Origin of the sequence: Microvirga flocculans ATCC BAA-817, assembly GCF_000518665.1 — a bacterium.
Lineage (GTDB): Bacteria > Pseudomonadota > Alphaproteobacteria > Rhizobiales > Beijerinckiaceae > Microvirga > Microvirga flocculans.
On sequence record NZ_JAEA01000016.1, the window covers coordinates 1 to 56,202 of the forward strand.

Consider the following 56,202-nt stretch of genomic DNA (forward strand, 5'->3'; position numbering starts at 1 on the left):
CGGGTGGGCGGGCTGACCCTTGGCCCGCCCTTCTCGGTCCAGGCGAAATGCAGCAGCGGGCGCTCCGCGCCGGGCTCGATGCGCCAGCGCACCTCGACCTGCCCGCCGAAGGTGGACAGGGCGCCGTGCTTGGCGGCGTTGGTGGTCAGCTCGTGGATGGCCATGCCGATCGGCACCGCCGCCTCGGAGGGCAGCTCCACATGCGGGCCGTCGATGACGATGCGGTTGCGGGCCTCGTCCTCGTAGGGCCCGAGTTCGGTCTGGATGAGATCGGACAGGGCGGCCTTCTGCCAGAGGTCCTCGGTGAGCAGGTTGTGGGTGCGGGCGAGCGAGACGATGCGGCCGACGAAGCCCTGGTAGAACTCGTCGATGCTCGAGGCGGTGCGGGCGGTCGAGCCGACGATGGCCTGGACGGTGGCCAGGGTGTTCTTGACCCGGTGATGCAGCTCCCGGATCAGAAGCTGCTGGCGCTCATCCGCCTGCCTGCGGTCTGTGATGTCCTGATAGACGCCCGTGATGCCGCTCAAGGCTCCGTCGTCCGAATAGGTGAGCTGGCCCTGGGAAGCCACCCATATCCAGGCATCGTTGTCGAAACGCCTGAGGCGATACTCGATGCTGTACGGTTCCCGGTGCTCGATGGCCTGCTTCATCGCAGCCTCCATCCGTGCCAGATCGGCCGGATGCATCCGCTGTTGGATGTCCGCTGATGGAATGAGGCATCCTTCCGGAAGACCGAAGATCTCGGCGGCCCGGTCCGAGAGCGTGAGCTGATGGCTTGCCGCGTCCCAGCTCCAATCGCCCATATTGGCGGCCTGGAGAGCCATGCGGAGCCGCTCCTCGCTCTTCCTGAGCGCGTCTTCCGTCTCCTTGAGGTCCTGGATGTCGACGCTGGTGCCGACCCATCCCTTGAACTCCCCGCTCGGGGAATGAATGGGAGCGCCCTGGATCAAGTGCCAGCGATAGACTCCCTCGTGCGACCTGTAGCGCGCTTCCGTGGTGTATGCCGTGTGCTGGGTGACCACTGGCACCAGCTCCTCGTTCATGCGGGCCATGTCGTCCGGATGGATGGCCCGCATCCAGCTATGGCCCAACGCCTCTTCGGGGGGCAGTCCAGAATAGGTGACCCATCGCTCGTTCGTATAGGTGAGTTCCGTCTTGGGATTGAGGATCCAGACAAGCGCCGGGAGCGATTCCGCGATCAGGCGGAAGCGGGCATCGGTTTCGCGCAGCTCGTTCTCGGCCCGGGCCTTCTCGACGGCGGTCCAGGTCCGCTCCGCTACGTCCTCCACCAGGGACAACTCGTCCCCGAACCAGACCCGGGGAGCTGCCGAATGCAGATAGAGAATGGCGGTGAGCTTCTGGTTCTTGAGGAGCGGGACGGCAAGAGCCGAGCGGGCGTTGATGGTGCGGTAGGCCGCCTGGACCGCAGAATCGTCCGCCCGCGGGTCATTCCAGATGTCCTCCACGAAGATGGGATGTCCCTGCTTGAGTTCCTCCATCATGGAGGGAAGGAAGTCGTAAAGGCGGTAGGCGCGTCCCTCGTTGCTGAGAGCCCCCATGGACCATTCCCGCTCGACGAGGATGATGCCCCGCTCCTCGTCGATCTCTCCATAGCCGGCGCTGTCCACCTTCATGTAGCGGCCCAGGACCTGCGCCGTCGTTTCCATGATGGCGTCCGGATCGTCGAGGCTGCGCAACTGGTCGTTCAGATCGAGCAGGAATTCCTGCCGGCGCTGAGCCGAGTGCAGTTCCTCCTTCGCCTTTTCGCGCGCCGCCACATCCTGGGCAATGCCCATCAGGCGAACGGGCCTGTCGTCCTCGTAGATGGCTCCGCCCCGCAGCAGGACGCGCCCGATGCGACCGTCCTGCCGGATGATGCGGCATTCGACGTTGAAGTCGGTTTTCGTCTTGAGGGCGAAGACCATGGCTTGGTTCATCCGCTCGACGTCGGCCGGATGAACGAGTTTCTGGAAGTCTTCGTAAGTCATGGGCGCATCGGGCGGGAGGCCGAAATTGGCCTTGAACGCCGCCGTGCCCGTGATCTCGTCGGTCTTCAGGTCGCGTTCCCAGGAACCGAGGCGGCTGAGATCGAGCGCCATCCGCAGCTTGCCGTTGCTGAGGCGCAGTGCGTCCTCCGTCTCGCGCAGGCGGCGCTCCAGATCCGCAAGGCGCTTCCTGTTGCCCTCCTTGGAGGAAGCCGCATCGGCACTGGATTCCGGGGAACTCCTTTCAATCATCGACGCGCGCTCTTGATCCCTATGTCCCGTTGCCGCTTCAAGCACAAAGGCAGGATACGGTACAACGGGACATAGGGCTTGGCGTCAAGTCTGAAAGCCCCCGCTGCATTTCAGGGCGAAGGTATAGGCGAGAGCGACCTCTTCGAGACGGTCGAAGCGGCCAGCCGCGCCCGCATGCCCGGCTTCCATGTTGAGCTTGAAGAGAACGGGGCCGCCTCCCGTCATGGTGGCCCTCAGCCTCGCCACCCACTTGGCCGGTTCCCAATAGGTCACGCGAGGGTCGGTGAGACCGGCCAGCGCCAGGATCGCCGGATAGGCTTGGGCCTTCACATTGTCGTAGGGCGAGTAGGACAGGATGGTGCGGAAGGCGGCCTCGTCCGCATCCGGGTTGCCCCATTCCGGCCATTCCGGCGGGGTCAGGGGCAGTTCGCTGTCGAGCATGGTGTTGAGCACGTCGACGAATGGCACCTCGGCGATGATTCCGCCAAACAGGTCCGGTGCCATGTTGGCCACCGCACCCATGAGCATGCCGCCGGCGCTGCCGCCATGAGCGACGATGCGTCCACGGGCCGTATAGCCCTCCTGGATGAGAGCCTCGCCGCAGGCGATGAAATCCTTGAAGGTATTCACCTTCTTTTCGCGCTTGCCGTCCATGTACCAGCGCCAGCCCTTTTCCGTGCCGCCGCGGATATGGGCGATGGCATAGACGAAGCCTCGGTCGACGAGGGAGAGAATCCCCGTCCGGAAGCTCGCGGGTATTGAAATGCCATAGGAGCCGTAGCCGTAGAGCAGGCAGGGCGCGGAGCCGTCGATGGCGGTCTCGCGGCGGTGGACGAGAGAGATCGGAACCAGCTCTCCGTCCGGAGCCGTCGCAAACAGCCGGCGGGTCACGTAGTCAGCCGGGTTGTGCCCGCTCGGAACCTCCTGCCGCTTGCGCAAGGTGCGTACTCCGGTGCGCAGGTTGTAATCGACCACCTCGCTCGGCGTGGTCATCGACGAATACTGATAGCGGATGACATCGGTGTCGAACTCGTAGCCTGCCGAGAAGCCGAGGGAGTAGGCCTCTTCGTCGAAGGCCACCACGGCCTCGCGGCCCGTGGCGAAATCCCTGACCACGAGGCGCGGGTTCGCGTTCTCGCGCTCGAGGCGGACGAGGGAGCGGGCGAGCGCCATATGGGAAAGGATCATCGTGCCGGGGCGGTAGGGCACCAGATCGCGCCAATGAGCCCGGCCCGGCGTCGCGACCGGTGCGGTCACGATCTTGAAGTCCTCCGAGCCGTCGGCGTTGGTCAGGATGACGAGGTCGTCTCCATGATGCTCAACATCGTATTTGAGCTGCGGCGTGCGCGGCTCGACGAGGCGCGGTGAGGCGGAAGCGTCCGAACGGTCGAGCAGCCAGATCTCGGACGTCTCGTGGTCGCTGGCCTCGACGAGCACGAAGGCCTTCGACTGGGTGAGGCCGAGCTTCACGAAGAAGCCGGGATCCTTTTCCTCGTAGACGATCTCGTCCTCTTGGGCGTCCGTGCCGAGGCGATGCCGTCTGACGCGGACCGGACGATGGTTCTCATCGAGCTCCACATAGTAAAAGCCTGAAGAATCGGCGAGCCACACGGCCTCGCCGGAAGTATGGGCGACCGTATCGGGCAGGTCGTTGCCGCTTTCGAGATCCCGCACCCGGATCGTGAAGTATTCCGATCCCTTGATGTCCGCGCCCCAGGCCAGGAGGCGGTGGTCGGGCGCGTGATCCGCGCCGCCGAGATCGAAGAAGGGGTGGCCTTCCGCCTCCTTGTCGCCGTCCAGCATGATCGTTTCGTCGCCTCCCTCCCGGGGCTGGCGGCAGATCAGAGGATGCTGTCCGCCTTCGCGGTAGCGAGTGAAGTAAGCGAAGGGACCGTCCGGCTGCGGAACGGTGGAATCGTCCTCCTTGATGCGGCCGCGCATCTCGGCGACGAGCTTCGCCTGGAAGTCTTCCGTTTCGGCAAAGGCGGCCGACGCATAAGTATTCTCCTGCTCCAGATAGGCGCGGATCTCGGGGTCGAGAACGGAAGGGTCCTTTAGGACATCCTTCCAGTTATCCGCCTTCAGCCATGCATAATCGTCCTCGATCCGAACCCCATGGACATGGAAGACATGCGGCTTCCTCGGGGCTGTCGGGGCGGGGGGCAGGGGACGGAAGGGGATCTGCTCTGTTTTCATGAAAGTATCCGGTGGAGTCGTGCCAGGGGGGATTATGCATAGATAGCCTTGCTTTCCCACGGTAGCAGCGCGGCGAGTGGCAGTGGAAACGCGCCCCATGTGCAGAGCGGCTGCCTTTTTAGTTACTTCTTCGGGCCTCGGGCCTGAAACTTATGTGATAGCGATTCTAACCTATGGGAAGGGGTGTCAACTTCTAAACGTAGGTTTATTGCACAATGAAAGTTGATACGTAGTTTTCCAAAGTTTTCCTTTTGAACATCTTGCAAAGCGCCACGATTTGACATACTTGGACGAATGCGCACGATTTCTGTGCAAGTACGGTGCGGTTCAAGGAAGAGGCAAGAATTGCTTCAGAGAAGAAAGCTCGGATGTAGGTCGAAATGCATTTTTGAGCTATTCTAAGAGCCGGAAAGGAAGAAAATCAAAATGAGCGACAACATCGCTGCTTCGAACTACATTGAGCTGGCTGCGGACATCGTCTCCGCCTATGTCAGCAATAATTCCGTTCCTTCGGCCGATCTTCCGACCCTTATCAACGAGGTTCACTCGGCTCTTCTTCGTGTCGGGGGCGGCACGGTGGAGGCTCCCATCGAGGCTCCCAAGCCCGCCATTCCGGTGAAGAAGTCCGTGACGCCGGACTACATCGTCTGCCTCGAGGACGGCAAGAAGTTCAAGTCGCTGAAGCGCCATCTGCGCACGCAGTACAACATGACGCCCGAGCAGTACCGCGAGAAGTGGGGATTGCCCGTCGATTATCCGATGGTGGCTCCCAACTACGCCAAGGCCCGCTCCGAGCTTGCCAAGGAAATGGGTCTAGGCCAGCAGCGCCGCAAGCGCCGTTCCTCGCGCAGCGCCGGCTAAGCACCCTTCCGGACGTTGAAATTGGCCGCCCGAAAGGGCGGCTTTTTTCATGGGCTTGGCCGGCCCTCTTAGACGCGTCGTTTTCCGGAGGCCGATGAACCAAAGGCAGGCTCCCGCGGCTTCCGCTTTGGGCCCCGATCCCATGGTCCGTCCGGATAGACTTCCCGTTATCGATCAGGGGCGGACCGGGCGAGACCTTCGCCGCCGAGACAAAAGCTGAGCGGGGAGGGGGACCTTCATCCAGGATCGCGGATGCGTTTGCGGCAGCATCGCAGGCATTGGAGTCGAAGCCGGACTTGAGCGTGAAAAGGGCCGGAATCATTGCGGCCTTTGTGCGGACGCGGCCGTGCGGTGGGGACTTATCCTCACTGTTATCAACAGATTTGAATCGCGTTGACAACTAGGAATATGCCCCCACTATCGAGGATGGAAGGGGCAACCCTTCCTTACTTTATTTATGGGAACAAAACATGAACATTAAGGACGGCGATGCGGTTCATCAAAGTATTGCCGCTGCGGGCATTTCAGCCCGGAAAGAGAGAAAATCGAAGAAAGGTCAGGGCCGTAGCAAAGAGCGGTCGGGCCATGCCTCCGAGGGTCTGGCGAGCGATTCCCTGACCCGGGAGGCGAAACGGCTTCTCGGGCTGCTGGAACAGCCGGAAACCTGGGCCTTTCTCGACATGACGGATTCGTCAAGCGTGCTTATCCACAGGCGGCGGTCCGGGATATCGGTCGGTGCGGGGCGCTTCCCCCGGACGGTGGCGGAAGACCTCGTGCGCCGGGACCTGGCATGCTGGCAACGGACATCCTCACGGACGCTCCTGCTTCTGACGAAAGCCGGACAGGCCCATCTGCGCCGCAGGGCGGCTCCCGAGCAGGAACTCGCCTTTCTCTGCCAGCATCGCGAGACGGCTGTCGCCGAGGTGAAGACGACGGCAGGGCCTGCCCGCGTGCGGGTGGATGCGGAGGAAAGCCCGCTCGACTGGCTGCGCCGCCGCAAGGACCGCAACGGCGAGGCCATGATCGACGAGGCCTCCTACCAGGCCGGGGAACGGCTCAGGACCGATATCATGCTGGCGGGGCTTCTCCCGGGCGTCACGGCGCGCTGGGACGGCATGCCGAAGAGCGCAGGACCTTCCTCGCCGGGCGAAGCGACGGAGCGCATGGTGGCTGCCCGGCAGCGCCTCCGTCACGCCTTTGATGCCATCGGGGGCGATTTCAGCGATTTGCTCCTCGATATCTGCGGTTTCATCAAAGGGCTGGAGCAGATCGAGAGGGAACGGCAATGGCCGGCGCGCTCGGCCAAGATCGTTGTGCGGCTCGCCCTCGCGCGGCTCGCGGAACATTACGGCATCGAGACGGCGGCGCGTGGCCCGGCCGCGTCACGCGGCATCAGGATGTGGCGGGCCGTGGTAATCGAGGGCGGGAGGATTTAGAGCTTTTCAGCCTCCCGAACGAGACGGTTCCGCGTGAGCGGGATCGTCTCTCTCTCTCTCTTTGCCATGTCGCATTCTTGAACGGCGAGCCGGATCCTCTTCGCCGAACAATGCCCTAGGATGAAGCAAGGGCCATCTGCGCGTCGCGGCGGATGCGCTCGACCATGGATCTGACGCCGTTCGACCGTTGCGGCGTCAGGTGCTCCGACAGGCCGAGTTCCTTGAACAGCGCCTGGGCATCGGTGGAGAGGGCCTCGGAGGCCGTCTTGCCGCTGTAGAGAGAGATCAGGAGCGCCACGAGGCCGCGCACGATATGGGCGTCGCTGTCGCCGCGAAGATGGAGCACAGGTTTGCCGCCGACAGTCTCCAGGTGGGTCTGGAGCCAGACCTGGCTCGCGCAGCCCTGGACCTTGTTCGCGTCGTTATATGCGCTCTCCGGCAGCGGCTCCATGAGCCGGCCGAGTTCGATGAGGTAGCGGTAACGCTCCTCCCACTCGTCGAGCAGTTCGAAGTTGGAAATGATCTCGTCGATCGTCGGCAGCATGGAAAACCTGTGATGTCTGCCGGTCATATAGCCATCGCCGCGCCGTTTGGCGACGGGAGTGACGACAATTACGTGCGCGGCTTGGGCGCACTCGCACGGTCCTCGGGCCGCAAGGTGTCCGAGGGCGGGGGAGAACCCGCGATGGGAAGGCCCGATGTGGTCAGGATCTTGTCCACCACGGCCTGCTTGGCGCCGTCGGGCAGGGCCTTCCAGACGGTTTCGAGATGACCCGGTTCGCCTGCGGCGGGAGCGGCGTGCTCCACCGGCGGTTCGCCCTTCTTCTTGGTGAAGAACGCTTCGATGGCGGCCGTCCCTTCGCCCGGCTGGCGGACCGGCGAGTAATAGAAGATGACGCCGACGATGAGGATGAAACGCAGGATCGAGAACATGGGTGGCGGCCGGTGCCTGACGACGGAGAGCGATGCAGCACCATAACGTACCGTGCCTGGGCCGCGTAGGGCGCGCTCAGGGAATCTGGAAACAGGATGAACAAATCCTTGCCGGCTCGCGCCGGCTGTAAACAATTGATACATAACAATAATTCTCGTCTGATCGGGGCAGTTCCCAAGTCCTTCGCCATGGCTCGCGCGCCATCCCGCCCCATATCGGACATTCGGGCTGGGCGATTAGGTTTCGCTTAAGCCGCCTCTGTCAGGCTTCGCCGTCAGAAAGACATGAAGTGGTGTTTCTGCCGCCATGTCTCGATGATTGCGCGGTTTTGAAACGACATCATTCTTCGAAGACGGAAACAACGCCCTTGCGTGAAGCCTTTGTCGACCAGCCCGATGACGATTTCGATCTGCCTGCCGTCGTGCGGCGGAAGGCTCCGTCGCGTGCGCCGCAGAAACGCGCCGCCAGGCCGCCGCGAAAGCCGAGCTTTCCCGAGCGGGTCGCGACCTTCATTGCCGGCCATCCGCGCCAAATCCTCGCCGCCCTGTTCCTGACGGGATGCGGAGGCGCCATCGCCTGGAACGCCCTGGCGCTCCAAAACAGCCGCCATCCTGCTCCGCTCTTCAACACGAGGGAGGTCGTGCTCGCTCCGGAGCCGGTGCCGGAGATCGAGGCGGAGCAGCCCTTGCCTCCCTTGCGTCCCGGAGCGCAGCCTCATGACCAGCACGCGGCGGTGCCCGTTCCTGCCGAACCCATCGCGCATGCCCCTGCGGAGACGGGAGGCACGTCTGCGGTCTCCACACCCAAGTCTCCGGCGCGCAGCCCGATTGCCGAGATGATCCGCAATGGCGGCCAGCCCGTTCCGGCCGCCGCGCCTCCCGCTCGCACCCAGCAAGCGGCCCTCGCAGCTCCTCCCGCCGCGCGGACGGCCTCGCGCGATCCCATCGCGGACATGATCCGCATGGGAGGTCCGGTGCCTGTCCCTCCCGCCAATGTGGGCAGCTCCGATGCGGGCGGGATCGTGCTGTCCGGCCAGCGTGCGCTCGCGCGGCTGGGCTACAGCGTGAAGCTGGATGGTCTCATGGGCTCCGGCACGCGGCAGGCCATCGAGCGCTTCGAGCAGGATCGCCGCCTGCCCGTGACGGGTGAGTTCAATGCCCGCACCGTCCGCGAGCTTTCCGCGGCCTCGGGCATCGCGGTTCAGTAGTGGCCCGGCTTCGCTCCGACTTCTGGGTTTCCGCTTATCTTCGCCGCTGCTCGGTGGAAGGCATCGAAGCCGTCTTGCGCAAGCGCGGCGCCGCCGAAGCCGGTGCGATCTTCGTCAAGCTCGATCGCCTCGACGGGACCGCAAGCCTCTATGGTCCCGCGCCGCAGCTCTTTCTCGACGACAGCGGGGAGCGCCTGTTTGCACCGATCCTACAAGATGTGATGCCCCTCGACGTGGAAGAGCGCATGACGCGCGAACTGCGTTTCGATCCCGATCTCTGGCTTGTCGAAGTGGACGACAGGCAGGGACGCCATTTCCTCGACCTGGCGTCAGCGGAATAGCCTTTCAGCGTTGCAAGCAGAGGCCGCGGTGCACCTTTCGCGTTCGCTCTTCCGAGAGTGACGCGAGCATCCGAGGTAACACTGCCGGAGTGTCGGGGCGCGCCGGACCGGACCGCCGATCCGAATTCGCAAAGGATTTCATGCCCAACCCTAACAGAGGATGACCGTCCGGAGGCTGAGACTCAAGTCTTTGCGCATCTTTGGCGGGGTTGTGCGGCACAGGATTTGGTAATTACCTAAGGGAACATAAGCGCAGCCGTGAATGTTGTTTTCATGTCAGATGCAGCGCTTTTCGGTGAGGCGCAGCCGGACGGAAACCAGCTGTTAACCATACATCTCTTTTTGTGAGTGAGTCGTCGAGGCAGGAAGTGGCACGTTAGAGGAGGGCAAGATGCAAGACGTCTGGACAAGATCGCCCTGTGTGGTGATCGCATTCCCGGATAGCAGCGAGCGGCCACAGCGTCCGCATCTGTCAGCCAGCGAGCCCAGGGGCGAGATCCTTCTGTTCACGGGCGTCCGCTATGAGAGGCCCGCGCCCAATCCCGGTCCGTCCCGTCCCTTCGCTTCCAGCGGCCCCGGCCGTCGCCGTTCCTGAGCATCGTCCGCCACGACGTCGAGACGCCGCGCGGCGTCGATCATCCGCGCGCCAGGTCGCGCACCATCAGCACCGCATCAGGCCCGTAGCTCGAGAGCTTCGTCTCCAGTCCCGGAAGGGTCGCCACGCGAAAACCTGCCTTCTCCCAGAATGCCTGCGAATTATTGACGGCGACGAGCGACACGTTGCCTAAGCCTGCTTCGCGCGCATGGGCGATCAGCCTGTCCGCGGCCTGCAGCGCATAGCCTTTGCCGCGGGCGGCCGGCATCAGGGCGACGTCATGGATGTAATAGGTCGTGGCATCGGCCGGGATGGCGCCCAGTCGTTCATTCAGCGGCGGCGGTGCGCCGAAGCGCCAAGGATGGGTCAGCGCATAGCCGATGGGCCCCCCGTCTTCGACGAGCATGAAGCAGCCTTGCGGATAGAGCCGCTGGCGTTCCGCGAGAACCTCGTAATCCTCCGGGTGGCCGACGTGAATCGTATCCGCCATCGCTTGGACCTGGGGCAGGTCCTGGGGTGTCATCGGACGCCAGGGCATGTGTCTTCAGGAATCCTGTTCGGTTGTGCAGGAGACGGCTTTCGCGGCGTCCTCGGCCTGGGAGCGCAGGCTCGGGGTGGGAGCGACCACGCGCACGATCACGAAGCCGCGCTGTTCGGGTGAAACGATCCTCACGTCGCGGGACGGATCGTTCTCGTCCTCTGCCGCGCGCGCCTCGTCGAGTTGGCGCGGAGTCATGGCGACGATGTCGAGTTCGCCGCGCACGGCGGCCCGGTCGGTGACGGCGAAGAACACGCCGCCCGATTCCCGGTGGAACGAGAAGGAGAGGGGCAGCGATCCCGTCCGCGCCGCGACGCGCATGGGACCGTTGTCGAGATCGAAGGCGCAGGCCGCGACGGCGACGGCGGGGTCGGGCCTCGGCAGCCAGGTGCTTTGGCCGCCCGGAGCGCTGACGATCTGCGCCTTATCGGCGGTCAGGGTCGGCTGAACCTTCGCGAAGGCGTCGTTCTCCGCCAGGTAGGGGCTCGCGAGGATCGCCGCGATATGGACGCCGACAGCCGCGACGAGGCCGCAGAGGGTGGCGATCAGGAAACGGCCGAACCCTCTCATGAGGCGCATCCGATGCGTTGAATGGTGGGAAAGTCGCTTTGATCGAGGTTCGCACCCGCCGCTCCCGGAGGATCGTACAGACGCAGGACCACCATGAACGAACCCGACGCGGGAAGCTGGAGCCAGTTGCCTGGCTGAAGGTCGCGGGACAGGGCAATCGTGAAGCGGTTCTGCGTGTCCCTCAGCACCTCGTCCGAGGTGAAGCCTTGGCGGCCGAGCTGGGTCGTGGGCAAGCGGCCGTCCCTGTCGTAGAGGGTCAGGGTCCAGACGCGGGCGATGGGCGCAACAGTGCCGATCCGATAGGAGCAGGCGGAATCGAGAGGCCTTCCGTCGCTGTCGATGCGGGCGCTGAAGTCCAGGCCCTCTCCGGTGGCGAGCGGCACGTCCCCCCTGCGGGCGAGGATCGCCCGCATGTAGGGATCCGCTTCCGGCGAACCGAGTTTCGGCCAAGACTGCCAGGGGCCGAGACGCAGGCTGCCGAAAGGCGGGTCGCCGTTGATCGTCCAATAGACCGAGCCCAGCCCGAGCCCCAGCGCGAGGAGGAGCGCGTACACGATCAACAGGGCGGAGGGGACACGTCGGATGGACACGGGCGATGACGGACTCGATGGCGCGCGCATCGAAACCGCCGCAGGGCCGTTCGTCAATAGAGCCTCTGTCCGCATGCGTCAGGGCATCGCCACTTGGCGGGGGACATCCGCCGCGGCCGAGCCGCGCTGCGCTTCGGACGTCTTATGCGTCGTCGCCGCACGGTCGATCGATTGGAACAGGGAGCCGATCCCGCCCAGGACCTCGTAGGACCGGCGCGAGAGCGTGCCTCCCATGAAGCCTTGCGCAGGAGACTGGGCCTGCTCCGTTTCCGGACGGGCGGCGGCAACCGGGCGGGCGGCATTGCTCGTGTCGAGGCCTGGGATGGGGCGGATCTCCAGGTTCTGGTGGGCCACGGTCATGACCTCTTTCCAGGTCATGGCGGGAAGAGTGCCGCCGGTCATGTCGTTCATCGGGCTCGAATGGTCGTTGCCGTACCAGACAGCGGCGGAGAGATTCCCGGAATAGCCCACGAACCAGGCATCCTTGTACCCGTTGGTGGTGCCTGTCTTGCCCGCGGTCTTGATGCCGTCCAGGGCCGAGCGCTTGCCGGTTCCTTCCTCGACGACCTTGTTGAGCATGAAGTTCATGTCGTTGACCACGCGCGTGTCGAGCACCTGCTTGGGCGCCGTGTCCCGGTCGTGGCGGTAGATCGTCTCGCCTGCGGAATTGCGCACTTCCCAGGCGGCGTAGGGCTCGGCCCGCTTGCCGCCATTGGCGAAGACCGCATAGGAGGCCGCCATGTCGATGACCGTCACCTCCGCCGCGCCGATGGGCAGCGAGCTCGAATCCGTGAGCGGATGGGTGAGGCCCATGCGCTTGGCGGTGTCGACGATCACCGCCCTTCCGGCCTTGGCGTTGCCCTTGCCGATCTCGACGGACAACTGGACGGGGATGGAGTTTATCGAGCGGGCGAGGGCCGAGACCAGGGGCATGGCGCCGGAGAAGGAGCGGCCGTAATTCTGCGGGCACCAGTTGCCGAGGCAGATCGGGCGATCCACGACTGTCGAAGCCGGCCGCAGCTTCGGGTTGGTGGTCAGGGCCGCCGCATAGACGAAGGGCTTGAAGGAGGAGCCCGGTTGGCGCAACCCATCCGTCGCGCGGTTGAACTGGCTCTGGCCGTAGTCCCGTCCGCCGACGATGGCGCGCACGGCTCCGTCCACGTCCATGACCACGATGGCCCCCTGGCCGACCTTGTACTGGCGGCCGTGCTGGCGGAGCATGTTCTCGAGCGTCTGCTCCCCATGGCGCTGGAGCGCGGTGTCGAGGGGCGTCTTCACGATCAGGACCCGCTCGTTGCCGAATTTCTTCTGCGCCGCGAACTGCTTCACCTGCTCATAGGCCCAATCGAGGTAGAAGTCGGGGGTCGTCTCGCGCGCGCGGTTCACGGGCGTCGCCGGGTTGCGGCGGGCCGTCTGAATCTGTCCCTCCGTCAGGAAGCCCGCCTCCACCATGTTGCGCAAGACCTCGTTCGCACGGGCGCGCGCTGCGGGCAGGTTGATATGCGGGGCGTATTTCGTGGGGGCCTTGAACAGGCCGGCCAGCATGGCCGATTCCGCGAGGGTCAGGTCCTTGGCCGGCTTGCCGAAATAGTAATCCGCCGCCGCCACCACGCCATGGGCGCCGCCGCCCATATAGGCGCGGTCGAGGTAGAGCTTGAGAATCTCATCCTTCGTCAGGTGAAACTCGAGCCAGAGCGCGAGGAAGGCTTCCTTGATCTTGCGCTCGAGAGAGCGCTCGTTGGTCAGGAAGAGGTTCTTGGCGAGCTGCTGCGTAATGGAGGATCCGCCCTGGACCACCCCGCCGCCCTGGGCATTCACCACGAGTGCGCGGAAAGTGCCGATGGGGTCGATGCCCCAGTGGTCGTAGAACCGCCGGTCCTCCGTCGCCAGCGCGGCCTTGACCATAGAATCGGGGAAGTCCTCCAGCTTGTAGGAATCGTCCAGGTGAAGGCCGCGCCGTCCTACCTCCTGGCCGTAGCGGTCGAGGAAGGTCACGGCGAGATCCTGGGTCTTGAGCCAGTCGTCCTCCGTTTCCCGGAAGGCGGGGAGGGCGAGCGCCAGCATAACGACGCTGCCGGCGGCGCCGAGCGTCACGGCTTCGCTGGTCAGGTCCAGAACGACTCGCGGAGCGCCGCGAAAGCGCAGGTGCTTCAGCTTCTCAGAGTACCATTCCCACGCCCTGGCCAAGCCTCGGCCGCTCTGGAAGAGGGCCGAGTTCAGCCACGCATCGAATGCAAGGGCGGCACGCTTGATCCGAGTCGTGAGGGGAATGGGATTCTGCTGGCGCACGGCGGTCCTTCGGGGCAGCTCGGGGAGCCCGATCTGCCCTCTTTTATGCTCTGTGATTTCCCTTGCGGCAACGCTGAAGCGCGGCGAGGCTGTTATGCATAACTCGGAACCTTGTTTGTCGGTTCAAGGCGATTTACCTCTTCGGAGATAAAGATGCGGCGTGATGTGCGGTCGGGCACAGTCCTTCAAACCGCCTCAATGGGAAGACAAAGCCTCCACATGCCAAATGCCGCACCCCTGATCTGCCCTCAGCCGGAGGAAACCCCTTTCTGGCGTGTGAAGCCGCTCGAGGCCATGAGCGTTGAGGAATGGGAAAGCCTCTGCGACGGCTGCGGGCGCTGCTGCCTCGTCAAGCTGGAGGACGAGGACACGGCCGAGGTGATGTACACCGATGTCGGCTGCACCCTCCTGGACGCCCAGACCTGCCGCTGCCGCGACTACTCGAACCGCCAGTCCAAGGTCGCCGATTGCGTCCGCCTGACGCCTCAGGCCGTGCGCAGCCTTTCCTGGCTGCCGCCGACCTGCGCCTATCGCCTGCTTGCCGAGGGGCGGGACCTATCCTGGTGGCACCCGCTCGTTTCGGGCGATCCGGAGACGGTCCATGCCGCCGGGATATCGGTGCGCGACCGGGTGGCGGGACCCGAGGAGAATTTCAGCATTGCCGAACTCCTGGAGCGCATCACGGACTGGCCGCTGGAGGGCCCGGAGGAGTAACGCGCCTGCGCCCTGCTGCGTCGGTTTACGAGGTTCCCTGAAACCTGAAGGGCGGCGCTTCCTTGAACGCGCCCGTCGCATCGCCCGAATAGGTATTGGTCTGGTCCACGCCCAGGTCGAGCTTGCGCACTTTTCCCGTATCGGGCGAGAAGTCGATCTTGTTCAGGTCGACCCAGAACGTATTGGGTGTCAGCGCCGACTCGAAGAAATAGAGCTTGCGCTTGTGATCCATGACCGTTCGCCAGCGCGTCGATGAAATGTTGGGTTCCTCGGGCGTATTCAAGCCGAAGGGCACCGATGCGTTGCGGATGACGCTGAACACGCTGGCCACGGCTCGGTTGGGGCTCTGATCCTTCGGAATGGCATTGATGTAGAATGATGCGCGCGCGAACCGGTCCGCAGCCCGGTTCGTTCCGGGCAGCATCACCGTGCCGCCGATCTGCTTCCAATACGCGTTCAAGGCGAGCTGCTGCTCGAAGATGGGCGAGTTGGTCATGACCTGATAGTCGCGGCTGTGATGGATGACCTGCTTGCCGCCGATATACTCGATGATGGCGCTGTCGCCCGTGGCGTCCGAAAGAGAGAGGTGAAGCGTTGCAAGACGCGTATCGCCCGGGACCGTGTCGGTGACGACGATGAAGGGCTCGCGCGACAGGGCATCCACGGCTTCCTTGACAGTGGCGTAGTTGTCGAGAACGTACTGCGCCCACGCCGATATCGCCAGGGCGGGCTTGTCGCGGTCGAAGGACGGGTATTCGGATTCGACCAGCCACAGGAGATTGGCGACCAGACCGGCGTCATTGACGCCATCCGTCGTCGAAACGTCGTAGCCGGATGCGATGACGCTGCCGTATTTCGATGTCCAGCGGATCGAATTGGGGCCGGCTTCGCCGTTCCGCATCATGCCGCGCGGAAAGACCCAGAGATTGGTCCCGACGTCGGTTTTCCAATCCATCGAGCGGGCTGTGATGATGTTTCCATCGGGGCCGAGATAGACGGCCCGCGTGCAGGCCTCCGCCGATGATGCGGCGAGAAGAGGAATGAGACACAGCGCGATGAACGAACTTGCTACCGGTTTTGCTGCATGCTCCATGGCATTCTCCCAACCCGAAAAGAACGCCAAGGAGGATAGGAGCGCGACGGTCTATGGCAATGGCCGAGTTTCATTCATGCGCGCGGAAGCAATGTGTGCTTGAGCGAACGAGGCAAGCGATCGGGCTGGCGTCCATCTGTGACGTGCGGCTGGAACCTGGATCGTGCCCCGCGCCTTCGGCGGAACGCTTCCCGGAATCCGTCATTGACATTGCAGACCTTCGTCACTGCGCAACCCGCACGGGCTGCATTTTACGGCCCGGTTTCATGCGGATGACATCTTCTTCACTTCGCGCCAGATCGGCATTCCGAACGCCTTTTCGATGAAGTTTCCAGTCATTCCGGGGAACGGATGAAAGACTTTTCTGTTGTCGTGGCATGGAGGAAAGTCAAATGACATCGAATGTCATCTGCTTTATTCTCGGGACCGTGTTCCCGCTTGCCATGGTGGGGTGGCTGTTCATCCACTGAGGGATGTTTATCTTGTCCAATGCAAGTGCATGGGTGAACATATCGGCTTAGCCGTCTCCTTTTTCGTAGTCTCTGGTGTCAACTTTTCGTGGCTGCGGATGCACGCTTTCTCAATGCGGTCCGCAGGCGCTTGGGAAGCTCGATTCCCGTCAGGCGCCATGTGGTGCCGCTCAGTCGCAGGGTGATCTGAAGCCATTCGTCCTTGGGTCCGTCGACGGCGAGAGGGATCGTGATGGCGCGAAACCCCTGCGCTTCGGACGCAATGAAGATCCGCAGGGCTTTCTCCACGGATGTCGGATCGAACGTGAGAGCTGTGCCGGGACCGTTCCCGTCTCCATTGAGCTGGTTCAATTGTCCGTCATCAAGGAGATCGACCAAGGCCTGCGGTGTAATGAGTTCTTCGAGTACCGGGTTGAGGATGGCCGTTCCGGCCCGGGCGGCCGTCTGCTGATCGAGCCCGGCCAGATCCTGCGTTTTCAGATATTCACCGAGAATCTGCCGTGCGAGCGAGGCGCGAAGGGCGCTGAAATTCACGCGCTCGGTGATGCGCTCGATATTTCTCGCCTGGATTGCCTTGGAAAGGTCGTAGAGGGCCACGAACGGCGAGACCATGAAGATGGCCCAGGCCAGAAAGAGAAGGAAGCCGATGCGAAGGGTCCAGCGCATGTCCAGTCCTTGTCCTGCGAGGTCCAGTCATTCCGGCAGGCTGAGACTGCCGATAAGCGCACTTATTTGGGCCACGCCGGACAATAAAAAAGGGCGATCCGGGGATCGCCCTTTCCAGACTTGAGTTGCAGGCCGATCAGCCGCGAGCGCGGGCGCGGATCATGAAGGTATCGTAGGCGTATTCGGCCACTTGGAACCAGAGATATTCTTCGTTCCGGAAAGCCTTGACCGCGTCGATGACCTTCTTGAAGTCTGCGTTCTTAGCCGAGACTTCGTCATAGACTTCGTTCGTGGCCTTGAAGGCGGCTTCCAGTATCTCCTGCGAGAACGGACGCAGCTGCGTGCCGGCGCCGAGGAGGCGGCGGAGCGCGGCCGGGTTCCTGGCGTCGTACTTCGCCAGCATGTCGGCGTTGGCGTAGCCCGCGGCCGTCGTCAGGATAGCCTGATACGCCTTCGGGAGCTCTTTCCACTTTGCCTGGTTCACGAAGAGATGGATGGCCGGACCGCCTTCCCAGAAGCCGGGATAGTAGTAGTAAGGCGCGACTTTCGAGAAGCCGAGCTTCTCGTCGTCGTAGGGGCCGACCCACTCGGCGGCGTCGATGGTGCCGCGCTCCAGCGCCGGGTAGATGTCGCCGCCCGGGATCTGCTGCGGAACAGCACCGAGCTTCTGCATGACCATGCCGGCGATGCCGGCGATGCGCATCTTGAGGCCCTTCAGATCCTCGACGGTCTTTATTTCCTTACGGAACCAGCCGCCCATCTGAACGCCGGTGTTGCCGGCGGGCATGCCGTAGAGGTTGTGCTTGGCGTAGAACTCGTTCAGCAGGTCGTTGCCGCCGCCCTGATAGAGCCAGGCGTTCATCTGGCGGGCATTGAGGCCGAAGGGAGCCGCCGTGCCGAGGGCGAAGGTCGGGTCCTTGCCGAAATAGTAATAGGAGCAGGTGTGGCCCATCTCGATGGTGCCGTTGCCGACCGCATCGGCGATCTGGGGCGTGCCGACGATTTCACCGGCGGCGAAGGGCTGGATCTGGAACTTGCCGTCGGTCGCTTCCGAGACATACTTGGCAATGACTTCGGCGCCGCCGTAGATCGTATCGAGCGACTTGGGGAAGCCGGATTGCAGGCGCCACTTGAGCTCGGGCATCGACTGGGCGATGGCCGGGGCGGCCACGGCGGTCGAAGCAGCGCCGATTGCTGTGGCCTGCAAAAACTGACGACGTTTCATAAGACTAACTCCTCCCTCTGGGGTCGTGACTTCGTCACTTGCGTTCTATTGACACTAAATCGGGTTCCATCCGCAAGAACCCTCAGGCCGGTATCGACTAATGATCTATGCACCTCTTGAAAAGGTGCCCGGACTTGCTCAAGAAACAGGCACGTCGATAGTACAGACGACACCCGTGGGGTCGTAGATCAGCCGCACCTCTCCGTTGAGCTCGCGCGCCAGGCCCTCCTGGATCAGGCGCGAGCCGAACCCCTTGCGTGACGGGGCCGAAACGGGGGGGCCCCCACGCTCCTCCCAGCGCATGACCAAGCGGGAGCTCGTGGGGGCTTTCAAGGTCGACCAGGAGACATGAACCTCGCCGGCGGGCGCGCCGAGGGCGCCGTACTTGATGGCGTTGGTGCACAGCTCGTGCATGGCCATCGACAGGCTCAGGGCCATCGGAGGCGGCACGCGCAGGTCCTCGCCGTCGATGCGGATGCGGCTGCTGTCGTCGGACGGGTCCCGGTAGGGGGCGAAGGCCTGCGTGACAATCTCGCAGAGGCTTGCCCCTTCCCAGTTCTCCCGGGTGAGGATGTCGTGGCCCCGGGCCAGGGCGAAGAGCCGGGCCTCGAAAGTGGCATAGGCGGAGGGAAGGTCCTGGACGCGGGTTCTGGCGCCGCGAAAGCTCTGGGCCGCCAGGGACTGGACGGTGGCCAGGGTGTTCTTCACCCGGTGGTTCAGCTCGTTGAGAAGCAGCCGCAGGTGCTCTTCCGCCCGCTTGTGCTCGGTGATGTCGATCTGGATGCCGTCCCAGACGATGCTGCCGTTCTCGAGCCTGCGTGGGGTCACGATGATGCGGTGCCAGCGGGCTTCCCCCGTGCGGGCATGCCACATCTCGAACTCGGATTCGAACTCCTTGATGGCACGGTGCCCCTCCAGCTCCCGGGCCAGTATTTTCGGGCGATGCTCGGGAAGGACGAGGTTGTAGAGCAGGCCCGGATTGGCCTGCACCTCCTCGGCGGGGATGCCCGTGAGCCGCTCGCAGGTCTTGGAGACGTAGAGGACCTTGCGGTCCTGAAAGTCCGACGAGTGGTTCGTCTGGTAGAACATGCAGGCCGGAGCGTTGTTGGCGAGGGCGCTCAGGCGCGCCTCGCTGGCCCGCAGTTCCTCCTCGGCCCGGCGACGCTCCGTCCAGTCGCGGAAGCTGACGCCGAGGCCTCCGTTATAGGGAAAGACGTGAAACTCCAGGTAGCGCCCCTGACGGCCGACCGCTTCATCCTCGAAGGAAGCGGGAATGCCCGAGGTGAAGATTTCCTCGTAGTGCCGGCGCAGGGTGGTCTTTTCGGACCCGGGGAACATGTCCCAGATCACCTTGCCGAGCATGGTTTGCCGCGGCAGCCCGAAATAGGTTTCGGCGGCGCGGTTGATGTAACTGAAGCGCCAGTGCTCATCGAGGCAATAAAAAGCATCCCCGATGCCTTCCAGCAGCACCGCGATCTGAGCATCGACCTTGGCCTGGACTGCATTGTCTATGGTCTGCTGAAGCGCGCTGCCCCGCATCTCCGCAGAGCTGCCGGAGATCGAGGCGACGAGATCGCTCGTGAGTTTCTCCATGTCGGCGGCGGCCAAGGCGGGGCTGGGCGTGCTCATGACGGGGAAGATAAACACGATCCCACGTCATGGGCAACGTTTCAACATTTCTCCATTTGTCTTTGATTAGGGGCTCCGGCGAACGCCTTGCGTGACGAAGAGAGACGCTGCGCCCGAAGCAGCAGTCAGGATTCGGGTTGGATCGGATTTCGGTCTAGAGGAGGATTCTTGGGAATACTGAAGGTTTCAGCGGCACAAATGAGCGTAAAGAGAGCGATGACGCCCCCGATTTCGGCGAGGCCGACAAGCGCGGAAGACAGATCGCCGACATAGACGAATGCGCCCGAGACGAGCGCAACAACAGCAGCCCAAAAGACCATGGGCTTTCTCCCGGCAAAGCTTGATGCGGACTTAACGCCTTCTGGAAAGGAAGGTTCCTCAGGCGGCACAGAAGATTCCCGACCCTTGCGTTTCCTGCAAGAGGGGAGCCTCTATATTTGTATAGGTTTGTGAAAATTTTTTGAAAGCCGGCCATGCGCCCGCTGATCGATCGTCTCGTCCCGGCCCTGGAGGCGCCGGAACCCCTGATCCTGGAGGAGGCCCGTCACGCCTCGCTCCGGCCGTCGCTGCGGCGGGAGGAGGCGCACAGGCACTTCCTGGAGCGGATCCCGGCGCTGCACGCGATCGAGGGGATGCCGTCCGCCCATGCCCCGCCGTGGCCCGGAACGGTGCGGGTCGCCGCCTTCAATGCGCAGCGCCTCAGGAACCGTCCTGCCCTGCGCCATCTCATGGACGAGGTCGGCGCCACGATCACCCTGCTCAGCGAAGCCGATTGCGGGATGGCGCGGTCCGGCAACGTTCACACGATCCGCGAGCTCACTTCCGGCACGGAGGAGGGCTATCTCTATGGTGTGGAATTCGTGGAGCTCGATCATGGCAGCGAGGACGAGGCGCGGCGATGGGGCGGAGAGCACAACGGTTGCAGCCTGCACGGCAATGCCCTCGTGAGCGGCCTGTCCCTGGAGGACGCGCATCTGATCCCGCTGGAGGAGACCGGCTTCTGGTTTCGCGGCCTCGACGGTTTCCAAAGACGCATCGGCGGGCGCATGGCGCTGGCGGCGCGCGTGGCCGGAGCGCCGAAACCCCTGTGGGTGGTAAGCGTCCACCTCGAAAGCAAGACCGACCCTGCCGACCGGCAGGCGCAGATGAAAAGCCTGCTCCGGGCCCTTGCGGCGATTGCGCCGGATGAAGCCTGCATCATCGGCGGCGATCTCAACACCAAGGCCTTGCCGCGCGCGGAGGGCGAGCGCCGTCTCCTGCTCGACGCGCCCGAGCGATACGAGCCTCTTTTTGCCGATCTGAAGGACGCCGGTTTCGAGTGGCGCTTCGCCAATCTCGCGCTTCCGACGCAGACCCCGGGACCGACGGACAAGCATCGGCCGCCTTTCGGCAAGCTCGACTGGATCGTGGTGCGCGGCGTCACGGCCTGCAACCCGCAGATCGTTCATGCCGTCGACGAGCAGGGCAGGCCGATCTCGGATCACGAGATGATCGCAGCGGATATCGTTCTGTGAGGGCCGGAACTCGGCGGGCGTGAGTTCGAACTCACGCCCATGAGTTATGCGTTCGTTCTTGGAGCATGCTTGCGTGAAAGCCGAAATCGTCCTTCGCGCTCGATGTTCTAGACGATGAAGAAGTCCTTGTAGGTCATGGCGAGCTTTTTGGAGAGCGTCGCGATCTCGACCTGCTTGTATTTCGAGCCGGAGCCGTCGGCGTCGTAATAGAGCTTGCCCTTCTTGTCGTCGTAGATGACGTAGTCGTTCTTGTCCTTGGCCTTCGCGCCCTTGACGAAATAACTTTTCTTCAACAGGGCGGGCTTTGCTTCAGAGCCCGCTTTGCCGAGCTTGGTGAAGATCTTGTTCTCGAGCCAGATCGCGTCGTCTTTCACGTTGAAATCCGTGATCTTGTCGCCGTTCTTTTTCGTGTTCGGCTTCGTGTTGAAAACGAACGCGTCCTGGCCCTTGCCTCCCGTGAGCGTATCCTTGCCTAAATAGCCATAGATTCGATCCTTGCCGGAACCTCCCTTGAGCACGTCCGCGAACCGCGTGCCCCTGATGATTTCGACGGGCTCGTCGACGACATCGATTCTGAAGACTTTCTCGACGGCGATGCCGCCTTCGTCGACGATGCGTACAACGATGATATGAAAACCGGCCGTTTCGTAATCGAGCAGCTTGCCGTTGGCCACGACGATCTTGTTCCCGGATAGTGAAAAGCGTCCGCCAGCATTGTCGACGAGTTCCACGCGCATGCCGTCGCCCGGATTCGGATCGACCGTCGTCAGCTCGCCGACGACGGCGCCTTTCTGTGCGTTCTCACGCACGTCTTTCGGGTCGAGAAAGACATCGCCGGGCTGGAGAATGTGGACACCCTTGGCGTCGGTAGCCTTGCGGATGCCTTGGTCATAGAGCCGCTGACGCTCGGTAAGGGTAAAGGCATCACCGCTGAGAGTGACGCTTCCGTTCGCCGTGAGGCTGTGCGCCAAAAGCGCCGACGGCTTGTCGGCGAACGCGAGCGTTCCCGGACCCGAGAAGCTGATCATCTCGAACTCGGAAAAGAAATTGTTGCTGAAATCGTAGTTGCTCATCTTCAGGCGCAACTCGTCGAAGCCTGTGCCACCCCTCAGACCCACGATCTGCCCCAGGCGCACCGCATCGGTCATGATAACGTCGTTGCCGGAGGAGCCTTGAAGGATCTCGATTCCGGTCAGGACATCGGGCGCGGTAAGGTCGAGGGTTCCGCTCTCGACCATGCGCAGCGTGTCGATTCCCTCGCCGCCCTCCAGGGTATCGCCTGCGGCGAGGCCGCCATTCTGGACATTGAAGATATCGTTGCCTGCCGTCCCGCTGCCGCGTTCCCGGCCGTCGCCGAAGGCGGCAACGGACTTGTATAGCTGTTGATAAACGCCTTGGCTGGAACCATCCTGCGCTTCGGAAGTCCAGGTTACGACCCAGCTTCCGTCCTCAAGCCCGGCGGCTGCGGGATTGTATTGATTGAGATCCGTAAACGTATTGACCTTCTGCTCGCCGCCGACAGCCATGCCTTGCGCATTGTAGCGCTGCTGAACGATATCGCCGTTGACCTGATCCCCCTCCAGCGCGGCCCATGTCACGATCCAGCCGCCGTCCCGCAGAGAGGTCAGCTTCGGATTGCTATGGGATGTATTCAGGTTGCTGATCCTCTGCTCTTCCCCCGCCGGCACGCCATCGGCGTTAAAGCGCTGCTGGCTGATGCGGTCGTCGCGGAGCCTGTAGTCGTTGGTCACCCATGCGACGACCCAGCCGCCATCGTCGAGGGCCGTAACGTGCGAGTAGAACTGCGTGCTTTCCATATTCGCATTGACGCGCGTTTCGCTTCCCCTCGGGGTTCCGTCTGCATTATAGCGCTGCTGATAAATTCCATGTGCGCTGCCATCTTGTCCGTCGGAGGTCCAAGTCACGACCCAGCCGCCGTCTTTGAGGGCTGTGATCTTCTGGCGATCCTGTGCTTTCGTCGTATAGGTATTGACCTATTGCTCTTTGGAGAGCCGCACGATGGAGGCCATGGTGAAATTCCTTGCCTGCTGCCGGACCTAACGATCGGCGCCTGGACCGAGGTCGGTGAAAAGAGATAAGATTATTATCACGTTATAGTATATCTTGGACAAGTTTTTCCTTCTCCGGGCTCCAGGCTGTGCGCAGGAATTGGCTTCGGAGCGGCGCAGAAATAGCTTGGCACCGGGGAGAGGCTGGCCTTGGAGCGGTTTTGCAGCGGATAACCCTGCGGTTGAAAATCGATGCTTGACAGCGTGACGCTGTTGGGGTACAAAACATGAACAATGACGAAGTGTGAATGCAGACCCGCTTCATCGCTTCAGGCTAACCTCCACCGTCCAGAGCCCCCGCCTGGGCGGTTTTTTATTGGCTCTTCCCCATGCGCCAGAGAATCGAAATCTCCGACGAACAGAAGGAGCGGGCGTGGGAGCTCTATGCCCGCGACCCGAAGAAGCATCTGCTGGATATCCAGGCCTTTCTCGGCGTCAGTTCCAGCTCCTTCGCGCGGCTTCGCCAGCGCTGGGGCTGGCCGCCCCGTCATGCGGCCCTCGCCGAGAACGCCTTGAGCAAGGCCGCGAAGGACGAGGGCGGCGTCGATGGGCTTACGAAGGCCGCCGCCGCCTCGGTGAGCGATGCCGCGCGGGCCCTGGCCCAGGCGACCCGGGCGCAGATCGGCGCTCTCATGGACGAGCAGCGGACGGGGGGCGCCAAGGATCACGACAAGACGGCCCGGCGGCTCGCGTCCTATGCCAAGACGCTGGCAGCCGCCCGGGCGCTTCTGGAACAGGAAAGTTCAAGGCTCGATGACACCGAGCAATCCAACGACACACCGAGACGCAGTCTCCACGAGCTCCGCGAGGAGCTTGCTCGCCACCTTGACCGGATTGTCGCGGAGGAAGAGGCTCACGGACGCGACGGCCTGCTGGTCTGAGGCCGATTTCGAAACCGTTCTCCGCTTCTGGCCGATCCGCTGCCGGCCCGAGCAGCGTCTGCCCGGCCTCGCCCGGCGGCACGATCCCTGGACGATCTGGCTCATGCTCGGCGGGCGCGGGGCGGGCAAGACCCGCACCGGAGCGGAATGGATCCGCGGCATTGCCCTCGGCGATCCCGATTTCGGGGCAGGCGCCTCGCGGCGCATCGCCCTTGTCGGCGAAACCTTCGCCGATGCGCGCAACGTGATGGTGGAGGGGCCCGCGGGCATCCTCGCCATTCATGCGCGGCATGAACGCCCCGCCTGGTCGCCGTCCCTGCGCAAGCTCGAATGGCCGAACGGCGCCGTGGCGCACGTGTTCTCGGCGGAGGATCCCGATTCCTTGCGCGGCCCGCAATTCGAGGCCGCCTGGGCGGACGAGCTCGCCAAGTGGAGGCACGTGGAGGAAACCTGGGACATGCTGCAATTCGGCCTTCGCCTCGGGCTCCATCCGCGCCAGATGGTGACGACGACGCCGCGTCCGATCCCGATCCTCAAGCGCTTCCTGGCCGACCCTGCGGTCGCCGTCTCGCGGGTGAGAACCTCCGAGAACGCGGAGAACCTGGCCCCGGCCTTCCTCGACGCCGTCGTCCGCCGCTATGCGGGCACGCGGCTCGGGCGGCAGGAGCTCGACGGGGACATCGTCGAGGACCGTCCCGATGCGCTCTGGACCCGCGACGCCATCGAGGCGAACCGCGTGGAGGCCGCCCCGCCGCTCGCGCGCATCGTCGTCGCCGTCGATCCGCCGGCCTCGTCCTCGAAGCGGGCCGATGCCTGCGGGATCGTGGCGGCCGGCCTCGATGAGGGCGGCACGGGCTACGTGCTGGAAGACGCCACCGCCTCGGGCCTGAAGCCGCCGGAATGGGCGGCCAAGGCCGTCGCGCTTTACCGGCGCCTGCAGGCCGACGCGCTGATCGTCGAGACGAACCAGGGCGGCGAGATGGTGGGCGGCGTGATCCGCGAGGTCGACCCGTCCGTGCCCGTCGTCAGCGTGCGCGCCACGCGCGGCAAATATCTGCGCGCGGAGCCGGTCTCCGTTCTCTACGCGCAGAACCGCGTGCGCCATGTGGGGGCCTTGCCCGTGCTCGAGGACGAGCTTTGCGATTTCGGGCCGGGCGGCCTCTCCTCCGGCCGCTCCCCCGACCGCATGGACGCCCTCGTCTGGGCGCTCACCGACCTGATGCTGCGCGACCGGCGCGAGCCGCGGGTGCGGGCGCTCTAAGCTTATAGTGCTTAATAGTCCGATAGCTGTTTCAGGATTTTTACTTTGAAAGGTGTTGTAATGTTGCTGTCAGAGCCTAATCGTATTCCGCAAGTACTTGACCAAGGAACCGCTGCTGAGATCGCTGCTTATGCAGGTCCAATGGGAGAACTCGTATTTTCTAGTGATACTAAGAGGCTGTATTTTCAAGATGGAAGTACAGTGGGAGGCATCCCCCTAAGTTATGTAAGTGACGGTGCACAGCTATTTAGTTGTGCTATTAACGTCATGAATTACATTCCAAGCGAACTTCATGATGAGATCGTTGCTCGAACTTCTACGGTCGATCTAACTGAGTATCTTCAAAGCGCCGCGAATGCAGCATCAGGAAAGATCCTTTGTCTGCCTGCGGGGCGCTATACGATTAGCGATTCTATCAACTTAAGTTCGGGAACTTGTCTCATTGGCTATAACGCGGAGTTAGATGGATCGAGCATTCCCGTCGCTACCGCTCTCGGGCAACGTTCCGCTATTAAAATTGATGGGTCGCTGGGAGTTCCGATTGAAGTCATTGCTGATATTTCCCATGGTGCCTTAAGCATTTCGGTTGTAAGCACCGCTGGCCTGAAGGCGGGTGATCTGCTGCTTGTTTCTTCAGATCAACAGTACATTGATACTGTTTCTGATAGTAACTGTCGTCGTGGGCAAATTGTTCGTATCAAAGAAATCATAAGCCCTACGCAGATCATGTTAATTGAGCCAATGGAATTTGGTTTTTCGGCATCTTCCGGAGCAAAAATTATAAAGCTGGAACCTGCTAAGCAAGTAGGAATTTATGGTATATATATTAAATTAGGTGGAATTGGCAGCGGTCATAACGGAATCATAGCTAATTTCTGTGAAAATCTATGCGTAGATAGTGTAGTTGTAGTGGGTGGCGAGGATTGTTCTTTAGCTTTGACTGGAGTAGTGGATAGTACTATTAGGCGAATTAGTGTTTCCGACTCGACGTCGCCATATTTAACTAGTGGAATTGGGCAAACCGGCTATGGGGTGGGCCTGTTTACGGCTACAAGGAATATCGATGTAGCGGATATCTATGCACGAAACTGTCGCCATGCAATTGCAGGGGGCGGTACTTATCCTGTCCATAAAATTAATATTCAACGTGTTCATTCCGTTGCGTGCGGACTTGGTTCTGCAGCAATCGATTGTCACGAGCCTTGCTTTGATTGGGTCTTTAGAGACTGTCATGTAAGCGGTGGTGACGCAGGCTATGTCCTGAGGGGTGACAGGATTCATGTTTCAGGAGGCAGTATTCGGCGCGTGGCCGGACGAGGTGTAATTGTTCAAAACTTTCTGAATAGAAGTGATTCTCAGAAAGACATCGTAATTGATGGTTTGATGATTAACAGAACTGGTGGGGCAGCTATTATGGTTGGTTCAGCAGATGTTCCTGTCTCTGGAGTCAAAATCCTAAATGTTCAAGTGAGGCTTGCTTCTGATAACGGTATTTATATTTATGCAGGCTCAGAAAATATAGAAATTTCAAATTTTGATTTTGAACAATTTGCATTTGTCCCGAGCGGTAACAATGGCTCAGCAATTAGGCTTGAAGGGTCAAGCAGTCAGCGTATTGAAAATGTTCGATTGAGTTCTATTCGTTCTCGTCGGGCCTATCATGGTGCTGTGCAGGCCCGCTATGTTAAAAATATAGAAATTATTGCGTGCAAAAGCCAAGCCAATCTTGGAGAGGCAGGTTGGTTTCAGAATTGTGAAGATGTGCAGGTCGATGGTGGATACTGGGAAGGGCCGCCGAATTCGCCCATTATGGCACTTTGGTTTCAAGATTGCGATCAAGTATCCGTTAATAATTCGCATATCAGCATGACAAATACACAAAATTCAGACGGAATTCGTGTTAGTGGTACCGGAACGCATAAAGATTTTATCTTTACTGGTAATATAATTGATAATGCAGGCCGGCATTCGATCCTAACAACTAATGCAAACAATATTATCGCATGCAACAATATTGTGTATAAAGCTGTAAGCGCGACTAAAATCAATCTGAGTGGTGCGACTTCATTCATAAATAACAATAACATCTAATTATTGTCTATGATTTATGGATCTAGAAGTGCGACTTGTAAAAATAAAGGTGTGTGTTTGAGTACGTCGATAGCTGAGACCTGTACAATTTAGAATAAGAACGCCCCGGCCGAAGGGACGCAATTACGCACGTTTCCGGCCAGGGCGCCGTGACTCCCGTGGGGGCAAGAAACGGTGTCACCTTACCTTAGCTATGCGGTGCCGGGCGATCCTCAACGCTCCTCATGAGGTGAGTCTTTCGCGCCATGGCGGCCCGAAAGAGGCATCGCGCTGCGAGGATCGTTGCGGAGAAAGAGGCGGTTCTTCGGGCCGCAGGCAGCGGGCGGACAGCCGTTCATCCGTGCCGGTCCGCGCCCCGCCATCTGCCGCGCGCCGCTCCCCATGGGGCGGCGAAGCTCTCGAAAACCGATGGTCGCGCCAGCCAGGCGGTGAGGCCGACCCGGCTGGCGCGTGAAATGTCGCGGTGCCCCCGCAACATCCCGAGATTACCGCACGGCCGATGACCGTCCAATGACACGAACGGCCGGACCTGCACGCATCTTGATCATCCCGTGCGGAAGTTGTCGCCATTCTGAAACGCCGCAAGGCAAAGGCGTTTCCTGCGAAGGCCTGCCTTGCCGTTTTCCCGTCGCCACAGGCCGGGGACGCCACCGATTCAGGCCATGCCAATTCTTCATCTCTTCATGCCCCGCAAGGGGAGGAGTTTTTCATGCTCGACCGATTGACCCGCTGGCTCCAGGCCCCGCCCGAGGCCAAGGCTTCGCGCACACAAGGAGCCATCGCGCTCTACGTCGCGGGCCGGGCCGTGTGGACGCCGCGCGATTATGCGGCGCTCGCCCGCGAGGGTTTCCAGAAGAACGCCATCGTGCATCGCGCCGTGCGGCTCGTGAGCGAGGCGGCGGCTTCGCTGCCCCTCGTGCTCAAGAGCGAGGGCCGGGAACTCGGGCGGCATCCGCTTCTCGCCCTGCTGGCGCGGCCCAACGCGCGGGAGGGCGGGCAGCGGTTTCTGGAGAGCCTCTACGGGCATCTCATGGTCTCCGGCAACGCCTATGTGGAGGCGGTGTGCCTCGACGGCGCGCCGCACGAGCTCCATGCGCTGCGCCCCGACCGGATGCGCGTCGTGCCCGATGCCGACGGCTGGCCCGCGGCTTACGAATACGCGGTCGGCGCGCAATCCGTGCGCTTTGCGATCCGCGAGGACGAGACGCTGCCGCCGATCCTGCATCTCACGCTCTTTCATCCGGCGGATGATCATTACGGCCTGTCGCCGATGGAGGCCGCCGCCACCGCCCTCGACATCCACAACGCGGCGGGCGCGTGGAACAAGGCGCTGCTCGACAACGCGGCGCGCCCCTCCGGCGCGCTCGTCGTCGGCGGGACGGCGCTCACCGATGCGCAGTTCGACCGGCTCAAGACAGAGCTGGAGGCCAATTATCAGGGCGCGGGCAATGCGGGGCGTCCGCTGCTTCTCGAAGGCGGCCTCGACTGGAAGCCGCTCTCGCTTTCGCCGAAGGACATGGATTTCGTCGAGGCGAAGGCCGCCGCCGCGCGGGAGATCGCGCTCGCCTTCGGCGTGCCGCCCCTCCTGCTCGGCCTCCCGGGCGACAATACCCACGCCAATTACGCCGAGGCCAACCGCGCCTTCTACCGCCAGACGGTGATCCCGCTGGTCCGGCGCACGGCGGAGGCGCTGGCGCATTGGCTCGCGCCGGCCTTCGGCGAGGCGCTTCGCCTCGAACCCGATCTCGACGCCATCGAGGCGCTGGCCGACGAGCGCGAAAGCCTCTGGCGCCGCGTCTCGGCGGCGGCGTTCCTGAGCGATGACGAGAAGCGCGAGGCCGTGGGCTATGGGCGGGCCGCGGGCGGGAAGGGGAGGCGGCCGTAAGAACAATGGCGGCACCATTCTCGTCGCGTGCCCCCGATTACGCTTGGCGGTTCCGGGACGACATCGTCCGGAAGATCCGCACGCGAACCGCTTAACCCTTCAAAGCCGCCCACCCCTGACGCCAGCCATCAACGGAGTTCTTTTAGGAACAAATCATGAACATTTTTGATCAGATCGCCGAGGCCGTGATCCGGCGCGGGGATCTTGCCCATCTGGCCCTGTTCGTCTGGGCGAGCGGGGCTTCCGGTTTGCTCGCCATGACCCTGCGCGATCTTTTCGCGGCCAATCGCCGGTTCGATGCCTTCGTGCGCGAGCTGTCCCTGTTCAACCGCCGCCATTCGGGGGAGCCCTGATGACCCGTTCCGCAACCCGTCCCGCACGCAAGCCCAAACTCACCCGCGACAGCCAGAGCCGCGCCGCGCTCGTGTTCCGCGACTTCGTGCGACAGCTCGAGAAACTCGATGCGAAACCGCCGAAGCCTGCGCGCGGGGCTGCGCGATGAAGGCCGGCCTTTCCATCGTCCGTGAACGCAAGTTCCTGCCCGAGCGGTTGAACGCCGTCGACACGGACGGCGTCTTCGAGGGCTATGCGAGCCTGTTCGGCGAGGCCGATCTCGGCAAGGACGTGGTCATGCCGGGGGCCTTCGGCGACAGCTTGAGAAAGCGCGGCGCGGCCGAGGTGCGGCTCTTGTGGCAGCACGATCCGGCGCAGCCCATCGGGCGCTGGCTGTCGATCGCGGAGGACCGCCGGGGCCTGCGCGTGCGCGGCAGGCTCAACCTCGCGGTCGAGCGCGCACGCGACATCCATGCGCTCATGCGCGAGGGCGCGGTCGACGGGCTTTCCATCGGCTTTCGCGTCGAGCGTGCGCGGGCCGAGCGCCCCACCGGCCTGAGGCGGCTTGAGAAGCTCGATCTGTGGGAGATCTCCGTCGTGACCTTTCCCATGCTGCCGGGCGCCCGGGTCGAAACCGTCAAGCAGGCCTCTCCGGACCTCGCCGCGAGCATCCGCCGGGCCGCCACCCGAATCTTGTCCTGAACCGAGTCCGCAGGAGCGCGTTAGATGAACGCCCGCATCGATGCGGATGCTGCGGGCCGTTCCTTGCCGGGAAGTGTCTGATCTCCGCATGTTGGGAGGGATTCATGAAGAAGCTCGCTTTCGTTGCGCTCCTCGGGCTTGCGGTGACGGCCTGCACTACCACGGAAGAGCGGGTCGGCGGCGCTGCCGTCGGCGCAGGCGTCGGAGCCGTGGCGGGTCCTCCCGGCGCGGTGGTCGGCGGAGCTGTCGGCGCCATCACAGGGCCGACGGTGGCCAGGACGGTCCGATCCAACACCCGCACCACGCGCCACCACCGCTAACCTTTTCCCTCACGGGAAATCATGGGCCCGCCTTCCGGCGGGCCTTTTCGTTGAAGCCCTGGGCATGGGATCCGAGAGTGAGCGCCACTTTCGGTTTCGGCCGAGGCTAATTCCTGAAGCACAGCATCGCCGGACGCAGGAAGGATCCCGCGTCTGCGCACGGTGCGCTTGTCAAACCGATTGATTGATATGATCCCCATTGTTGAAACCAAATCCATGTCCGACGACGTCGCCTCGGCCTTCGAGGATTTCGCCCGCGCCTTCGAGGCGTTCAAGGACGCGAACGACACGCGCCTGTCCGAGATCGAAACCCGGCTCACGAGCGATGTGGTGACCGAGGAGAAGCTTGCCCGCATCGACGGCGCGCTCGACGAGGCCAAGCGCCGCCTCGACCGGATCGCCCTCGACCGCTCGCGACCGCCCCTCGGCCAGGGCGGCGAGGATTCCCGCGATCCGGCCCAGGCCGAGCACAAGACGGCCTTTCATGCTTATGTCCGCACCGGCGAGGCTTCGGGCCTGAAGCGGCTCGAGGAGAAGGCGCTGTCGGCGGGCTCCGGTCCCGATGGCGGCTATCTCGTGCCCGACACCGTCGAGCGCGAGGTGCTCCGCCGTCTCTCCGGCGTCTCGCCGATCCGCGCGATCTCCTCGGTGCGCGTGATTTCCGGCGGCCAGTACAAGCGCGCCTTCTCCACCTCGGGCCCGGCCACCGGCTGGGTCGGCGAGACGGCGGCGCGGCCTCAGACGGCGAGCCCCAGCCTCTCCGAGATGAGCTTCCCGGCCATGGAGCTTTACGCCATGCCGGCCGCGACCCAGACCCTGCTCGACGATGCGGTGGTCGATATCGAAAGCTGGATCGCCGAAGAGGTCGAGGCCGCTTTCGCCGAGCAGGAAAGCACCGCCTTCGTGAAGGGCGACGGCGTGAACAAGCCCAAGGGCTTCCTGGCCGCCGACACGGTCGTGGACGAGGCCTGGGAATGGGGCCGCCTCGGCACGGTCCATACGGGCGGCGCGGCCTTCCCCGCGGAAGATCCGTCGGACGTGCTGGTGAATCTGATCTACGCGCTCAAGGCCGGCTATCGCCAGAACGCATCCTTCGTGATGAACCGCAAGACGCAGAGCGCCATCCGCCGTTTCAAGGACGATCACGGCCAGTATCTCTGGGCGCCGCCCGCGAGCATCGGCCAGGCCGCGACCCTGATGGGCTTCCCCGTCGTCGAGGCCGAGGACATGCCCGACATCGCGGCGAATGCCTGCGCCGTCGCCTTCGGCGACTTCAAGCGCGGCTACCTCATCGTGGACCGGACCGGCATGCGCGTGCTGCGCGATCCGTATTCCGCCAAGCCCTACGTGCTGTTCTACACCACCAAGCGCGTGGGCGGCGGCGTGCAGGATTATGCCGCGATCAAGCTGCTGAAGTTCGCGGCCTGAAATTTAACGGCGTGAGGACGAGGGGGGCTGCCCTCCCGTCCACACGCCGTTCGCGGCGTCGAGGCTGCGCATGCTCGACGCGATCCAGCCGAGATGATCGGCGAGGGGAGTGACAGCCGTGAGGCCGCCGCAGGCGCTGCGGGTGCGCGTACGAAGCGCGCCGCTCGACCAGCTCGTGATGCCGTAGAGCTGATATCCATCGGAGCTTTCGGCTAGGATCGGCCCGCCGGAATCCCCCCGGCAGGCGCCTGCGCCCGTGGTCTCCGCCAGCTTGCTGCCGTCGGCGACGATCTGCACCCGGTTGGCGACCTGGACGGGCCCGAGGGAGACGAGCCTGGTATGGCGCAGGGTCCGGGCCGTGCTCCGGGCCTTCTCGCTCAGTACGCCGAAGCCTGCGATGGTGACCTGGTCGCCCACGTCGATCCGGCCGGCCTGGCGCGGATCGAGGGGCAGGAAGTCGACGCCAAGCGGCCGGTCGAGCTTCACGACGGCGAGATCGATGCCCGGCTGGGTGCGCGGCGTAGTGCCGGGCACAAAGGTGGGGTGCGCGGCCAGCGCGGTGACGTTGAACCGCTGCGGCTTGAAGGCCCGGTTGAGCGCAGTCACGCGGTAGGCGGCCCGGTCCGTCATGCAATGGGCGGCGGTGAGCACGACATCCACACCGATCACCACGCCGGAGCAGAGCTCCCCGGTCGAGCTTTCGATGGACACCACCGAGCGGCGCAGCCCGTCCGGGTCGCGCGATGGGACCCCCTGCAGCACGGCCCAGGCAGGGTTCGCCACGAGGGGGGAGACGACGAGAGCGAGAATCGGCAAGGCACGCATGAAGTAATGATGCCGCAAGGAGAGGTCTTTTGTAAGGCCGCCAGACGGAAAGAGGCGCATTTCCCGGCGCGTCACTGCCCGCCTGGATCGCCGCTCCACGAGACCGCGCGATTCCAGCTTTTCAGGATGCGGTCGATCCATTCGCGCTGCGGGCCGACGAGAATCCCTTGCGTGAGGCCTCCGCAGCTTTTCCCCTTGGCGGGCGACGACCAGCTCGTGATCGCCACGACAGCGGCTCCGGCCGCCATCGGCCCGCCGGAATCGCCCTGGCAGGCGCCGGCCGTGCCGGAGCCTTCGGCCCAGAGCAGGATCCTGCTCGGTCCATAGGGCTCGACGGCGGTCAGGGAGGCGGTGCGGAACGTGCCCGTGGTCCTGGCGTCGCCCTCGCGGGCGAGGCCATAGCCGCCGACGCTCACGGGCTCGTTCTCCCGGACCCGCGCCGCGCTCAGCGTCGCCCGTTCGAACCGAGCGGGCAGGGCCTCGGGAAGGCGCAGCAAGGCGAGATCGATGGAGCGCTGGCGGGTCTCGATGGCCTTCGCGTTGTAGCCGGGATGCACCGCCTTCGCGGCGGGCGCGATCAGCACCGGCTCGCCGGTCTCGTCGCGGAAATGCACCCGGTGCTCGGCGGCGCCCGTCGCGCAATGGGCGGCGGTGAGGACCACGTCCCTGGCCAGCACCACGGCGGTGCACACGCCGCCGTTCGAACTGAGAACCATCACGCTCTGGCGCGACAGCGGCCCGTCGTCCTCGGCGCCGCCGACGATGGCCTGCGCCCCGGTCGTACCGAGCGAGGCCGCGAGACAGAGGGTGATCAGACGTTTCATCACTTCAAAGGATTCCTGTTGACGATGATCCCCATATTCATCAGCGGCCCCGCCGTCGAGCCCGTCACGCTGGCGGAGATGAAGGCCTACCTGCGCGTCGATGACGACGACGGCGCGCAGGACGACCTGATCTCCGGCCTGATCAAGGCCGCGCGGCTCATGGTCGAGGCGGCCTCGCGCCGGATCCTCGTGGAGCAACGCTGGCGCGTGGTGCTGGATGCGTGGCCGGCGAACGGAACCATCCTGCTGCCGCTCTCGCCGCTGATCGCGGTGGACCGCATCACGGTCGCGGATGCGGCCGGGACCGCCGCCGAGATCCCGCCCGGCACCTTCGAAAGCGATACCTTGAGCGATCCTCCGCGCCTTGCCGTCTCCGGCGCGCCGCAGCCCGGCAAGGTGCGCCATGGCATCGCCATCGAACTGCGCGCCGGTTTCGGCGCGACGGCGGAGGCGGTCCCCGCGAGCTTGAGGCTCGCGATCCGCATTCTGGTCGCGCACTGGTTCGAGAACCGGGGCGATGTGACGGGCGAGCAGATTCTGCCGCCCGAGGCCCTTGCCCTCGTCGCGCCGTTCCAGCGGGCGCGGCTTTGATCGTCGAGATTGTTCATGACAACCAAATCGTTATCCATCGGCGCGCGCTCGCGCCGGTTCGTGCTCGAAATGCCGCTCGAGCGTCCCGACGGGTTCGGCGGCGTTATCCGCTCCTATGCTCCGGGGCCGCAGCTCTGGGGCGCCATCGAAATGCTCTCCGGCGCCGAGCGCCTGCGCGCCGACCGGCCCGAACAGAGTCTGACCCACAAGATCACCCTGCGCTACCGCGAGGGCGTGACGGGGGCCATGCGCCTCACCTCGGGCCTGCGCCGCTTCGCGATCCGCGCCGCGTCCGATCCCGACGGGTCGAAGCGCGATCTCGTCTGCCTCGTCGAGGAGGTGAAGGCATGACGAGCCCCGTGCTCGCGCTCCGGCGCGCCATCACCGACACGGCCTCGGCGGATGCGGCCCTGCGGACCCTCATGGGCGGAGCCTTGCGCCTCTACGACGAGACTCCGCGCGCCGCCGAGCCGGTCTACGCGGTCTTCGGCGACGTGACGGCGCAGGATTGGTCGAGCGATCTCGACCGTGGCCACGAGCAGCGTTTCAGCCTCGTGGTGTGGTCGGAACGCGGCGGGGCGCGAGCGGCGCTGATGGTCGCGGACCGCTTCTTCGCGATCCTCGACGATGCGCCGCTCGTTCTCGAAGGGCATCGTCTCGTGAACCTGCGCGTGACCGAGCTTGCCTCCGAACGCGACAAGGAGACCGGCCTCGCCCGCGTGACCTTGCGGCTGCGGGCCGTGACGGAAATGGCGTAAAGCCCGAACCCTTTCCCTTTCTCTCTTTCAAAAGGACATCCCATGCCTGCTCAGAAGGGCAAGGACCTGCTCATCAAGATCAGCGACGGCGGCAACGCCTTCGTTACCGTGGCGGGGCTGCGGACGCGCCAGATCGCCTTCAATGCCGAAACCGTGGACGTGACCCATGCGGAATCCGCCGGGCGCTGGCGCGAGCTGCTTGCCGGCGTCGGCGTGCGCCGGGCCAGCATCTCCGGTTCCGGCGTGTTCAAGGACGACACCTCCGACGCGCGCATGCGCCAGGTCTTCTTCGACGGCGACATTCTCGCCTATCAGATCGTCATTCCCGATTTCGGCCGCATCGAAGGGCCGTTCCAGATCACGAGCCTGGAATACCGCGGCGACCATGCGGGTGAGGTCACCTTCGAGATGGCCTTCGAGTCCGCCGGCGCTCTCGCCTTCGTGGCATTGTAAGGAGTCGATCATGCCCAACAGACGACGGGGCGAGGTGGCGCTGCAGCTCGGCGAGGCGCGCTACACGCTCTGCCTCACCCTCGGGGCGCTGGCCGAGCTCGAAGAAGCTTTCGGCGTGCAGGACCTGATGGCGCTGGCCGAACGCTTCGGCGCGGGCCGCCTCTCAAGCCGCGACCTGCTCACCCTGCTCGCCGTGGCGCTGCGCGGCGGCGGCCATGCGATGAGCGACGCGGAGGTGGCGAGCCTGCCGCTGCACGAAGGCATCGAGCCTGTCGCTACGGCCCTTGCCGATCTCCTCGCCATCACTTTCGGCGGAGGAGAGGCATCGTCAAACCCTCCGCAGCCGCAGAGTGCGAACGCGAGCCTCACGCCTTCCCGTGGGACGATGCGCTGATGCTGGGATTGAGCATCCTGCGGTGGAGTCCGGACACTTTTTGGCGCGCAACGCCGCGCGAATTGATGGCAGCATGGCAAGGATTGCAGGGCGGTCGAACAATCGAGCCCGCGTTGAGCGGGGATCTCAGGCGATTGTTGGAGGCGTTTCCGGATGCTTGAAAGCATCAAGGGTAAAGAGACTGACTGAAGACGGCTCAGTTGTGCCTGCAGATCGAGACGCTCATAGGTCTTTCCGTTCGTTTCGGTGAATCCCCGTCCCATGCATTCGCCAAGAACATCTCGGAAGGCGTCAAAACTCTCGATGGAAAATGCATCATCGAGGTAGAGCTAATTTTTTATAGCCCTAGCGCTGCTCGACATACTGCACGCCTCTGAGATCAAGGCACATCACATAAACGCGCAGCCATGAATAGTAGCCATATCCTGGCTTTGCAGAGGCAGTGGCCTTTTCGGCTTCATATGCACATTCCCTCTTAGCCTGCTGAAGTGCCGCATCGGATAGCTTCGAAACATAAACCGGCTCAGGCCGCTTGGATGTTGAGCAACCTGCGGTGATACACCCTATGAGGAGAGCGATTTTGAGTGATCCACGCAAGCCAACAGAAGTGACGCCTGCCGAGAAGGAAGCGATTGAAGGCAGACAGCGGCAGCTTAATACTCTCATTGGCCTCTCCGAGAAGTTCGGGGACACGCTGTCCAATGCTTTCGCCAAAAACATCTCGGAAGGCAAGAAATTTGATAACGTTCTAAAATCCGTTCGCCAGTCCCTTGTGGAAACGGGGTTGCGCCTCGCGCTGGCGCCGTTGCAGCTCGCCTTGAGCCAGAGCGTGAAGGGGATGACGACAGGGGCTCTGCAGGACTCTCTGCCGCTTGATGGCGGCGGGCTTCTCGGCGGTCTCGTCAAAGGATTGGGCTCGATCCTCGGTTCCCTCTTCGGTGCCGGCGGTCCCGCCCTAGCCAAGGGCGGCGTGCTCTCCGGAGGCATGGTGATGCCGTTCGCGAAAGGCGGGGTGGTCGGCGCGCCGACCTATTTCCCGCTCGGGCGCGGGCTCGGTCTCATGGGCGAGCAGGGAGCGGAGGCGGTCATGCCGCTGGCGCGCGGCCCCGATGGCCGCCTCGGCGTGCGCACGGGCGGAGGAGGGCGTCCGCTTTCCGTGACCGTGAACGTTTCGACACCGGATGCGGAGAGCTTCCGCCGCTCCGAGGCGCAGGTCTCCGCCGCGCTGGCCCGGGCCGTCGCGCGCGGCCAGCGCGGGATGTGACGCAGGTCAGGCGTCCGTACCTTCGAGCATCGCCCTGATCTCATCCTTGATCTGCAGGCGGCGGCGCTTGAGTTCCTCCTCGACCTCCTCGGGCTTGGGCTCCACCCGGGTCTCGATCCGGTGAATGGTGCGGTTCAGCGCGTTGTACTCGTCATGGAGCCGCGCGAAGCGGCTGTTGCTCGTCTTGAGCTGATGGATCCGGTCCACCTTGTCCGGGAAATCCTCCGCGAGGTCGTTGGGTGCATGGCTCATCGTCTGCCGCCTCCTGGCTGAATGCGTTCGCCTGCAACAACGCCCTCCCGGCTTTCTTCGTTTCACATCTCAAAGGATCGCTATGGCCTCCGATTTCCACGAGGTCCGCTTCCCGCTCGACGTCAGCCTCGGCAGCCGGGGCGGACCGGTGCGGCGGACCGATATCGTCACGCTCGCGTCCGGCCGCGAGCACCGCAACAGCCGCTGGGCGGGCTCGCGCCGCCGCTACGATGCGGGGCTGGGCGTGCGGACCGTCGATGCGTTGCACGCGGTCATCGCCTTTTTCGAGGAACGGCGCGGCCGGCTCTACGGCTTCCGCTTCCGCGACCGGACCGACTGGCGCTCCGGCCCGCCTTCGAAGGAGCCGACGCCCCTCGACCAGCGCATCGGCGCCGGAGACGGGCAGACGCGCAGCTTCCAGCTCGTCAAGAGCTACGGATCCTCCTTCGCGCCCTACAGCCGCGCCATCGTCAAGCCCGTCGGCGGCACGGTGCGGATCGCGGTGAACGGAATCGAGCAGAACGTAGGCTCCGGCTTCAACTGCGATCCCACGACCGGCCTCGTGGCTTTCACTGCCCCACCGCCTTCGGGCGCCGTCATCACTGCGGGCTTCGCCTTCGACGTGCCCGTCCGCTTCGATACGGACGAGCTCGACATCGACCTCTCCACCTTCGACGCCGGCGGCATCCCGCAGATCCCGCTCATCGAGATCGTTCCTTAAAAATTTTCCATGCGCACCATTCCCCAAAACCTCGCCGCCCATCTGGCGGACGGGGTGACGACTCTTTGCCATTGCTGGAAGCTCATCCGGCGCGATGGCGTCATCTTCGGGTTCACCGATCACGACCGCGATCTCGCCTTCGGCGGAACAACCTTTGCGGCCCGTTCCGGCTTGGAGGCGGCCGAGGCCAGCGCCGAACTCGGCTTCGCGGTCGGCGGCGGCGAGGTCGCAGGCGCGCTCGTCTCCGCAGGGTTGTCCGAGGACGATATCGCCTCGGGCCTCTACGACGATGCGAGCGTGGAAACCTGGCTCGTCAACTGGAGCAATCCGGCGGAGCGCGTGCTCCTCGATATCGGCTCCATCGGCGAGATCCGCCGCGCCGACGGCAGCTTCGTCGCGGAGGTGAGAGGGCTCATGCACCGCTTCGACGAGGAACGCGGCCGCCTCTTCCGCGCCACCTGCTCGGCGGATCTCGGCGACGAGGCCTGCGGCGTCGATCTTGCCTCTCCGTCCTATTCCGACATGGGCACCGTGACGCGCACCGACGGGTCCCTGACCATCGCCGCGTCCGGAATAGGCTTCGCGGATGGGTGGTGCACCGCCGGCAGGCTCACCTGGACGAGCGGCGACAATGCGGGGATCTCCGTCGAGATCAAGACGCATCGCGCGGTCGGCGGAGCGGACGAGTTCGACCTCTGGCAGCGCGCGCCGCAGGCCATCAAGGCGGGCGACAGGTTCCGCATCACGGCGGGCTGCGACAAGACGCACGCCACCTGCCGGGCCAAGTTCGGCAATGCCGTGAACTTCCGCGGGTTCCCGCACATGCCCGGCAACGACTTCATCATCCGCATGCCGCAGCAGGGCGAGGCGGGGCTGGATGGCGGGAGCTTCTTCACATGATGTCGCCCCTGCACGCCCGCGTCGTCGCCGAAGCGCGCTCCTGGATCGGCACGCCCTACCGGCATCAGGCCTCGCTCAAGGGTGTCGGCTGCGATTGCCTCGGGCTCCTGCGCGGCGTCTGGCGCGGCGTGATGGGCGCGGAGCCCGAGCTGCCGCCGCCTTACTCGCCCGACTGGGCGGAAGCCGGAGCGGACACGCTCGTGGCCGCCGCGCGGCGCCACCTCACCGAGATCGAGCGCCGCGATGCCGATGCGGGCGACGTCCTGCTCTTTCGCTGGCGCGACGGCATGCCCGCCAAGCACTGCGCCATCGCCGCCTCGCGCGAGACCATGATCCACGCCCATGACGGCGCGTCGGTCGCGGAGGTCGCGTTTCATCCCTGGTGGCGGCGCCACCTGGCCCATGCCTTTCGCTTTCCGGATCGAACCTGATGGCTACACTCGTTCTTCAAACAGTCGGCTCCGTCGTCGGCGGCATGATCGGAGGCCCCATCGGCGCCATGGCCGGCCGCGCGCTCGGCGGCCTTGCCGGGGCTGCCATCGACAACGCGCTCTTCGGCGGCGGCGACACGAAGCATGTCGAAGGCCCGCGGCTCAAGGACATCGACGGGCTCACCTCCACGGAGGGCGCGCCGATCCCGCGGGTCTACGGACGCGCCAGGATCGGAGGGCAGCTCATCTGGGCCACGCGCCTGGAGGAGCTCTTGAACACGAATGTCGACCGCTCCAGCCAGGGCGGCAAGGGCATGAGCGGGCCGAAGACCGTCTCCACCACCTATTCCTATTTCGCCAATCTCGCCGTCGGTCTCTGCGAGGGACGGATCGCCTATATCCGCCGCGTCTGGGCCGACGGCCGTGAAATCGACCTCAGCACGATCACCATGCGCGTGCACAAGGGCAGCGAGACGCAGGACGCCGATCCGCTGATCGTCGCCAAGGAAGGCGCTCAGCACGCGCCCGCCTATCGCGGCCTGGCCTATGTGGTGTTCGAGCGGCTGCCGCTTGCGGATTTCGGCAACCGCGTGCCGCAATTCTCCTTCGAGGTCGTGCGGCCGGTCGACGGGCTCAACCGCATGATCCGCGCCGTCTGCCTCATTCCCGGCGCAAGCGAGTTCGGCTACGACACGCTGCCCGTGATGCAGATGCTCGATCTCGGCAAGGCCCGGCCGGAGAACCGGCATCAGATGCAGCGCTCCGCCGATGTCTCGGCATCCCTCGACGCGCTGGAGGCGCTTTGCCCCAACCTCAGGCGCGTCTCTCTCGTGGTGAGCTGGTTCGGCGACGACCTGCGCGCCGGCTCCTGCCTCATCGAGCCGCGCGTCGACGTGACAATGAAGAACACGGACGGCGCAGCCTGGTCCGTGGCGGGCCTGACGCGGGAGGAGGCGAAGGCCGTTTCCCTCGTCGACGGCAACCCCGCCTATGGCGGAACGCCCTCGGACGAATCCGTCATCCGCCTGATCCGCAACCTCAAGGATCGCGGGCTGGAGGTGGTGCTCTATCCGTTCGTGATGATGGATGTGCCCAAAGGCAACGGCCTGCCGAACCCCTATGGCGGCACGGGCCAGCCCGCCTATCCCTGGCGCGGGCGCATCACCTGCCATCCGGCGCCGGGAGAGGCCGGCACGCCCGATGGGACCTCCGCTGCCGCAACGCAAGTGGAGCGCTGGTTCACGCAGCCTTCGGGCTTCGACCGGATGGTGCTGCATTATGCGTCGCTGGCGGAGCGGGCCGGCGGAGTCGACGGGTTCATCCTCGGCAGCGAACTCGTCGGTCTCACGCGGGTGCGCTCCGCACCGGGTGTCTATCCGGCCGTCTTGCGGCTCGAAGCCCTCGCCGAAGAGGTCCGTGCCATTCTGCGCGCGTCCACGAAGATCGTCTATGCCGCCGATTGGACGGAATACGGAGCCCATGTTCTGAACGGCGGAAGCGAGGTCCGCTTTCCGCTCGATCCGCTGTTTGCGAGCGATGCGATCGATACGGTCGGCATCGACTATTATCCTCCGATCTCCGATTGGCGCGACGGCCCCGACCATGCGGACCTTTCCGCGGCCCGCAGCATCTACGATGTCGATTACCTGCGCGCCCGGCTCGGAAGCGGCGAGGCGTTCGACTGGTACTACGCCGACGCCTCTGATCGCGCCGCGCAGACGCGCAGGCCGATCGCGGACGGCGCCTACGACAAGCCTTGGATCTTCCGGCAGAAGGATCTCGTCTCCTGGTGGTCGAACAGGCATGTGGAGCGCGTGGGTGGCGTCGAGACCGGCGCGACCGCATGGCAGCCGCAATCGAAGCCGATCTGGCTTACCGAAATCGGCGTTCCCGCCGTCGACAAGGGACCGAACGGTCCCAATGTGTTTCCCGACCCGAAATCGTCGGAATCCGCCTATCCGCCTTTCTCCCGGGGCATGCGCGACGATCTCATCCAGGCGCGCACTTTGGAGGCCGTTCTCTCGCGCTTCGATCCCGCGCAGAGAGGTTTCTCGTCCGAGGGCAATCCGGTCTCGCAATCTTACGGCGGGCGCATGGTGGACCCGGACAACGTCTATGTCTGGGCCTGGGATGCCAGGCCCTTTCCGGCTTTCCCCGATTTCGAAACCGTATGGACCGACGGCGCCAATTGGGAGACGGGCCATTGGATCACCGGGCGCATCGAAGGCGCACCCCTCGACCGTCTCATCGCGCGCATCCTGCGGGATTTCGGTCTCGCCGATCCCGGGCCGATCGCCGTCGACGGTTTCGTGGACGGCTATGTGATCGACCGGCCCATGTCCCTGCGCGGGGCGCTCGAACCGCTCATGCGCCTCTTCGGCGTCGATGCGGTGGCGCGCAGCGGCAAGATCGCGTGGCAGGGCCGGGGCGGGCGCACGGTGCTGCATCTTACCAGGGACGAGCTGGTGCTGGCCGAGGAGGAGCCTTCGCTCAAGCTCACCCGTGCCCAGGAAACCGAATTGCCGCAGCAGGTGGAGATCGGCTTCACCGAGGGCGATACGGATTATCGCCGGGCCGGGGTGGCCTCGCGGCGTCTGTCCGGTTCGAGCCGTCGCGAGGCGCGGGCTGACAGCGCCGTCGTCATCCGCCGCGCCGAGGCGCAGCGCCTGGCGGACACGTGGCTGCAGGACCTGTGGGCCGGGCGGGAGGCCGCCGAGTTCGAGCTGTCGCCGCGGCGTATCGAGCTGGAGCCGGGCGACGTGATTTCCGTTCCCACCGATGCGGGGCCGAAGCTTCATCGCATCACGCGCATCGCCGACGGCCCGACCCGCAGAATCTCCACGCGGGCGGTGGAGCCCGCCGTGTTCGAGCGGCCGGGCTCCGCGATCCGAAGGCCGGTCAGGCGTCCGCCGCCGGTGCCCGGAAAGCCGCAGGTCATCGTGCTCGATCTGCCGGCGGCGCTCGAGGATCCCACACCCCTGCAATACATCGCCGTGGCGGCCGATCCCTGGCCCGGCGCCGTGACCGTGTGGCGCTCGGGCAATGGCGCAAGCTTCGCGCCCCATCGCATCCTCGATCTGCCCGCAATCATCGGGCGGACGCGCACGGCGCTCATGCCCGGCCCTCTCTGGCGATGGGACCAGCGCTCCGTTCTCGACGTGGAGATTTCCTCCGGCGCGCTCCGCTCCCTCGACGACGAAGCCGTTTTCGCGGGCAGGAACCTGTTCGCGATCCAGGGCGCCGACGGCCGGTGGGAGATTGTCGCGGCCGCGCGGGCGGAGATGACCGGCGAGCGAGCCTATCGCCTCTCGCGCTTCCTGCGCGGGCTTGCGGGCTCGGAGCCCGAGGCAGGCCGCACGTTGGCGGCGGGAGCTCTGATCGTCAAGCTCGACGAGGCCGTCGTGCCGCTCACCGCGAGCCTGCAGGACCTCGGCCAGACTTGGCGCTACAGGATCGGCCCTTCGGGCCGCGACCATGCGGACGCGTCCGTGACGGAGATCGCGGCGACGGTGGGCCGGGAAAGCCTCAAGCCGTTCAGCGCCGTGCATGTCAGGGCGCAACGGATGCCCGACGGAATCCGCATCGAGTGGCTGCGCCGCGCCCGCCGCGGCGGCGATGGCTGGGAGGCGCTCGACATTCCTCTCGCTGAGGACGCGGAACGCTACGAGATCGATCTCTTGAACGGCAGCGCGGTTCTCAGAACGCTCACGAGCACCGTTCCCAGCATTCTCTACGGCAGTGCGCAGGAAATCGCCGATTTCGGCGCGCCTCAATCCGCGCTGACGCTGCGCATCGTTCAGATGAGCGCCGTGGCCGGGCGCGGCTTCGAGCGGCGCGTCACGGTTGCCGTGCGCTGAACGGCGGCGCGGTTTCGTTTCCTTCCTTCCCAGGGCCATCATCGCATGTCATCGACCTCTCATCTCGACCTGCCGCTGCTTGCCGCGGCGCAGGCGCAAAAGCACGTCACCCATAACGAAGCGCTCGCCGCACTCGATGCGCTCGTTCAGCTTGCGGTGAAGGAGCGCGGGCGCATCTCACCGCCGGCTTCGCCCGAGGAAGGGGCGCGCTTCCTCGTCGGTGCCGCTGCAACCGGCGCATTCGCCGGGCAGGAGGGCAAGATCGCCCTGTTCGATCTCGGCACATGGCGCTTCTTCACCCCGCGCCCCGGCTGGCTGGCCTATGTGGAGGCCGAGGATCTATTCGTCGTCTTCGACGGAACCGGATGGAAGAAATCAGGGTCCGTTCCCGAGCAGATCCAGAATCTGCAGCGGCTGGGTCTCGGCACGACGGCCGATGGGCTGAACCGGCTCTCGGCCAAGCTCAACGCGGCGCTCTTCGCCGCTCTCCCGTTCGAGGAGGGCGGAAGCGGTGACTTGCGTTTCGTGCTCAACAAGAGCCAGGAAGCGAATGTGCTGTCGCAGCTCTACCAGCGCGGCTTCAGCGGACGCGCGGAAACGGGCCTGATCGGCAACGACGATTTCGGCATCAGGGTCTCGGACGACGGCAGTACGTGGCGGGATGCGATGCGCATCGACCGCAACACGGGTATCGCCTCGTTCCCCGCTGGTCTTTCCGGCGTGCCTCGACCCAATCTCCTCATCAATGCTGCCTTTCTCGTGAACCAGCGCAAATATCCCGGCGGGGCCTTGTTCGCTGGCATGTATGGGTTCGATCGCTGGAAGGCAGGACCCGGCGGCTGCATCGTCAGCCGTGCGGCCGATGGAACGATATCCCTGACCGGCACGCTCGAGCAGGTCATCGAGGTCGCGCAGGCAATGGAGATCGGCGCAGCCAGTTTCGCAGGAATGACGCTGACGCTGTCGGTGGAGAGCCCCTCTGTCCCGCTGTCGGTATGGATCGGCTCGCAGGCCGCAACCATTCCCGCCGGGACCGGCCGCTGCTCGGCGACCGTGACCCTGGGCGGATCGGAGACCGGCAACCTCGTCGTGCGCCTGCAATCGTCCGAAGCGTGTTCCTTCAAATTCATCAAGCTGGAATGCGGAGCCTTCGCCACGCCGTGGGCTGCTGTGCCGCTCGATGTCGATGAACTTCGCTGCCGCCGCTACTACCAGCGGATTCCCGTCAGCAGCGGAACGCCTGCCCAGCTCGGCGTTCTCGGACAGCGCAGCGGCACGAACGCCATCGACTTCGTCGTTTCCCTCCCGGTGGCAATGCGGGCCGATCCGGCGGTCCTCAGCAGCGGCTTCGCCTGGGCATCCACGACGCCTTCGGGCAATCAGGCCGGGTTCTATAACGTCGGCACGGCAGCATGGTCGACCCTGTCGGGCGCTCTGACGGTGACGACCGCAGTGCCGTCGAGTCCCAACTGCGCCATCCTGCGGCTCCAGGCCGGAACCACGTTCGGCGGCTCCGCCGGCAGCGTCGGAAACCTATATATGGGTTCCTCTGCCTATATCGCGTTTCAGGCAGAGATATGAGCGATGGCCACGCGTAACCCTCCGACACGGTTCGAGCAGGCTGTCGCCATCGTCCTGCTTCACGAAGGCGGCTTCGTGCAGCATCCACGCGATCCGGGCGGTGCGACCAAGTTCGGCATCACGCGCGAAACCTTGTCCCGCGCGAGGGGGCGGCCCGTCTCCAGCGAGGATGTGCGCGATCTGACCCGGGTCGAGGCTGCAGATATCTACCGGCGTCTCTACTGGGAGGCGGTGCGCGCCGACGAGCTTCCGCCAGGGCTCGATCTCGCCGTTTTCGACCTCGCGGTTCATTCGGGAGCCTCGCGGGCGGCGTCGATGCTGCAGGCACAGCTCGCCGTCGAAACCGATGGAATCATCGGCCCGGTGACGCTGGCAGCCGCCAGCGCCGCGGATGCCCCGGCGGCGATCCGGGCACTGACCCGCAGCCGCCTCGACTTTCTCGCCCGCCTGCCGACCTCGCCCATCTTCGGGCGCGGCTGGCGCAGGCGGGTTCTTTCGATCGAGCGGGATGCCCTCCGGCTCGCTTCCCTTCCACCTCTTCACCAAGGATGAATTGAGATGTTCGATACCAAGACCATTCTGGCGAGCCGGACCGTCTGGGCCAACCTGATCGGCCTCGCCGCCCTCGTTCTCGGGTTGTTCGGCTTAGACGGCTCCGCCCTGACCACGGGCGCCTTCGAGGAAGCGCTCGTTCAGCTCGTCGCCGCGGGCAGCTTCATCGCCTCGACCGTCTTCAGAATCCTGGCCACGAAGCAGATCCTGAGCTAGCGCAGCGTGCCGAGCTGAGGACTCCACTTTCGGTCCCGATGCTCTAGCATCAGGGGCCGAGACAAAGCCGGATGCCGGCGCCGCAGAAAAATTTTCGATGGGCTGTCGATTTGACCGATGCTCGCTCGTCGTAGGGGCAGGGGGCCGATGGGCCTCCGTCAATGGAGGAAAGAACGATGCGCGTAATGGTGATGGTGAAAGCGACGAAGGACAGCGAGGCGGGGATCATGCCTTCGACCGAGCTGCTCGAGGCCATGGGCAAGTACAACGAGGAACTCGTCAATGCAGGCATCATGCTGGCCGGCGAGGGTCTGAAGCCTTCCTCCAAGGGCAAGCGGGTGGCCTTCGACGGTCAGAGCCGAACCGTCATCGATGGGCCCTTTGCCGAGACCCGCGAGCTGGTCGCAGGCTACTGGATCTGGGAGGTCAAGGACATGGCCGAGGCCATCGAATGGGTGAAGCGCTGCCCCAATCCCATGCCGGGACCGAGCGAGATCGAGATCCGCCCGGTCTACGAAATGGCCGATTTTGCCGATGCCATGACGCCAGCGGTTGCCGAGCTGCATGACCGGACGAGCGAGAAGCTGGCTGCCCGCTAGAGTATCGGGCCTGAGAGCGACCTCCGGTTCCGCCTGGTGCCCCAGGGCGGCGTTCATGTTCGCCGCGATTTGCTGGAATCAACGCTTTTCCGTTAAGCGGAATCCATGACGGCGACGGAAACCCATCGGGCGATCGAGACGGTCTTCCGTATCGAGCTGGCCAGGCTCATCGCGGGTCTGGTGCGTCTCGTGCGGGATGTGAGCCTGGCCGAAGAACTGGCGCAGGATGCTCTCCTGGCCGCCTTGTCGGAATGGCCGAGGGCCGGGGTTCCTCAGACCCCCGGCGCCTGGCTCATGGCTGTGGCCAAGCGCCGGGCAGTCGACGGGATCCGCCGCGACAGGATGCTGGCGCGCAAGCATGCCGAAATCGGCCGGGACCTCGATCCCGCATACGATGGCGGGTTCGAGACCGTCGAGGCGGCCCTGGACGACGAGATCGGCGACGAGCTTCTGAGCCTGATCTTCACCGCTTGCCATCCGATGCTCTCGCCCGAGGCACGCGCGGCTCTGACCCTGCGCCTGATCGGAGGATTGGCCACGGACGAGATCGCGCGCGCATTCCTGTCGAACGAGGCGACGATCGCCCAGCGGATTGTCCGGGCCAAGAAGGCGCTCGGCAAAGCCGGGCTGAGCTATGAAGTGCCGCGCGGGGCAGAGCGGAAAGCGCGTCTCGCCTCGGTGCTGGAAGTCCTCTACCTGATCTTCAACGAGGGCTATGCGGCCACCGCAGGCGACGACCTGATCCGGCCTTCCCTCTGTTCGGAGGCCCAGCGGATGGGACGCGTTCTCGCCGGGCTGATGCCCGACGAGCCTGAGGTTTTCGGCCTCCTCGCGCTCATGGAAATCCAGGCGTCGCGCCTGGCCGCACGCACGGCGCCTGATGGCTCCCCTGTTCCCCTGACCGAACAGAACCGCGCCCGATGGGACCGGCTCCTGATCCGCCGGGGCCTTGCCGCCCTGGAGCGCGCAGAAGCCCTGGGCGGCGCCAGGGGTGCTTATGCGCTGCAGGCGGCCCTGGCGGCATGCCATGCCAGGGCGCGCAGGCCCGAGGAAACAGACTGGGCGAAGATCGCCGCGCTCTACGATGCGCTCCGTGAGGTCATGCCGTCGCCGGTGGTCGATCTCAACCGGGCCGTGGCCTACAGCATGGCCATAGGGCCGCAGGCGGGACTGGCCCTCATCACCGCTCTCGAAGGGGTGGACGCTCTGCGCGGCTATGCTTCTCTGCCGGCGGCGAAAGGAGACTTTCTGTTCCGCGCAGGCCGCCTTGCCGAAGCGAAGGCGCAGTTCGAGCAGGCGGCTTCCCTAAGCAGCAATACTCGCGAGAAGGCCTTTTTTCTCAAGCGTGCCGCAATCTGCGACCGGTGACACGCAACGGCGAGCGGGAAGCCGTTCACACTCGTAAGACCGGCATCCGATAAATTCAGAATTCGTTCATTGCGGCAAAGGCATGGTTTTTTCATGCGTCTGGTTTGGCTTGTCATAGCGTTGTGGGGAATGGCGGGGGCGGCGTCCGCGCAAAGCGCGTCGGCGGCCCTGCGGAATTGCCTGCCGCCCCGTGAAATGCAGGAAGCCGTGGCTGCCAAGGGCATCGTCACGCCGGCCTCCGCCGTGATGACGGCGCGGCGGCAGGTGCCGGGGGCCGACGTGGTCCGCGCGAGCCTCTGCCGCAACAGCGATTCCCTCGTCTATGTGATCATGGCCTTGCAAAAGGACGGTCGCATCGTGCAAGTGATGATCGACGGCCCCTCCGGGCGCGTGAAATCGGTCAAATAGAGAAAGCTCGGAACGTGCGCCTACTCGTTGTCGAGGACGACAAGAACCTCAATAAGCAGATCGTGACCGCCCTTGAGCAGGCGGGCTACGCGGTGGATGCCGCCATGGACGGCGAGGAAGGGCAGTTTCTGGGCGAGACCGAACCCTATGACGCCATCATCCTCGACCTCGGCCTGCCGAAGGTGGACGGCGTCTCCGTTCTGACCGCCTGGCGGCGCGAGGGGCGAAAGACCCCCGTGATCATTCTCACCGCCCGCGACCGCTGGAGCGACAAGGTCCAAGGCTTCGATGCCGGAGCTGATGATTACGTAACGAAACCTTTCCACATGGAAGAGCTCCTGGCCCGCGTGCGCGCCCTCCTGCGCCGCTCGACCGGCCACGCCACGAGCGAGATCACCTGCGGGCCCGTGAAGCTCGACACCCGCTCCGGCCGCGTGGCGGTGGACGGCAACCCCGTGAAGCTGACCTCCCACGAATACCGGCTCCTATCCTACCTCATGCATCACACGGGGCGCATCGTCTCGCGCGGTGAGCTGACCGAGCACCTCTACGATCAGGATTTCGACCGGGATTCGAACACCATCGAAGTGTTCATCGGTCGCCTGCGCAAGAAGCTCGGCGTCGACATCATCCAGACCGTCCGCGGGCTGGGCTACCTCCTCGACGCGAGCCAGACCAAGCCGTGACCGGCTTGCCGCCGTTCGTGAGGCGTTTCGCCAGCCGGCCCATCGCGGTCCGCCTGGCGGTTTCCTCCGTCTTCTGGAGCTTCGTGATCCTGCTGATCGCGGGGCTCATTCTCTCGACGCTTTACCGGGACAATACGGAGCGCTCTTTCGACCAGCGCCTCCTCGTCTATGCCAACACGCTGGCCTCCAACCTCGTCGGGCCCGGCGATCCCGACCGCGATCTGGGGCCTATCGGCGATCCGCGCTTCGAGCTGCCCCTGTCGGGATGGTACTGGCAGGTGGCGCGGCCCAACGCGGCGCCGGGCGAGCTTCGTTCCTCGAAATCCCTTTTCGGCGGGCAGCTGCCCGGTCTCGCGGCGGACGACGACCGGTTCGGCCAGATCCGGCGCGGCTACGGCAAGGCGCCGGACGACCGCAACCTGCGCATCGTCGAACGCGATATCGATCTCGGCGAGGACGGGCGCTACATCATTCGCGTGGCCGGACCCGCCGACGAGATCGAAGGGGCGGTGCGCGATTTCATCTTCGCGCTCACCGTCACCTTCGCCCTGCTGGGCATGGGCCTCGGCTTCACCACGCTGCTCCAGATCCGCTTCGGCCTGCGGCCGCTGGCCAATCTCCGCAGTGCGCTCGGCGCGATCCGGCGCGGGGAGGCGGAGCGCATCGTCGGCGAATATCCGCGCGACATCTCCCCGCTCGCCAGCGAACTCAACCTGCTTCTGGATACGAATCGCGAAATTCTCGAGCGCGCCCGCACGCAGGTCGGCAACCTCGCCCATGCGCTCAAGACCCCGCTTAGCGTCATCATGAACGAGGCGGAGAACGCGCCCGAGGACGTGGCCGCGAAGGTCCGCGAGCAGGCAACCCTCATGCGCGATCAGGTGAATTACTACCTCGACCGCGCTCGCGCGGCGGCTCTGGCGGGAACGCTCGGGACGCTCACCGAGGCCGAGCCCGTGATCGCCGGGCTCGTTCGCACCTTCGCCAAGATCTACCGGGACAAGGATCTGGAGATCGAGCTGGCGATCCCGCCGGGGCTGCGCTTCAGGGGCGAGAGGCAGGACCTGGAGGAGATGGCGGGCAACCTCATCGACAACGCCGCCAAATGGGCGGCGCGCAAGGTGGTCGTATCGGTCGAGGTTCTCCGCGACGACGACCGGCCGCGTTTCCGGCTGCTCATCAATGACGACGGTCCCGGCCTGCCTGAAACGGCGCGGGCCGAGGTGCTCAAGCGCGGCCGCCGGCTCGACGAAACGAAGCCCGGCTCGGGCCTCGGCCTCTCCATCGTCAGCGACCTTGCGGCCCTGTATCGCGGCTCCCTGAGGCTCGACGCTTCGCCCATGGGCGGCCTGCGATCCATCCTCGAACTCCCAGGGGATAGGAGTTCGCCTTAAGGACTTTTACGCGTGACACCGTGCCACCGTCGTGCTTCACGGGGACACGGGGTAAATAGGACTTTATGGTGATCTGGATTATCCTTCTGGCAATGACGGCGGCAGCCGTGATGGCGGTGCTCTGGCCGCTGTCCCGCCACCATGCCATCGAGCGCCAAGCCGACCCGGATACGCAGTTCTACCGTGAGCAGATCGCCGAGATCGAGCGGGACCAGGCTCGCGGCGTGCTGCTGGCCAGCGAGGCGGAGGCCGCGAAGGCCGAGGCCGGGCGCCGCCTCCTGCGGGCGAGGGGCCTTCAGGACGATTCCGTGGCCGCCGTCGGTGAACCGGCCCTGCGCCGCCGCCGCGCCGCTTCGACCCTGGCCCTGTCCCTCATCCCCATCCTGGCGCTCGCTACTTATGAAATCTACGGCTCGCCGCATCTCCTGAGCCAGCCCCCGGGCATGCAGGTCCAGCGGCAGGCGGACAGGATGGAGCTTCAGCAGGCCGTGGCGCAGATCGAGGCTCATCTCGCCAAGAACCCGCAGGACGGGCGTGGCTGGGAGGTTATCGCTCCGGTCTATATCCGCATGGGGCGCATCGACGATGCCGTGAAGGCTTATGAAGCGGCCGTCCGCTACCAGCCGCCCGATGCGGACCGTTTCGCCAATTACGGCGAGGCCCTGGTGCTCGCCAAGGACGGGCTCATCTCCGCGGAGGCTCAGGCCGCCTTCGAGCAGGCGGTCAGGCTCGACCGGAACGCGGCCAAGGCCCGTTTCTATCTCGCTCGTGCGGCCGTTCAGGACGGGCAGATCGACAAGGCCAAGGCGGCTTATGAGGAACTTCTGGCCCTGGCTCCGGCCGATGCCCCATGGGTGGGCGCCGTAAGGCAGGAACTGGCGGCTCTGGGAGCCACGCAGCCTGAGCAGGCGGAAGGCACGGCGCCACAGATCGGCCCAGAGGCCATCGCGGGCATGGTGGCAGGTCTCGCCAACCGCCTGGAGACCCAGGGAGGCTCGGCCGAGGAATGGGCGCGGCTGATCCGCTCCTATGCGGTGCTCGGCCAGCGTGATAAAGCCACCGACGCCGCTCGGCGCGCCCGGGCGGCTCTGGCGCAGGATGCCACCGCGTTGAAGACCATCGACGCGATGACTCAAGAACTGAAACTGACCGACGCTCAGCCATGACGAGAAAACAACGCCGCTTGACCCTGATCGGTGTCGCAGGATGCGTCCTCGCGATTGCCCTCGGCCTCGTGCTCTACGCCATGAACGACACGATCGTCTTCTTCAACTCGCCCGCGGATATCCAGGCGAAGAACGTGCAGCCCGGCACGCGCATCCGTCTCGGCGGGCTCGTGAAGGATGGCTCCGTCCAGCGCGGCGCCGATCAGCGGATCACCTTCGAGGTGATGGATGCGGAGGCCGTGATCAAGGTGAACTATACGGGCCTGCTGCCCGACCTGTTCCGCGAGGGGCAGGGGGTCGTGGCCGAGGGCGTTCTCGAAAGTCCCACCGTTTTCCGTGCGGATTCCGTTCTCGCCAAGCACGACGAGAACTACATGCCGCGCGAGGTGGCCGATACGCTGAAGAAACAGGGGCACTGGCAGGGCGAGGCCAATGCCGCGCCCAAGACCCAGTAACCGAACGCCGTAGGAAGGGAGAACCCTCGTGTTGGTCGAGGCCGGACATTTCGCACTCGCGCTTGCCCTGGGGTTGTCGCTGATTCAGTTCGTCGTGCCGCTCTGGGGCGCGCGCGCCAACGACCCGGTGCTGATGACGGTCGCGCCCGCGAGCGCGCTCGCGGTGTTCGCCTGCATCGCTTTTTCGTTTCTCGCCCTCACATCCGCGTATCTGAATTCCGATTTCTCGGTGCTGAACGTCGTCCAGAATTCCCATTCGGCGAAGCCGCTGGTCTACAAGATCTCCGGCGTCTGGGGTAATCATGAGGGCTCCATGCTGCTCTGGGTTCTGATCCTCGCCCTGTTCGGCGGGGTCGTCGCGCTGGCGCGCAACAGCATCCCCATGCGGCTTCAGGCGAACACGCTCGCCGTTCAGGCGGCCGTCACCATCGCTTTCCTGCTCTTCATCCTCACGACCTCCAATCCCTTCACGCGCGTCGTTCCTGCGCCGCTGGAGGGGCAGGACCTCAACCCGCTGCTGCAGGATCCCGGCCTCGCGATCCACCCGCCGCTGCTCTACATCGGCTATGTGGGCTTCTCGATCTCTTTCGCCTTTGCCTGCGCGGCGCTCATCGACGGGCGCATCGATGCGGTCTGGGCGCGGATCGTGCGTCCCTGGACGCTGGGCGCCTGGGCGTTCCTGACGCTGGGCATCGCCATGGGCTCCTACTGGGCCTATTACGAACTCGGCTGGGGCGGCTGGTGGTTCTGGGACCCGGTGGAGAACGCCTCGCTGATGCCGTGGCTCGCGGGCACGGCGCTCATGCATTCCACGGTGGTCATGGAAAAGCGCGATGCGCTGAAAGTCTGGACGATCCTGCTCGCCATCCTGACCTTCTCGCTGTCTCTGCTGGGCACCTTCCTGGTGCGCTCGGGCGTGCTGACCTCAGTGCATTCCTTTGCCGTGGATCCGGAACGCGGCACCTTCATCCTCGGCATCCTCATTCTCTTCATCGGCGGTTCGCTTTCGCTCTTCGCCTGGCGTGCGCCCATGCTCAGGCAGGGCGGTCTTTTCGCGCCGGTGTCCCGCGAGGGCGCGCTCGTCCTCAACAACCTGTTTCTCGCGACCGCCTGCGCGACCGTGTTCATCGGCACGCTCTATCCGCTGGCGCTGGAGGTGCTGACCGGCGAAAAGATCTCCGTCGGCGCGCCCTTCTTCAATTTCACGTTTCTGCCCCTGATCGTGCCGTTGCTGCTACTCCTTCCGCTCGGCCAGACGCTGGCCTGGAAGCGCGGCAACTTCCTCGGCACCGCGCAGCGCCTCTATGCCGTGTTCGGCCTTTCGCTGCTCGTCACCGTTGCCCTCTTCGCCTTCGCCTATGGCGGCCCGGTGGCCGCGCCCCTCGGCGTTGGCCTCGGCGTCTATCTGGTTCTCGGCTCCCTGAACGAGCTCGTGACGCGCTCCTGGTCGAAGGGCACGCCCCTGGCCGTTGCGTGGCGCAAGGCCAAGGGCCTCCCGCGCTCGACCTGGGGCACGGCCATCGCCCATGCGGGCGTGGGGCTCTCCGTGATCGGCATCGCCGCCACTGCCTGGGGCGTGGAGGGGCTCGGCTCCCTGAAGCCCGGCGAGCGCCTCAAGGCCGGCGATTACGAGGTGCGGCTGGAGCGCGTGATCCCGCGCATCGAGGCCAATTACCGCGAGGATGTCGCCGTCCTGACGGTGTTCGATTCCGGCCGTGAGATCGGCACCCTCGAGACCATGAAGCGGCTCTACGTGACCCGCGGTATGCCGACGACGGAGGCGGGCATCCTGACCACGGGCCTCGGACAGGTCTATGCCAGCCTCGGCGAGATGCAGGCTGATGGCTCTATCGGCGTGCGGCTCTACTACAAGCCCCTGGTGCTGCTGATCTGGATCGGCGCGCTCGTGATGGCGGCGGGCGGGGCCCTGTCGCTGACCGACCGGCGGCTGCGCATCGGCGCTCCGGCGCGCACGAAGGCGGCTCCGCCTGCCGCAGTTCCCGCGGAGTAGGCCATGCGCTTCGTCCTCGCCCTCATCGCAGCCCTTCTGCTCGGCGGCCCCGTCCTCGCGGTGCAGCCGGATGAGGTGCTCAAGGATCCCGCGCTCGAAAAGCGCGCCCGTGAGATTTCAGCGGGCCTGCGCTGCCTCGTCTGCCAGAACCAGTCCATCGACGATTCCGACGCGCAGCTCGCCAAGGATCTGCGGATCCTCGTCCGGGAGCGCCTCGTTGCCGGCGACACGAACGACGAGGTCGAGACCTTCCTCGTCCAGCGCTACGGCGAGTTCGTGCTGCTCAAGCCAGCCTTCGGCACGCATACCCTGCTGCTCTGGCTCACCCCGGCCCTGGTGCTCGTCCTCGGGGGGATCGGGGCCTATGTGGCCCTGAGGCGGCGTCCGCAACCGGCCGCTGCGTTTCTCGACGAAGAAGAGAAGAAGGCGCTGGAGGCCCTGCTCGGCCGGGACAACTCCGCCTCCTGAGCAAACCTTACCAACATTTCATCCTGAGGTGAGGGTGCTGTAAGGGGTCCAACCCCATCTTGTTCCCATGACGAGCCCAAGAGGGTTCCTCAAGGAGACAAGACATGATGGACAAGGCTTTCACTTCCACCCGCAAGCGCACCATGAAATGGCTCGGCGCAGCGGCCGTGGCCGCGCTCATCGCGGGCGGCGCTGTCGAGAGCGGTCTGGTTGCTCCCAATCCCGCCCATGCCGAGCTGCGCTCCATGTCGCAGCCGATGCAGGGCCTGCCGTCCTTCGCCGACATGATCGACAAGGTGAAGCCCGCCGTGGTCGCCGTGAAGGTCAAGGTGCAGAACGTCGCCGCCCAGGGCGACGACGAGGACGGCCAGCAATTCTCGATGCCCGATTTTCCGCCGGGCAGTCCGATGGATCGCTTCTTCCGCCAGTTCCGCGACCAGCTTCCCGGCCGTGGCGAGCGCGGCGACCGGCCGAACCGCCCCCGCCAGTTCGGCCAGGCTCTCGGCTCCGGCTTCTTCATCTCGGCCGACGGCTATGCGGTGACGAACAACCATGTCGTCGAGAACGCCTCCCAGGTCACGGTGACCATGGATGACGGCAAGGAATACAACGCCAAGGTGATCGGCACCGATCCGAAGACGGACCTCGCCCTGCTCAAGGTCGAGGGCGGAAACGACTTCCCCTATGTGCGCCTCGCGTCCCAGAAGGCCCGGATCGGCGACTGGGTCCTGGCCGTCGGCAACCCGTTCGGGCTCGGCGGAACGGTGACGGCGGGAATCGTCTCGGCCCAGCACCGCGACATCGGCGCAGGCCCCTACGACGATTTCATCCAGATCGACGCCCCCGTGAACAAGGGAAATTCCGGCGGCCCGACGTTCAACCTCTCCGGTGAGGTCGTGGGCGTGAACACGGCGATCTACTCTCCCTCCGGCGGCAGCGTCGGCATCGCGTTTGCGATCCCCGCGAGCACGGTCGAGCAGGTCGTGGCCTCGCTCAAGGACAAGGGCTCCGTGACCCGCGGCTTCATCGGCGTGCAGATGCAGCCGGTGACCAAGGAGATCGCCGAGGCCATCGGCCTGAAGGAGCCCAGGGGCGCTCTCGTGGCCGATACGGTCAAGGACAGCCCCGCCGCCAAGGCAGGTGTCCGCACGGGCGACACCATCGTCGCCGTCGACGGCGAGCCGATCAAGGAGGCGAAGGACCTGTCCCGCAAGGTGGCGAATGTCGCCCCGGGCAAGACCATCTCGCTCACCCTCTACCGCGAGGGCAAGGAGCGGACCGTCACCCTCGAGGTCGCGAGCCAGCCGAAGGGCGCCTGATCCTCGGGACAACGGCACAGACACCAGGCTTTCCTGTTGATTGCCCCTGTCTCCTGGTGTCTTCTGCCCCCGGCGGGCCGGTCTCTCCCTCCAGGGCCGGCCCGCCGGCGGGCTTTTTTAAGGCGTGGCGTTCAGGCTTATGCGGATACTCATCATCGAGGACGACAAAGAGGCGGCCTCCTACCTCGTCAAGGCGTTTCGCGAAGCGGGCCATGTGGCGGATCACGCCGCCGACGGCCTCGACGGCTACGCCATGGCGGAGGCTGGGGATTACGACGTCCTCGTGGTCGACCGCATGCTGCCGAAGCTCGACGGCCTTTCCCTGATCCGCTCCCTGCGCGAACAGAAAGTCGAGACGCCGGTCCTGATCCTCTCTGCGCTCGGCCAGGTCGATGACCGGGTCAAGGGGCTGCGCGCCGGGGGCGACGATTATCTGCCCAAGCCTTACGCCTTCTCCGAGCTGCTCGCCCGCGTCGAGGTTCTTGCGCGCCGTCGCAGCACCGCCCCCAATGCAGAGCCGACGGTCTATCGCATCGCCGATCTCGAACTCGACCGCCTGTCCCATCGCGTCACGCGCTCGGGCCAGGAGATCGTGCTGCAGCCGCGCGAGTTCCGGCTGCTCGAATACCTCATG

Annotated in this window: 57 protein-coding genes (1 of these 57 only partly in view); 40 read left to right on the forward strand and 17 right to left on the reverse strand. The window is 64.6% G+C overall.

Features of this window, described 5'->3' with window-relative positions:
- The coding region (locus L879_RS22915; RefSeq protein ID WP_084021106.1) for a PAS domain-containing protein at positions 1–2,237 on the reverse strand (2,237 nt) is incomplete at its 3' end.
- A gap of 84 nt (positions 2,238–2,321) precedes the next feature.
- Positions 2,322–4,433, reverse strand: coding sequence for a S9 family peptidase (locus L879_RS0116335; RefSeq protein WP_027317059.1), 2,112 nt, complete (start codon positions 4,431–4,433; stop codon positions 2,322–2,324).
- Positions 4,434–4,859: 426 nt separating this feature from the next.
- Here L879_RS0116335 and L879_RS0116340 point away from each other — a divergent pair, with 426 nt between their 5' ends.
- A complete protein-coding gene (locus tag L879_RS0116340; protein WP_027317060.1) occupies positions 4,860–5,294 on the forward strand; it encodes a Ros/MucR family transcriptional regulator in 435 nt (144 codons plus the stop codon).
- Between the two features lie 470 nt (positions 5,295–5,764).
- Positions 5,765–6,730 (forward strand): DUF6456 domain-containing protein, encoded by a 966-nt coding sequence (locus L879_RS0116345; RefSeq protein WP_051435369.1) that lies wholly within the window; start codon positions 5,765–5,767, stop codon positions 6,728–6,730.
- A gap of 115 nt (positions 6,731–6,845) precedes the next feature.
- Here L879_RS0116345 and L879_RS0116350 read toward each other — a convergent pair whose 3' ends face one another.
- Positions 6,846–7,301 carry a SufE family protein gene (locus L879_RS0116350; RefSeq protein WP_245265253.1) on the reverse strand — a complete coding sequence of 152 codons (456 nt, stop codon included), beginning with the start codon at positions 7,299–7,301 and terminating at the stop codon, positions 6,846–6,848.
- A gap of 41 nt (positions 7,302–7,342) precedes the next feature.
- Entirely contained in the window at positions 7,343–7,663 is a 321-nt protein-coding gene (locus L879_RS0116355) for a hypothetical protein (RefSeq protein ID WP_027317063.1), read from the reverse strand.
- 368 nt (positions 7,664–8,031) lie between these two features.
- Here L879_RS0116355 and L879_RS22920 point away from each other — a divergent pair, with 368 nt between their 5' ends.
- Complete coding sequence (locus L879_RS22920; RefSeq protein WP_051435370.1) at positions 8,032–8,871, forward strand: peptidoglycan-binding domain-containing protein; 840 nt, start codon at positions 8,032–8,034, stop codon at positions 8,869–8,871.
- A complete protein-coding gene (locus tag L879_RS0116365) occupies positions 8,871–9,212 on the forward strand; it encodes a DUF1491 family protein (protein ID WP_027317064.1) in 342 nt (113 codons plus the stop codon). The genes L879_RS22920 and L879_RS0116365 overlap by 1 nt, the downstream gene beginning before the upstream one ends.
- A gap of 635 nt (positions 9,213–9,847) precedes the next feature.
- Here the strand turns inward: L879_RS0116365 and L879_RS0116370 are convergent.
- The 4 genes from L879_RS0116370 to L879_RS21970 all read right to left on the reverse strand — a co-directional run bounded on the left by L879_RS0116370 (position 9,848) and on the right by L879_RS21970 (position 13,794).
- On the reverse strand, positions 9,848–10,345 hold the full coding sequence (locus L879_RS0116370; protein WP_027317065.1) for a GNAT family N-acetyltransferase: 498 nt from the start codon (positions 10,343–10,345) through the stop codon (positions 9,848–9,850).
- A gap of 6 nt (positions 10,346–10,351) precedes the next feature.
- Positions 10,352–10,915, reverse strand: coding sequence for a DUF1254 domain-containing protein (locus L879_RS0116375; RefSeq protein ID WP_027317066.1), 564 nt, complete (start codon positions 10,913–10,915; stop codon positions 10,352–10,354).
- Complete coding sequence (locus L879_RS0116380; protein WP_245265254.1) at positions 10,912–11,505, reverse strand: DUF1214 domain-containing protein; 594 nt, start codon at positions 11,503–11,505, stop codon at positions 10,912–10,914. Before L879_RS0116380 ends, L879_RS0116375 begins: the two co-directional genes overlap by 4 nt.
- Before the next feature lie 78 nt (positions 11,506–11,583).
- Positions 11,584–13,794 carry a transglycosylase domain-containing protein gene (locus tag L879_RS21970; protein ID WP_035459924.1) on the reverse strand — a complete coding sequence of 737 codons (2,211 nt, stop codon included), beginning with the start codon at positions 13,792–13,794 and terminating at the stop codon, positions 11,584–11,586.
- 219 nt (positions 13,795–14,013) lie between these two features.
- Between L879_RS21970 and L879_RS0116390 the strand changes: the two genes are divergently transcribed.
- Complete coding sequence (locus L879_RS0116390; protein WP_051435372.1) at positions 14,014–14,508, forward strand: YcgN family cysteine cluster protein; 495 nt, start codon at positions 14,014–14,016, stop codon at positions 14,506–14,508.
- Positions 14,509–14,533: 25 nt separating this feature from the next.
- On the opposite strand, the gene L879_RS0116395 is transcribed toward L879_RS0116390, so the two are convergent.
- The 5 genes from L879_RS0116395 to L879_RS0116420 form a co-directional block, all read right to left on the reverse strand.
- Positions 14,534–15,601 carry a linear amide C-N hydrolase gene (locus L879_RS0116395; protein WP_027317069.1) on the reverse strand — a complete coding sequence of 356 codons (1,068 nt, stop codon included), beginning with the start codon at positions 15,599–15,601 and terminating at the stop codon, positions 14,534–14,536.
- 548 nt (positions 15,602–16,149) lie between these two features.
- Positions 16,150–16,737, reverse strand: a complete 588-nt coding sequence (locus tag L879_RS0116405; protein ID WP_027317070.1) for a DUF2939 domain-containing protein — start codon at positions 16,735–16,737, stop codon at positions 16,150–16,152.
- Positions 16,738–16,873: 136 nt separating this feature from the next.
- Positions 16,874–17,962 carry a TRAP transporter substrate-binding protein gene (locus L879_RS0116410; protein WP_027317071.1) on the reverse strand — a complete coding sequence of 363 codons (1,089 nt, stop codon included), beginning with the start codon at positions 17,960–17,962 and terminating at the stop codon, positions 16,874–16,876.
- Positions 17,963–18,100: 138 nt separating this feature from the next.
- Positions 18,101–19,609 (reverse strand): sensor histidine kinase, encoded by a 1,509-nt coding sequence (locus L879_RS21975; protein WP_051435373.1) that lies wholly within the window; start codon positions 19,607–19,609, stop codon positions 18,101–18,103.
- 107 nt (positions 19,610–19,716) lie between these two features.
- On the reverse strand, positions 19,717–19,911 hold the full coding sequence (locus L879_RS0116420) for a hypothetical protein (protein WP_027317072.1): 195 nt from the start codon (positions 19,909–19,911) through the stop codon (positions 19,717–19,719).
- Between the two features lie 153 nt (positions 19,912–20,064).
- Here L879_RS0116420 and L879_RS0116425 point away from each other — a divergent pair, with 153 nt between their 5' ends.
- A complete protein-coding gene (locus L879_RS0116425) occupies positions 20,065–21,105 on the forward strand; it encodes an endonuclease/exonuclease/phosphatase family protein (RefSeq protein ID WP_027317073.1) in 1,041 nt (346 codons plus the stop codon).
- A 107-nt stretch (positions 21,106–21,212) separates the two neighbouring features.
- Here L879_RS0116425 and L879_RS24375 read toward each other — a convergent pair whose 3' ends face one another.
- A complete protein-coding gene (locus L879_RS24375; RefSeq protein WP_027317074.1) occupies positions 21,213–22,922 on the reverse strand; it encodes a hypothetical protein in 1,710 nt (569 codons plus the stop codon).
- 581 nt (positions 22,923–23,503) lie between these two features.
- On the opposite strand from L879_RS24375, the gene L879_RS0116435 reads away from it, so the two are divergent.
- The 9 genes from L879_RS0116435 to L879_RS0116475 all read left to right on the forward strand — a co-directional run bounded on the left by L879_RS0116435 (position 23,504) and on the right by L879_RS0116475 (position 32,075).
- Complete coding sequence (locus L879_RS0116435) at positions 23,504–24,055, forward strand: hypothetical protein (RefSeq protein ID WP_027317075.1); 552 nt, start codon at positions 23,504–23,506, stop codon at positions 24,053–24,055.
- Entirely contained in the window at positions 23,988–25,316 is a 1,329-nt protein-coding gene (locus tag L879_RS0116440) for a DNA-packaging protein (RefSeq protein WP_438268115.1), read from the forward strand. The genes L879_RS0116435 and L879_RS0116440 overlap by 68 nt, the downstream gene beginning before the upstream one ends.
- Positions 25,317–25,376: 60 nt before the next feature.
- Positions 25,377–27,407: a hypothetical protein gene (locus L879_RS23750; RefSeq protein ID WP_161634675.1), complete on the forward strand. Its 2,031-nt coding sequence runs from the start codon at positions 25,377–25,379 to the stop codon at positions 27,405–27,407.
- Between the two features lie 709 nt (positions 27,408–28,116).
- Entirely contained in the window at positions 28,117–29,292 is a 1,176-nt protein-coding gene (locus L879_RS0116450) for a phage portal protein (protein WP_027317077.1), read from the forward strand.
- 155 nt (positions 29,293–29,447) lie between these two features.
- The gene (locus tag L879_RS0116455) at positions 29,448–29,645 is read left to right on the forward strand and encodes a hypothetical protein (RefSeq protein WP_051435374.1); all 198 of its coding nucleotides are present in this window, start codon (positions 29,448–29,450) and stop codon (positions 29,643–29,645) included.
- On the forward strand, positions 29,645–29,794 hold the full coding sequence (locus L879_RS23755) for a hypothetical protein (protein WP_154664238.1): 150 nt from the start codon (positions 29,645–29,647) through the stop codon (positions 29,792–29,794). Before L879_RS0116455 ends, L879_RS23755 begins: the two co-directional genes overlap by 1 nt.
- Positions 29,791–30,327, forward strand: coding sequence for an HK97 family phage prohead protease (locus tag L879_RS21985; RefSeq protein ID WP_027317079.1), 537 nt, complete (start codon positions 29,791–29,793; stop codon positions 30,325–30,327). Before L879_RS23755 ends, L879_RS21985 begins: the two co-directional genes overlap by 4 nt.
- 104 nt (positions 30,328–30,431) lie before the next feature.
- The gene (locus L879_RS24015; RefSeq protein WP_035459943.1) at positions 30,432–30,647 is read left to right on the forward strand and encodes a hypothetical protein; all 216 of its coding nucleotides are present in this window, start codon (positions 30,432–30,434) and stop codon (positions 30,645–30,647) included.
- 216 nt (positions 30,648–30,863) lie between these two features.
- Complete coding sequence (locus L879_RS0116475; RefSeq protein WP_368086327.1) at positions 30,864–32,075, forward strand: phage major capsid protein; 1,212 nt, start codon at positions 30,864–30,866, stop codon at positions 32,073–32,075.
- Positions 32,076–32,078: 3 nt separating this feature from the next.
- On the opposite strand, the gene L879_RS21995 is transcribed toward L879_RS0116475, so the two are convergent.
- Positions 32,079–32,900: a S1 family peptidase gene (locus L879_RS21995; protein ID WP_035459946.1), complete on the reverse strand. Its 822-nt coding sequence runs from the start codon at positions 32,898–32,900 to the stop codon at positions 32,079–32,081.
- A gap of 71 nt (positions 32,901–32,971) precedes the next feature.
- Positions 32,972–33,724 (reverse strand): S1 family peptidase, encoded by a 753-nt coding sequence (locus tag L879_RS0116485; protein ID WP_027317081.1) that lies wholly within the window; start codon positions 33,722–33,724, stop codon positions 32,972–32,974.
- Between the two features lie 24 nt (positions 33,725–33,748).
- Between L879_RS0116485 and L879_RS0116490 the strand changes: the two genes are divergently transcribed.
- The 7 genes from L879_RS0116490 (at position 33,749) to L879_RS0116515 (ending at position 37,184) form a co-directional block, all read left to right on the forward strand.
- Positions 33,749–34,315 carry a head-tail connector protein gene (locus L879_RS0116490; protein WP_027317082.1) on the forward strand — a complete coding sequence of 189 codons (567 nt, stop codon included), beginning with the start codon at positions 33,749–33,751 and terminating at the stop codon, positions 34,313–34,315.
- Between the two features lie 15 nt (positions 34,316–34,330).
- Positions 34,331–34,666, forward strand: coding sequence for a phage head closure protein (locus L879_RS0116495; protein ID WP_027317083.1), 336 nt, complete (start codon positions 34,331–34,333; stop codon positions 34,664–34,666).
- A complete protein-coding gene (locus L879_RS0116500) occupies positions 34,663–35,073 on the forward strand; it encodes a DUF3168 domain-containing protein (RefSeq protein WP_027317084.1) in 411 nt (136 codons plus the stop codon). The genes L879_RS0116495 and L879_RS0116500 overlap by 4 nt, the downstream gene beginning before the upstream one ends.
- 42 nt (positions 35,074–35,115) lie before the next feature.
- On the forward strand, positions 35,116–35,526 hold the full coding sequence (locus L879_RS0116505) for a phage major tail protein, TP901-1 family (protein WP_027317085.1): 411 nt from the start codon (positions 35,116–35,118) through the stop codon (positions 35,524–35,526).
- 10 nt (positions 35,527–35,536) lie between these two features.
- Complete coding sequence (locus tag L879_RS22000; RefSeq protein ID WP_051435376.1) at positions 35,537–35,920, forward strand: gene transfer agent family protein; 384 nt, start codon at positions 35,537–35,539, stop codon at positions 35,918–35,920.
- Positions 35,920–36,081 (forward strand): phage tail assembly chaperone, encoded by a 162-nt coding sequence (locus tag L879_RS23360; protein ID WP_084021110.1) that lies wholly within the window; start codon positions 35,920–35,922, stop codon positions 36,079–36,081. The genes L879_RS22000 and L879_RS23360 overlap by 1 nt, the downstream gene beginning before the upstream one ends.
- 623 nt (positions 36,082–36,704) lie before the next feature.
- Positions 36,705–37,184, forward strand: a complete 480-nt coding sequence (locus tag L879_RS0116515; protein ID WP_438268114.1) for a phage tail tape measure protein — start codon at positions 36,705–36,707, stop codon at positions 37,182–37,184.
- A 6-nt stretch (positions 37,185–37,190) separates the two neighbouring features.
- Here L879_RS0116515 and L879_RS0116520 read toward each other — a convergent pair whose 3' ends face one another.
- Positions 37,191–37,436 (reverse strand): HP1242/YdcH family protein, encoded by a 246-nt coding sequence (locus L879_RS0116520; protein ID WP_027317087.1) that lies wholly within the window; start codon positions 37,434–37,436, stop codon positions 37,191–37,193.
- Between the two features lie 82 nt (positions 37,437–37,518).
- On the opposite strand from L879_RS0116520, the gene L879_RS0116525 reads away from it, so the two are divergent.
- The 18 genes from L879_RS0116525 to L879_RS0116610 form a co-directional block, all read left to right on the forward strand.
- Entirely contained in the window at positions 37,519–38,157 is a 639-nt protein-coding gene (locus tag L879_RS0116525) for a DUF2460 domain-containing protein (RefSeq protein ID WP_027317088.1), read from the forward strand.
- A 9-nt stretch (positions 38,158–38,166) separates the two neighbouring features.
- On the forward strand, positions 38,167–39,057 hold the full coding sequence (locus L879_RS0116530; protein WP_027317089.1) for a phage/gene transfer agent baseplate hub protein: 891 nt from the start codon (positions 38,167–38,169) through the stop codon (positions 39,055–39,057).
- Positions 39,054–39,488 (forward strand): NlpC/P60 family protein, encoded by a 435-nt coding sequence (locus L879_RS0116535; protein ID WP_027317090.1) that lies wholly within the window; start codon positions 39,054–39,056, stop codon positions 39,486–39,488. The genes L879_RS0116530 and L879_RS0116535 overlap by 4 nt, the downstream gene beginning before the upstream one ends.
- Complete coding sequence (locus tag L879_RS0116540; protein ID WP_027317091.1) at positions 39,488–43,345, forward strand: baseplate multidomain protein megatron; 3,858 nt, start codon at positions 39,488–39,490, stop codon at positions 43,343–43,345. The genes L879_RS0116535 and L879_RS0116540 overlap by 1 nt, the downstream gene beginning before the upstream one ends.
- A 45-nt stretch (positions 43,346–43,390) precedes the next feature.
- Positions 43,391–44,926, forward strand: coding sequence for a DUF2793 domain-containing protein (locus tag L879_RS22930; RefSeq protein ID WP_051435377.1), 1,536 nt, complete (start codon positions 43,391–43,393; stop codon positions 44,924–44,926).
- A gap of 3 nt (positions 44,927–44,929) precedes the next feature.
- Entirely contained in the window at positions 44,930–45,478 is a 549-nt protein-coding gene (locus L879_RS22010; RefSeq protein WP_051435378.1) for a glycoside hydrolase family 108 protein, read from the forward strand.
- 6 nt (positions 45,479–45,484) lie between these two features.
- Positions 45,485–45,694, forward strand: a complete 210-nt coding sequence (locus L879_RS0116555) for a hypothetical protein (RefSeq protein ID WP_027317092.1) — start codon at positions 45,485–45,487, stop codon at positions 45,692–45,694.
- A gap of 176 nt (positions 45,695–45,870) precedes the next feature.
- Positions 45,871–46,293 carry a YciI family protein gene (locus L879_RS0116560; protein ID WP_027317093.1) on the forward strand — a complete coding sequence of 141 codons (423 nt, stop codon included), beginning with the start codon at positions 45,871–45,873 and terminating at the stop codon, positions 46,291–46,293.
- A 105-nt stretch (positions 46,294–46,398) separates the two neighbouring features.
- Entirely contained in the window at positions 46,399–47,661 is a 1,263-nt protein-coding gene (locus L879_RS0116565; RefSeq protein ID WP_027317094.1) for an RNA polymerase sigma factor, read from the forward strand.
- Positions 47,662–47,754: 93 nt separating this feature from the next.
- On the forward strand, positions 47,755–48,069 hold the full coding sequence (locus tag L879_RS22015; protein WP_154664239.1) for a PepSY domain-containing protein: 315 nt from the start codon (positions 47,755–47,757) through the stop codon (positions 48,067–48,069).
- 14 nt (positions 48,070–48,083) lie between these two features.
- Positions 48,084–48,755: a response regulator transcription factor gene (locus tag L879_RS0116575; protein WP_027317095.1), complete on the forward strand. Its 672-nt coding sequence runs from the start codon at positions 48,084–48,086 to the stop codon at positions 48,753–48,755.
- Positions 48,752–50,149 carry a sensor histidine kinase gene (locus tag L879_RS0116580; protein WP_027317096.1) on the forward strand — a complete coding sequence of 466 codons (1,398 nt, stop codon included), beginning with the start codon at positions 48,752–48,754 and terminating at the stop codon, positions 50,147–50,149. The genes L879_RS0116575 and L879_RS0116580 overlap by 4 nt, the downstream gene beginning before the upstream one ends.
- 65 nt (positions 50,150–50,214) lie before the next feature.
- Positions 50,215–51,315 carry a c-type cytochrome biogenesis protein CcmI gene (ccmI, locus tag L879_RS0116585; RefSeq protein WP_027317097.1) on the forward strand — a complete coding sequence of 367 codons (1,101 nt, stop codon included), beginning with the start codon at positions 50,215–50,217 and terminating at the stop codon, positions 51,313–51,315.
- On the forward strand, positions 51,312–51,770 hold the full coding sequence (ccmE, locus tag L879_RS0116590; protein ID WP_027317098.1) for a cytochrome c maturation protein CcmE: 459 nt from the start codon (positions 51,312–51,314) through the stop codon (positions 51,768–51,770). The genes ccmI and ccmE overlap by 4 nt, the downstream gene beginning before the upstream one ends.
- Before the next feature lie 28 nt (positions 51,771–51,798).
- Complete coding sequence (locus tag L879_RS0116595) at positions 51,799–53,781, forward strand: heme lyase CcmF/NrfE family subunit (protein ID WP_027317099.1); 1,983 nt, start codon at positions 51,799–51,801, stop codon at positions 53,779–53,781.
- 3 nt (positions 53,782–53,784) lie between these two features.
- Positions 53,785–54,249: a cytochrome c-type biogenesis protein gene (locus L879_RS0116600; protein ID WP_027317100.1), complete on the forward strand. Its 465-nt coding sequence runs from the start codon at positions 53,785–53,787 to the stop codon at positions 54,247–54,249.
- A 104-nt stretch (positions 54,250–54,353) separates the two neighbouring features.
- Positions 54,354–55,568: a S1C family serine protease gene (locus L879_RS0116605; RefSeq protein WP_027317101.1), complete on the forward strand. Its 1,215-nt coding sequence runs from the start codon at positions 54,354–54,356 to the stop codon at positions 55,566–55,568.
- 139 nt (positions 55,569–55,707) lie between these two features.
- Positions 55,708–56,202: the 5' portion of a winged helix-turn-helix domain-containing protein gene (locus L879_RS0116610; protein ID WP_027317102.1), read on the forward strand. It continues 204 nt past the right edge of the window; 495 of the gene's 699 nt are visible here — the first part of the coding sequence; its start codon is at positions 55,708–55,710; its stop codon lies beyond the right edge, outside the window.

Bases quoted from the DNA above. Each gene is read 5' to 3' on its own strand.
- L879_RS22930 (WP_051435377.1), top strand. From the start codon at position 43,391: ATGTCATCGACCTCTCATCTCGACCTGCCGCTGCTTGCCGCGGCGCAG.
- L879_RS0116600 (WP_027317100.1), top strand. From the start codon at position 53,785: ATGCGCTTCGTCCTCGCCCTCATCGCAGCCCTTCTGCTCGGCGGCCCC.
- L879_RS22010 (WP_051435378.1), top strand. From the start codon at position 44,930: ATGGCCACGCGTAACCCTCCGACACGGTTCGAGCAGGCTGTCGCCATC.
- L879_RS21995 (WP_035459946.1), bottom strand. From the start codon at position 32,900: ATGCGTGCCTTGCCGATTCTCGCTCTCGTCGTCTCCCCCCTCGTGGCG.
- L879_RS0116450 (WP_027317077.1), top strand. From the start codon at position 28,117: ATGCTCGACCGATTGACCCGCTGGCTCCAGGCCCCGCCCGAGGCCAAG.
- L879_RS24015 (WP_035459943.1), top strand. From the start codon at position 30,432: ATGAAGAAGCTCGCTTTCGTTGCGCTCCTCGGGCTTGCGGTGACGGCC.
- L879_RS21985 (WP_027317079.1), top strand. From the start codon at position 29,791: ATGAAGGCCGGCCTTTCCATCGTCCGTGAACGCAAGTTCCTGCCCGAG.
- L879_RS24375 (WP_027317074.1), bottom strand. From the start codon at position 22,922: ATGGAAAGCACGCAGTTCTACTCGCACGTTACGGCCCTCGACGATGGC.
- L879_RS23755 (WP_154664238.1), top strand. From the start codon at position 29,645: ATGACCCGTTCCGCAACCCGTCCCGCACGCAAGCCCAAACTCACCCGC.
- L879_RS0116420 (WP_027317072.1), bottom strand. From the start codon at position 19,911: ATGGTCTTTTGGGCTGCTGTTGTTGCGCTCGTCTCGGGCGCATTCGTC.
- L879_RS0116425 (WP_027317073.1), top strand. From the start codon at position 20,065: ATGCGCCCGCTGATCGATCGTCTCGTCCCGGCCCTGGAGGCGCCGGAA.
- L879_RS0116555 (WP_027317092.1), top strand. From the start codon at position 45,485: ATGTTCGATACCAAGACCATTCTGGCGAGCCGGACCGTCTGGGCCAAC.
- L879_RS0116490 (WP_027317082.1), top strand. From the start codon at position 33,749: ATGATCCCCATATTCATCAGCGGCCCCGCCGTCGAGCCCGTCACGCTG.
- L879_RS0116500 (WP_027317084.1), top strand. From the start codon at position 34,663: ATGACGAGCCCCGTGCTCGCGCTCCGGCGCGCCATCACCGACACGGCC.
- L879_RS0116525 (WP_027317088.1), top strand. From the start codon at position 37,519: ATGGCCTCCGATTTCCACGAGGTCCGCTTCCCGCTCGACGTCAGCCTC.
- L879_RS0116370 (WP_027317065.1), bottom strand. From the start codon at position 10,345: ATGCCCTGGCGTCCGATGACACCCCAGGACCTGCCCCAGGTCCAAGCG.
- L879_RS0116455 (WP_051435374.1), top strand. From the start codon at position 29,448: ATGAACATTTTTGATCAGATCGCCGAGGCCGTGATCCGGCGCGGGGAT.
- L879_RS0116350 (WP_245265253.1), bottom strand. From the start codon at position 7,301: ATGACCGGCAGACATCACAGGTTTTCCATGCTGCCGACGATCGACGAG.
- L879_RS0116345 (WP_051435369.1), top strand. From the start codon at position 5,765: ATGAACATTAAGGACGGCGATGCGGTTCATCAAAGTATTGCCGCTGCG.
- L879_RS0116530 (WP_027317089.1), top strand. From the start codon at position 38,167: ATGCGCACCATTCCCCAAAACCTCGCCGCCCATCTGGCGGACGGGGTG.
- L879_RS23360 (WP_084021110.1), top strand. From the start codon at position 35,920: ATGCTGGGATTGAGCATCCTGCGGTGGAGTCCGGACACTTTTTGGCGC.
- L879_RS0116475 (WP_368086327.1), top strand. From the start codon at position 30,864: ATGTCCGACGACGTCGCCTCGGCCTTCGAGGATTTCGCCCGCGCCTTC.
- L879_RS0116405 (WP_027317070.1), bottom strand. From the start codon at position 16,737: ATGCGCTGGACCCTTCGCATCGGCTTCCTTCTCTTTCTGGCCTGGGCC.
- L879_RS0116435 (WP_027317075.1), top strand. From the start codon at position 23,504: ATGCGCCAGAGAATCGAAATCTCCGACGAACAGAAGGAGCGGGCGTGG.
- L879_RS0116485 (WP_027317081.1), bottom strand. From the start codon at position 33,724: ATGAAACGTCTGATCACCCTCTGTCTCGCGGCCTCGCTCGGTACGACC.
- L879_RS0116495 (WP_027317083.1), top strand. From the start codon at position 34,331: ATGACAACCAAATCGTTATCCATCGGCGCGCGCTCGCGCCGGTTCGTG.
- L879_RS0116565 (WP_027317094.1), top strand. From the start codon at position 46,399: ATGACGGCGACGGAAACCCATCGGGCGATCGAGACGGTCTTCCGTATC.
- L879_RS0116520 (WP_027317087.1), bottom strand. From the start codon at position 37,436: ATGAGCCATGCACCCAACGACCTCGCGGAGGATTTCCCGGACAAGGTG.
- L879_RS0116375 (WP_027317066.1), bottom strand. From the start codon at position 10,915: ATGAGAGGGTTCGGCCGTTTCCTGATCGCCACCCTCTGCGGCCTCGTC.
- L879_RS22000 (WP_051435376.1), top strand. From the start codon at position 35,537: ATGCCCAACAGACGACGGGGCGAGGTGGCGCTGCAGCTCGGCGAGGCG.
- L879_RS0116390 (WP_051435372.1), top strand. From the start codon at position 14,014: ATGCCAAATGCCGCACCCCTGATCTGCCCTCAGCCGGAGGAAACCCCT.
- L879_RS0116535 (WP_027317090.1), top strand. From the start codon at position 39,054: ATGATGTCGCCCCTGCACGCCCGCGTCGTCGCCGAAGCGCGCTCCTGG.
- L879_RS0116395 (WP_027317069.1), bottom strand. From the start codon at position 15,601: ATGGAGCATGCAGCAAAACCGGTAGCAAGTTCGTTCATCGCGCTGTGT.
- ccmE (WP_027317098.1), top strand. From the start codon at position 51,312: ATGACGAGAAAACAACGCCGCTTGACCCTGATCGGTGTCGCAGGATGC.
- L879_RS0116340 (WP_027317060.1), top strand. From the start codon at position 4,860: ATGAGCGACAACATCGCTGCTTCGAACTACATTGAGCTGGCTGCGGAC.
- L879_RS22015 (WP_154664239.1), top strand. From the start codon at position 47,755: ATGCGTCTGGTTTGGCTTGTCATAGCGTTGTGGGGAATGGCGGGGGCG.
- L879_RS0116335 (WP_027317059.1), bottom strand. From the start codon at position 4,433: ATGAAAACAGAGCAGATCCCCTTCCGTCCCCTGCCCCCCGCCCCGACA.
- L879_RS0116410 (WP_027317071.1), bottom strand. From the start codon at position 17,962: ATGAAACGTCGTCAGTTTTTGCAGGCCACAGCAATCGGCGCTGCTTCG.
- L879_RS0116540 (WP_027317091.1), top strand. From the start codon at position 39,488: ATGGCTACACTCGTTCTTCAAACAGTCGGCTCCGTCGTCGGCGGCATG.
- L879_RS0116605 (WP_027317101.1), top strand. From the start codon at position 54,354: ATGATGGACAAGGCTTTCACTTCCACCCGCAAGCGCACCATGAAATGG.
- L879_RS0116560 (WP_027317093.1), top strand. From the start codon at position 45,871: ATGCGCGTAATGGTGATGGTGAAAGCGACGAAGGACAGCGAGGCGGGG.
- L879_RS0116355 (WP_027317063.1), bottom strand. From the start codon at position 7,663: ATGTTCTCGATCCTGCGTTTCATCCTCATCGTCGGCGTCATCTTCTAT.
- L879_RS0116505 (WP_027317085.1), top strand. From the start codon at position 35,116: ATGCCTGCTCAGAAGGGCAAGGACCTGCTCATCAAGATCAGCGACGGC.
- L879_RS23750 (WP_161634675.1), top strand. From the start codon at position 25,377: ATGTTGCTGTCAGAGCCTAATCGTATTCCGCAAGTACTTGACCAAGGA.
- ccmI (WP_027317097.1), top strand. From the start codon at position 50,215: ATGGTGATCTGGATTATCCTTCTGGCAATGACGGCGGCAGCCGTGATG.